Below are 57,671 nucleotides of genomic sequence, written 5' to 3' on the forward strand. Positions count from 1 at the left end.
CCGTGGGTGTGGCGGCAATCAAGCCATCGCTGCGCTGGCTGTAAACAAACTGACCATCAATAAACAGCTCAAACTCAATCATGCGAACCGCTTTGCCCGGGTGCAATACCACTTCATTTAAAGCATCGCCATTCCCTACCGCGACACCATTGCGGTAAAGCACCGCGTCAAGCAAAAAGCGCTGTTCGATCTCAAATTCACCTGCGAGCACTTCGGCCACGCGAGTTTCCAGCTCATCTGGGGAGATGTCGGTGAGAAAACCCAAGCGACCCCGGTTAACTCCCAAAATGAGTGTCCCGCTTCGGCAAAGCGTACGCGCTGCGCCCAATAAGCTGCCATCGCCGCCGACCACAATGACCAAATCGCACAGCTCCCCCAGCATGCGACGGCTAGCCTCCGGTTGGCCATGGTGCGGTAAAGCAGTCGCGGTGCGGTCTTCTACCAACACCGAGTACTCATGGGTAACAAGGTAGGTGACTAGACGTTGCAGAGAGTCGAGTACTTTGTCACTGCCTAGCCGACCAATCAGCCCTATGGTTTTAAAGGGTCTGCTTGGCCGGCCGCCGGAGGGCGACATAGCGTCTGGTGATAAAGGGTTGCTCATGGGCCGACTCTCGCTAGCATAAGCCGCCATTATGGAGACACGTCAGCTATCGGGCAAATAGGCTTAACTAACGGCCGCTTGACGACGCTGGCTCCACCAATGGTTTAGCCATAGCGATGCCACGATGATGAGAGCGCCCAACAGCAGACGAGGAATGTCCGCATCCCGGTTCCAAATGACCAGGTTAACGATGAGACCTGCTGGCACCAGCGCATTGTTCATAATCGCCAACGTACCCGCATCCACTTTAGTGGCACCCTGGTTCCAAGCGAAGTAACCCACGCCAGAAGCGACTAATCCCAACCAAGCCAACACACCCCACTGCAATGAGGTGGTGGGTAATGCTGCGCTATTGCCGAATAATAAATAAGCAGGCAACGCCACTATCATCGCGCCAATAAAGAACCAACCAAAAACGTTATGCCAAGCCAAGCTGGGGGGTAAATCGGCCGCTAAGCGACGGTAGCCCACCTGTCCAATGGCGAAACAGAGGTTAGCGCCTTGCACAACAAGAAAACCTGCCCAAAAACCGCTATCAACGCCGTCATAGCGAATAACCCCCGCCCCGACGACAGCAAGCAGTGCCGTTACAATATAAATAGGGGTAAAGCGCCCAAACAACAGATCATCTAGCAGGGCGATATAGATAGGCGTAAAGATGGTAAACAGCAGTACTTCAGGTACCGATAGCAGCAGAAAGGATTGATAAAAGAAGGTGTACATCACCCCCAGCTGAATGGCGCCCAAGCCCATTAGCGCGAGCCTTTGTTTACCACGAAGAAGGCTGGGGCGAAGAAACGGCAAAAACACCAGCATGGCAAGCGTTACCCGCAGAAGCACCGCAAAGTAGCTGTCAACCTGGCCCGCCAGATAAACCCCTATCAGCGAAAAGGAGAATGCCCAGAGTGCTGTGACAGCAATCAGATAACCCATTGTAAACCTCGGCGCATGAATTAGTTTACGCGGATTATACGCACATGGGAGAAGCTGCCAAGCAGTAAACGCAAGCAACAACCTTTGACTAACGTTGCTGCAACCACCAAATCGCATAAACAACACCGGGCAGCCAACCCGCCAGCATTAACAATACCGCGATACCCACACGCTTTGATCCGCCCTGTGTTAAGCCGACTGAGAGGGGTGGCAAAAATACCGCCAGGGCATAGTAGGCAAACTTCAAGGCTGCGGGCTCTGGTACTGCTTGTTCCTCCTGGCTTGCTAGTGTCGTTTCGGATGGCACGGTCGGTGGCGCTCCCTGCTCTGCTTTAGGTGGTGGTGTAAAATGCTCCACGTCGCTAGCGGGTTCCTTCGCCGTTTTTGCTGCACGCTCCTGGGCTAGACGATGGGCTTCTTTATCAATTTTCTGCTCTAGGGTTTCAGCCCCTTCTGCCAAGTCATCGTGATGGCGCTCCCAGTCTTCCCAATCGTGAGGCGTACCCGATTTAGGCCGCTGATGTCCAGAGCCCCGGGCTCGTTCCCAGGCTTTCTCTTCCAATGTATTGGGTCGATCGGGATCGCGGTCATTACCTACCCCTTTACGGTTCAAGTATTCACGTGCATCCATGGAAAGCTCCTTTATGCGTTAATTAATAGACAACGCGTGCATTAGAAAATTAACGGCTTAGAAAATTCAGTATTTATAGCCCAGCACTTTTAGCCAAGTACTTACAGCGTTGAATAAAGAGCCCCTGCAGGCAGTACGCCTTCTGCTAAATCGCCTACAGTGAAAGAGTCGATACTAGCTTAATGCCTAGCCAGGCGAATGATCAGAACGCACTGCCTACGGCGCCTTAGTTACCACCATGGTTGCCACAGCGCTGACTACGATGAGCAAGGAGTGTCAATGATGAATAGAACAGCCCCAAGCACCGTCCGCGACATCATGTCCCGTGATTGCTACCGCGTCTCACCAGAGGCATCAATCACTACCTTAGCCAAGGGGCTAGCCCTGCACCGCTTACCGGGGGCACCGGTGGTTGATGCTGCTGATCGTCTAATAGGCTTTATATCAGAGCAGGATGTAATAGGCCGTGTACTTGATAGTATTTATCATGATGACGAAGCACCGCTGGTTAAAGAGATGATGCGACATGAAGTACTCTGCGTGTCGCCGAATAAATGTATTACCGACTTGGCGCAGGAAATGCGTGGTCAAAAACCCAAAGTTTACCCGGTCGTTGAACAGCAGCGGCTGATAGGAATCGTAACACGACGTGATATCCTCATTGCTCTGTTGACTATTCGCAGCCATTAACGTTTATGGCAGTTACACTGTTTTAAGCCAGCTATAACAGCCAAGTAGCAGCCAAAAAAAACCGCTACTCAATGAGTAGCGGAAGCAAGGGATCAAAACAATAGAGCCAGAACAACAACTTTAGCGACTGCTATCGCGATGTTGCCTGTACTTACTCAGACACGCTGTGCTGGAAAAGTTCGCAAAAAAGTAAAATTTTCGACCTTGGTGACGTCAGGCGTATAATTAAAGGGCAATTCATCAACTGATAACGCCTGGGAGCACAGCGAATGGCGCTGTATTTATTAGTATTTGGGGTGTGCTTACTAGTGATTGGTGCGGTGATACTGGTATTGATGAACTCAAGCACCCCCCGCTATCGCACCGAACCGAAGGATTTATTGGCGCTGTTTGATAAAGCACTCAACAGCCAAGTGAGCGAAACCGAGTGGAATGCCATTATTGGTTATCCCATTCGACACAACGAATACTTGGACGGCATTAGACGACGTGCCGCGCATTTAATGGAGCAGCACGGGCGTCGCTGGATGATTGCTCAGGGTAAACCATTGCTCAATGAAGAGGGTCAGGCAGAGCTTAAGGCCCTTCGCGATCACTTGGCCGCCCATACGGCCCTCCGACAGCAGTAGCTGTTGCGGTTCAGGAGACCTGCTATGCCCAGCGTTATTCGACAAATTCCGTTAGCCAGCGCCACGCACCACCACTCGCACGATTTTCATCAGATCGTTATTACTATGTGTGGTTCATCAGAATTTGAAATTGAAGGGCTGGGTGGCCGTGTCAATGCGTTTTCGGGATGTATCGTGCCCGCTAACCATGAGCACTACTACTCAGGACATGGACATAATCGGCAATTGATTTTCGACTTGCCAGAAGATGCCCCTGCCTTAACGGGTGAAAACCGTGAATTGGTTGCACTGTTTGACGCTCCCCGCTTCTTTGGCTTAGACAACGCATTGCGTCATTACCTAGCCTTTATGGAAAGCGAGCTTGCTCAAGGGGTCGACACCTCCGCCAATTCCTTTCAGCAAGACCGTTTAGCCGCCACTCTACTGGGCTCACTCAAAGCAAGGTTAGGCTCAGCAATCAATCCCAACCAACGACGCTTAGACTTGACGCGTATAAATCGTTTTATCCGCCAGCATCTTGCAGAGGAGCTACGTGTCGCCGATTTAGCACGGCTTGTCTGCTTGAGTGAGGCGCATTTTTCCGACTGCTTCCGTGCTCAAACCGGGCTCTCCCCCTGGCAATACGTAAAACGCCAACGGCTAAATGCGGCTCGTCAGTTGATCCTGCAAAGCCGACTCCCCCTTACTGATATTGCACTCCAGACGGGTTTTTCCAATCAAAGCGCGCTTTCCCATGCGTTTCGGCGCAATTATGGTCTGTCGCCGCGCAAATTGCGCCAAGGGGATGTGTCGCCCGTAGCGATTGGTACTTTGAACTCTTCTCTAGGATCATTAGCAGGCCATTAGAGACTCAACTAAAGTCGCAACCTTATTCCTCTTGCCGAGGAATTGACACGTTTTACCGTGGAACCAACATACAACTGAAGTGGCGCCGCTCTACATTCGCTTATTAGCTTGGGCGTCATGCCCTGTTACCCATTCGTTCTGTTCAGACTTTCGGGGGCTTCAATGCTCAATGCCAAGAAAATGCGTGACCCTGCCATCTGGCAAACTGATCTCGACACTCTCATGGATCGTATTAGCGACCACTACATAGTGGACGAAAGTGCCTATGTCAGCGAGCTGATCGAAGTGCTGAATGCCGACCGCGATGACTTTGCCCGCATTGGAGCCAACACTGCTGCGCTGGTTGAGGATGTTCGTAAAATGGACACGGCCGTCGATACCATCGACGAGCTGCTGCAGCAGTACAGCCTGGATACCCACGAAGGCCTAATGTTGATGTGCCTAGCGGAAGCCATGCTGCGTATTCCCGACAAAGCCACCGCCGATGCCTTGATAGAAGACAAACTCGGCCCCGCCGACTGGCAGTCCCATGTCGGTAAAAGTGATTCATGGATGGTCAATGCCTCGACCTGGGGTCTATTAATGACCGGTCGCGTGTTGAAGATGGACCACCCTAAAGAAGGGCAACCCGCCAACTTCATTAATCGCATGGTTAATCGCATGGGCGAGCCGGTTATTCGCCGCGCCATGTATGAAGCGATGAAGATCATGGGCAAGCAGTTTGTACTGGGTCGCGACATTAACGAAGCCTTGAAGCGCTCCAAGCCGCTGTTCAATAAAGGGTACACTTACTCCTACGATATGTTGGGTGAAGCGGCCCGCACACGTGATGATGCCAAGCGTTATTTTGACGACTATGCCCGAGCCATCGAGCAAGTAGGTAAAACGTGCAAAACCTTAAGCGATAAAACCCCGGCGCCGTCGGTATCTATCAAGCTCTCTGCACTGCATCCGCGTTATGAGTTTGGTCGTCGAGAGCAGGTGCTCGCCGAACTGGTCGACACGGTTATCAAGCTGGTCAGCAAAGCGCGCGAGCTAGAGGTAGCCGTCACTATTGACGCGGAAGAAGTGGATCGCCTGGAAATCTCGCTGGAAGTCTTCCGAACGGTTTACGAAAGTGAGGCTGCTAAAGGCTGGGGGCACTTCGGCTTGGTCGTTCAAGCTTACTCCAAGCGCGCCCTGCCCGTACTGCATTACATTAATCGTTTGGCTGATCAGCAAGGAGACGAGATTCCACTGCGCTTGGTCAAGGGCGCTTACTGGGATACCGAAGTTAAAGAGTCTCAGCAGCTCGGGGTCGACGGCTACCCGGTGTTTACGCGCAAAGCGGGTACCGATGTGGCTTACCTCGCCTGCGCCCAGTTCCTGCTCTCCAATGACACCCGCGGGTGTATTTTCCCGCAGTTCGCTACTCACAACGCTCACACCGTGACGACTATTTTAGAATTGGCCAACCACGATAGCCGTCCGTTCGAGTTTCAGCGCCTTCATGGCATGGGCGAAGCTCTTTACGATGCTGCCCTTGAACGTGCGCCTAAAGGCACCTACTGCCGTATTTATGCCCCTGTTGGCGCGCATAAAGACTTGCTGCCTTACTTGGTACGCCGCCTGCTTGAGAACGGTGCCAACTCATCATTTGTTCATCAGTTGGTCGACCCGGATGTCCCGGTCGAGTGGCTATGCCAGCACCCAATCGAAACCTTGCGCAAGCAGAAGCATCTGGCCAACATGAACATTCCGTTGCCCAAGGATATTTATGGGCCCAAACGGCGCAATTCACGCGGTGTGAACCTGAATATCCGTAGCCACTACTATCCGCTTATGGAGAAGATGGCCGCGTTTATGGATAAGCAGTATTCGGTTAAGCCGCTGGTCGCTTTTGATATCGCTGACGACGCCTCTAATACCCACAGCGTTACGACCCCTTATGACCGCCGCCAAACCGTAGGTAGCGTCCAGTGGGCAACTAAAGAACAAGCCACGAAGGCGCTGGATGCTGCCTGGACCGCCTTCCACCGCTGGGATGCCACGCCCGTGGCAGAACGGGCTGCTATCGTTCGTCGCCTGGGCGATTTGATGGAAGAGCATATGCCAGAGTTAATGGCGCTTTGCTCGCGTGAAGGCGGCAAACTGCTCACTGATGGTGTCGACGAAATACGAGAAGCTGTCGATTTCTGCCGTTTCTACGCCATGCGTGCTGAGGAAGATTTCGGCCAGGTAATAGAGCTACCTGGCCCCACAGGCGAGTCCAATCGCTTGTTTATGGGTGGTAAGGGTGTATTTGCGGCGATTAGCCCCTGGAACTTCCCGGTGGCGATTTTCTGCGGCCAGGTTGTCGCAGCAGCGGTTTCCGGCAACACCGTGCTGGCCAAACCTGCAGAACAAACATCAATTGTGGCCCACCGGGTCATTGAGCTATTACACGAAGCGGGCATGCCACGTGATGTCGTACAGCTACTACCCGGTGATGGTCCCACAGTGGGTAGCGTGTTGACCTCCGACCCGCGGATCACCGGCGTTGTATTCACTGGTGGTACCGATACCGCGCAAATTATTAACCGCGCATTGGCAGCACGTGAAAATGCACCGCTGGCTACGCTGATTGCAGAAACCGGCGGGATGAACGCCATGATTGTCGACTCTACTGCCCTGCCCGAACAGGTCGTGGTTGATGTTATTCAATCAGCGTTTCAGAGCGCCGGACAGCGCTGTTCGGCATTGCGTGTCCTTTACCTTCAAGATGACGTAGCCGACCGGGTGATCGAGATTCTTGAGGGCGCGATGGCTGAGCTACATATTGGTGATCCTCGTGATTTAGGTACCGATGTAGGCCCCGTCATCGACGAAGATGCCCGTAAAGGGTTACTAGCGCATATCGAAAAATTAAAAGCCGAAAACCGGCTAGTAGCGGAAACGCCGATGGCCGCTGAACATACCCAAGATGGCACTTTCGTGGCGCCTGTCGCCTTCACTATTGATAGCATCGATTCGCTCACCCGCGAGCAGTTCGGACCCATACTGCATATCGTGCGTTACAAAGCCAGCGAGCTTGATAAGGTTATTAATGACATTAACGGTCGCAACTATGGCCTGACGTTTGGCGTGCATAGCCGTAACGAATCGTTTGCCGCAGAAATAGCGCAGAAAATGCGCGTCGGTAATGTTTACATTAACCGTAATATCATCGGGGCAGTGGTGGGTGTTCAGCCATTCGGTGGCCAAGGGCTTTCTGGTACGGGGCCAAAAGCCGGCGGCCTTCACTATCTGCATCGTTTTGTGACTGAGAAAACGATTACTAACAACACCGCTGCCTTAGGCGGGAACGCGTCGCTGCTGGCGCTAGGTGATGAGTAAGTCGCTCATCAATATCATTAACCTGAACTCCTAAACAGGAAACCATCTTATGGTCGACAATAATATAGGGATTGCCTCCACATTCATGGCCTATCTAGGCCTTATGCAGGGCGAAGGGAACCGTTCGTATCAACGTACAAACCACCTCTCCGACAACATTTCTCATGGGCGCTCGCCGGGGCCAGTCACGTGAATAAAAAAATAGGTTAACAAAAAAGACGGTGTTGCTACCGATTTCCATTCGGTAAAGGCGCTGAACCTGTCGGCGCTAGGGTTGTACGAAAAGTCGGCGAACGCAGGCATTTTTTCGTACAGAGCCTAGTTCCGTTCTAACGAACTGGAGAACTTTCATGGCTACTGGTGTTTGGATTAGTTTATTTGGTTACTTTGCGCTCATGATCGCCATCGGCGTTTACGCCATGCGCAAATCTACGTCTTCCTCAGAAGATTATATGCTGGGTGGCCGGACCCTCAGCCCACAAGTGGCGGCCCTTTCGGCCGGTGCTTCGGATATGAGCGGCTGGTTGTTGCTTGGTTTACCCGGGGCGATGTTCGTCTCAGGCCTGGGCTCCGCCTGGATCGGTATCGGCCTGCTCGTAGGGGCACTCTTCAACTGGATTTTGGTTGCACCGCGTCTGCGTGAACAGACGATTCACTACGGCAATGCGATAACCATTCCAGCTTTCCTGGCGAACCGGTTCCCAACACGCGCGCTGTCCCTGCGCACGGTATCGGCCATCGTTATCGTTATCTTCTTCGCGGTGTATACAGCCTCAGGCTTAGTGGCAGGCGGCAAGCTGTTTGAAAACGCGTTTACAGGCGTTTATAACTTTGGCGATATGAGCAACTACGGCATGGGTGTCATGATCACTCTCGGCGTGGTGCTTATCTACACCGTTGTAGGTGGCTTCCTGGCCGTGAGCATGACGGATTTCGTACAGGGCTGCATCATGATGTTAGCGCTGGTGATCATGCCTGCGGTGGTACTGTTCGGCGAAGGCGGTGGTGGCTTCTCCCAAGCATCACAGACCCTAAATGAGGTCGATCCCACGCTGCTATCCTGGACGTCGGGGCTCACCTTTATCGGCTGGCTGTCTGCGGTTACCTGGGGGTTAGGCTATTTTGGGCAGCCACATATCATTGTGCGCTTCATGGCCATCCGGTCACAAAAGGATGTTCCGATTGCCCGTAACATTGGCATGGGCTGGATGCTTATTTCCCTTATTGGTGCCGTTTCTCTGGGTATATTTGGTCGGGCCTATGCCATCCGTAATGGGTTGGATGTCGAGGATCCGGAAACCATCTTTATTATCCTAGCGAATCTGTTATTCCATCCGCTGGTCACTGGCTTTCTCTATGCTGCCCTGCTTGCTGCGGTCATGAGTACTATTTCCAGTCAGTTGCTGGTGGCATCATCATCGCTGACAGAAGACATCTATCGCCTGTTCTTCCACAAGAATGCAACCGAGCAACAGAGTGTGGCCGTAGGCCGTGTCTGCGTCGTGCTTGTGGGTATTGTGGCCGCCATTATTGCCTCTGATGAAGACTCCCAGGTATTGGGCTTAGTCAGTAATGCTTGGGCAGGCTTTGGTGCTGCGTTTGGTCCGCTGATTATCTTGTCACTGATGTGGTCACGTACCAATGGCGCCGGCGCTATCGCAGGTATGGTGGTAGGTGCCGCTACCGTCATGATCTGGATTGCCTTGGGTTGGAACGGTGAATTCATGGGTGGCCCTGGCGTGTACGAAATCATTCCTGGCTTCATCGCTTCTATGATTGCCATCATAGCCGTCAGCAGTATGACTGCCGATGCTGGTGAGTATCAGCACATCACCCGCTAATCAATAAGTGGGTTATGAGGCCTTCCCGTGTCAGGTACACCGATCTTGGGAAGGTCCATGCATTACAGCTCTTCTGAGCTGTATGCGATCGGGCCACCTTCGGGTGGCCTTTTTCATGGCCTCAGATCATTCTGTTAACAGCGAATCTGGCGCGAAGACAGCCAACCCTTGCCCTAGATCAATAATCCGTTGTCCCCTCTTCATTAGACTCTTAAACATCATGAAGTGGCTCATCAGTAGCCGCTTAGCAACGCCACTAGGAGTCAACTCATGCGTAAAGCCGCCCTTTCCACCTTACTCGTTTCCAGTATTGCCACTGCGGCATTGATGACCAGCAGCCAAGCATTCGCCTACGGCGCTGGCGACTTTTTCACCCGCGTTGGCGTTGCCAAAGTCGCCCCCACCAGCGACAACGGTTCACTGGCCAACGGTGCGCTATCAGTGGATGTTCAGGATGAAACCAATTTCGCGTTCACCTTGGGCTATCGCTTCCACGATAAAGTCGGCGTGGAACTGCTGGCAGCCCTGCCATTTGAACACGACATCCATTTAAACGGCGATAACCTTGCTTCCACCAAGCACTTACCGCCTACTTTAACGCTGCAGTACTACCCGCTGGGTGGCACGCAAGCTCGCGTACAGCCCTATATCGGCGCCGGTATTAACTACACGCACTTCTCCGATGAAGAACTGGCGATTGGTGATTTAGACCTTGATGACTCTTGGGGCGCCGCAGGCCAAGTAGGTGTCGATCTTCTGATTGATGATCATTGGGCGTTAAACGCTGCAGCTTGGTACATCGACATCGATACCGATGTCAAAGTGGGCGGCACAGATGCTGGCACCGTTGAGATCGACCCAGTCGTTGTGATGGCGGGCCTCAGCTACCGCTTCTAAGCCGCCTGTAGAACCGTTATTACGTATGCCACCTTATAAAGCCTGCCTTGCGGCGGGCTTTGTGCTTTCAATGACATGCCTCTTTAACAACCGCTCAGTTTTCTGTGACTAACTGGTCCACTTTCTCAACGGCCCGAACAACAAGCAGTTGGTGATGGGCGGGTGTTTTTTCCTGCTGCAAATAGGCCGCTACGGCGGGAGCAACCTCGCACTTGGCCGGCATGGCAGCCCGTGCATCAATTAATGCGTTCAAGCGAGCAATAAACACAAAGCGTATCCATTGAGGCAGCGTCATCGTATCGATGCAAAACGGCTGCTGGCTAGCAAATGCATCTGCATCCGGTGTCGGCATGCGCCATAAATTGGCGGCTTTCATCGACGCCTCAAGCTCAAGTAGCGCTGTCTGCAGCGGCTGATAAGTATCCATAAACACCTTAAAAAATGAAAAATTCTGTTGCCTGGTTATTATCCCCATTCAGTGCACGGCTTGCCAATTGAGATCGCCTGAAAAAAGTTATCCATAGACTCACAGAAAACCTGCACGAGCCTGTGGATAAACTATGGAAAGGTTTCGCCAGCCTTGCTCCCATGCGGCTTGCGTCCAGTTGTTTAATTTTTAACCGCACTGTCATTAACGGCAGGCATTAGCGCAATGTTTATCAATCACTGCGGCTGACAGTGACACATCATCAAGGTAGAGTGCAGGCTTGCAACGCGGAAGGATGTCATGCAACCGATTCAAACCCTTGATGAGTTTTTTACCCGCAGCGGTGCCGAGATCTCTCTCTATCATATGGGCCGGCACGTCGTTACTTGCCCGCGGGCGTCACTTGCTGCCTTTGAACGTGGCGAGATGGCTTGGCCAGAGCCTTGGCAAGGTCAAGCTCGTTTAGCCATTCTGTTTCAACTGGGCGATATGCCTGAACCTGCCATTTGGTTTCTAGCCCTGCCATTGGATGAACAGGGCATGCTTTCCCCTGCTCAGCGTGATGCGTTTTTAAATCGTCTTTTGGAAACGTTAGGCCGAGCTGTTTCTCAGGTAGGCCGTGAAGAAACAGCGGACGTGGACCATTTAATGAAGGATAATCCACTCGCCTTCACGCCAAATGTCACCTTTCAAGCTATGTTAAATGCGCGCGCTAACCATGATAGAGGGTTATCTGCCAGCCAGCATTTTGAACCAGTGGACGCGTACCTTAGCGGTCAACAAGCGATTGACTGGCAGGCGTTGGGATTACAAGGGATTGCCGATTACGTCGTAAGGATGGAAACACGTGACGCTGAATCACTAGCGCTGCGACTATCGACGTTGCCTACCGCCGTTATCCACTCTGTGTGTTACTGTTTAGAGCATCAGCCACTGCCAGCGGCACTCGTTGCCGCGCTGCATGATTGCGGCGAGTCCGCCGCACAAACGGGCGACATGGAGACTTTATGCGCCTGCCTGCGTGGAGTGGGAAATACAAAGGGTTCAGCGGTGGGCAATTGGTACACGGCTTTACTCAACGACACAGCAGCCTGTGGTCCTGATGTACTAGCAGCCATCGCGGGGCGCGGCTGGCAACATCTTGAAGATGCTCAGCGTTTACCACTTTTTCTGCAACGCTTGGCCGAAGATGCGCACAGCGACTTTGCCGCCGTAGTGCGTGACCTTGCTCTTATCCCACGGTTGCGCTTACCGGTCATGATGGCACTGCGGGATGCACCGACTGATTCTCCTATTCAACGCCGTTTAAACTTGATGCTGTCGCAGAGAAAGGCATGATCTGATGTTGCCACTTTTAATGACAAGGAGTGAGCCGTGAAGGAATTACCCTATCAGGCCAAGGCGGTCATTGGCCGCCGTGAGATGGTGACGTTACCTGAGCTAGGGCTTCACCTGTGCTGTAAAGCAGACACTGGCGCGCGGACGTCTGCGTTGCATGCAGAAGAGCTAGAGACGCATGAAGATGAACATGGTCAGCTGTGGGTCAGTTTTATAACCCACAGTGGCGGGCCAACAACACCGGCCCACCGATACAGTTTGCACTTGCATGATCGACGCCGAGTCACCAGTTCCAACGGCCATAGTGAGTGGCGCTATGTTATACGCACCCCTATGCAAATGGGCGATTTGAATTTTCCGGTTGAACTGACCCTGACTGACCGCAGCAACATGCGCCACCCCATGCTACTAGGACGTCGTGCCATGCGTCGCCTGCTAGTTGCACCCGGTGCTGCATTTTTGCACGGTGAGCCATAATCCTTTTATTAGTCGCCTTACTATAGGCTCGGAGTCTCTTTACATGCATATCGCTCTGCTCTCACGCAATCGCAACTTGTACTCTACCCGCCGCTTAATTGAAGCCGCAGAGCAACGTGGGCATACCGCTCGTGTAGTGGATACGCTGCGCTGCTATATGAGCATTACCTCGCATCACCCCTCAATCCATTATAAAGGCGAAGAGATTGAGCCTTTTGATGCAGTGATCCCGCGAATTGGTGCTTCGGTCACCTTTTACGGCTGCGCGGTGCTGCGCCAGTTTGAAATGATGGGTACCTACGTTATCAACGACAACGTTTCTATTACCCGCTCACGGGACAAGCTGCGTTCACTGCAGCTATTATCGCGCAAAGGGCTGGGACTACCGATTACCGGCTTTGCGCACTCACCTGATGATATTCCCGACCTGATCACTATGGTTAAAGGCGCCCCGCTGGTGATCAAGCTGCTTGAAGGTACCCAGGGAATTGGCGTGGTATTGGCGGAAACCAACCAGGCCGCTGAATCCGTCATCCAAGCATTCATGGGAATGAAAGCCAATATCATGGTGCAGGAGTACATCAAAGAGGCGCGCGGTGCTGACATCCGCTGTTTCGTTATTGGTGATAAAGTAGTGGCCTCAATGAAACGTCAGGCGGCGGATGGTGAATTCCGTTCGAACTTACACCGCGGTGGCACCGCCAGCGTCATTCGGATTACCCCGGAAGAACGCTCAACGGCCATTCGTGCCGCCAAGGCCATGGGCCTACGCGTGGCGGGTGTCGACTTGTTGCGTTCCAATCACGGCCCGGTGATTATGGAGGTTAACTCTTCGCCTGGATTGCAGGGGATTGAGAACGCCACTGGCAAGGATATTGCTGGCATGATCATTGAACACATTGAAAAAAATGCCATGCCTGCCCGTAAAGCGCCACCCAAGCCTAAAGGCTAAGGCAAAAATATTAAAATAATCCGATTCAGGGGTGGCAAATCGACGCTGCCCCCCCCACAATCTGCGTCACCGAAGGAGGTAGACGCTCATGTTTCTCGATAATCGCCAAGTGGCGATGGACAGCGTATTGGAAGCGCTGGCCGATAGCATTGATTATTTCCAAGACAATATCGAACGCCTGCGGCCCTCACTGCGCGACGCTTTAAAGCCCCATTATACTGAGCGGCTTAAGCAGATGCGTAAGCTGCAGGAGCTTGCCCGTGCGCATTTGAAAATGCTGCCTCGTGATGCAGACGTTGAACGCGATGACTTTTTATGGCTGTGGAGTCGCCTAAAAAGCTTTGTGGGTAACGATAGCCAAGTGTTGATCAATGAACTGCTAGAGCAAGAGCGCGTTTTGATGCAAGCTCTCTCCTCGCTCTTCACGCATCCCTTACCCGACCCTATCGAACCGGTGGTAGAAGAATGTATGCAGGGATGCCGTAAGCTGATCCGCGAACTGTATGCGCTGCAAAAGCGCAAAACGCACCGCTAAGGATTGGAAACGGTTGTAGGTTTGTAGAGCTAAGGGGCTGTAAAGCGTTCGTTTAACGACGGTAGGATAAGGTCTATGGGTGCCCGTTCCTTAAGTTCAATAGGTTCCGGCGTACCCAGAAAATAGGGCTCACGTCCCCATATATATAGATCACCCAGAGTGGCAACGCGTGCGGCCCATTCGCGCAACTTCAAATGCCACCCGACGTTGACAGTCGCGTCATCCGCCACACAACCTGTGACATCCATACCCAATGCACGGCCTATATATATGGCACGGGGAAGGTGCCAGCCCTGAGTGATCAGTAGCGTTTTATCCAGCTGAAAGACATCACGCGCACGCACCAGTGTGTCGTAGGTGCTAAAGCCAGCAAAATCCATAGTCATCTGTTCAGACGCTACGCCGCGACGATAAAGTTCGCGCCACATCGCCCGTGGCTCGTTATACGCCTGGGTACGATTATCCCCAGACAGCAACAGATGATCGACCTGAGAATGTTCAATTAAACTGGCAGCAGTCCGCATACGTGCATGGAAATGCGGATTACGCACGCCACTACGGGTCCAGTGCGACGTACCAAAAACAATACCCACGTCAGTAGGACGGCATTGCTGTGGCTGACGCTCAATATAAGCAGCTGTGGTAGCCAATACCCAAAAATTGCCACCTATAAACAGCAATGTCGCCAGCAGCAAAAGCGCTCCTAGCGACATTAATAAACGCCCTAACCATTTCAACAAAATGTTATGCATCCAGCACCCAGCCGGGGTTAGAACATGCCGAGTTCAAGCTTGGCCTCGTCACTCATCATGTCACGGCTCCAGGGAGGACTGAAGACAATTTCAGTATGCACTTTGCTGATTTGCGGCGCGCCTAGGATCTTATTGCGCGCATCGGCTGCAATAACGTCACCCATACCACAGCCGGGGGCCGTCAGCGTCATGCGGATAGTAGCAATACGCTCACCACTGATGAGGCGTTCAATGCGACAGCCGTAAACCAATCCCAGATCAACGATATTGACAGGGATCTCCGGGTCAAAGCAGGTGCGTAGTTGTTCCCATACAAACTGCTCTATCTCTTCTTCGCTGGCCGTTTCAGGCAGCGTAGGTCGAGGCAACGACTCAAGCCCCAAGGCATCAAGGTTACGTCCTTCAATCAAGTAAAGACGCCCCTCGAAACCAACACTGACCGAGCTACCTTTTGCCTGCATCACGCTGACAACACTGTCTTCAGCCAGCGTTTCCGTACTACCAAACGGTATCGCAATGGCCTCCACATCGCGCTGGAGCGGTAACTGTTGGCCTCGTTCGAGGCTGGCGACTTGCTCAAGATCCATGACTTTCCTTAAATACTTTCCTCAAAGAGCTGGCCTTAAAGAACTGGCCTTAACGTACCATACCAATGACACGATGAAGTGCTTCAATAAAGCTATCCACTTCTTCGAGCGTATTATACGCAGCAAATGATGCACGGCACGTCGCATCCACGCCAAAATGAGCCAGTAGCGGCTGAGCACAATGGTGGCCGGTACGAATAGCAATGCCAAGTTGATCGATCAGCAGGCCGATATCTTGCGAATGCGCGCCCTCAACCACAAACGACAACACCCCTGCTTTATGCGGCGCGGTGCCTAAAATACGCAGCCCATCGATACCACCAACCGCTTGGGTGGCGTAATCGAGCAGTTGCCCTTCCCATGCACCGATAGCGTTGACACCGACGCTCTCCACCCACTCAAGCGCGCGGCCAAGGGCAATCACTTCCGCAATAGCGGGCGTACCCGCTTCGAACTTATGCGGAATAGCGGCAAACGTCGTACCGGCATCGAAGGAGACGGTTTTGATCATTTCCCCACCGCCCTGCCAAGGCGGCATCGCCTCCAGCAGCGCCTGCTTGCCATACAGGACGCCCACCCCGGTGGGTCCGTATACTTTGTGACCCGAAAATGCATAAAAATCGGCATTGATTGCCTGCACATCGACCACTTGGTGAGGCGCTGCTTGGGCGCCATCAATCAAAATCAGCGCGCCGTGTTGGTGGGCGAGCGCCGCCATTTCCTGGACCGGATTAATAGTACCCAGCGCATTAGAAACATGATTGACCGCAACCAGCTTAGTACGTTCACTCAGCAGCTCGCGGTAAGCCCCCATATCCAGCGCGCCATTAGCCTCAACGGGAACGACCTTGATGGTAAACCCAATTTCGGCGGCAAGCAGTTGCCAGGGCACAATATTGGAATGGTGCTCCAGCAGGGAAATCAGCACTTCATCGCCCGGGGCGAGATGCTTACGCCCCCAGCTTTGCACCACTAGGTTGATGGCCTCGGTAGTGCCGCGAGTAAAGATGATTTGACGCGCATCCTCCGCGTTGAGAAACGCCCGCACTTTGTGACGCGTGCCTTCAAACGCGGCTGTCGCCTCATCGGCAAGCGTATGCAGACCGCGGTGAATATTGGCGTTATAGCGTGAGTAATATTCGCTAAACACGTCAATTACCTGTTGAGGCGTCTGGCTTGTTGCCGCGTTATCCAAGTAGATTAGCGGCTTGCCATGTACCTTACGGGCCAGCACCGGAAAATCCTGACGTAGACGTGCTACATCAAAGGGTGCTTGCTCAAGCTTAGGCGTCGGCTCAATAACGGAATGTGGCATCAAACCCTCCTTTTAGTCGTTGAGTGCGACCGCAGCTTCAACAAGCCCCGCAAGGTTGAAGCGTTCTGGCAGCTTGCCTGCCACTGCTAGTTCAACGCGCTCGGCAATTGCATCCAGGGTAACTTTATCTAACACCTCACCAGCAAAGGCGAGGGTTAGTAGCCCGCGTGCGGTAGCTTCATCAATACCACGTGTACGCAGGGCATAGATCGCTTCTTCATCCAGCTGGCCCGTGGTAGTGCCGTGTGAACACTTAACGTCATCTGCGTAGATTTCAAGCTCAGGCTTGGCATCAATATGTGCACGGTCCGACAGCAGTAGGTTTTGGTTACTCTGAAACCCTTCAATCTTCTGGCTATCGCGTTTGACGTAAACTTTGCCGTTAAATACGCCGTGGGCACGATCATCCAAAATACCCTTGTAGTTCTCGTTAGAGAACGTCAGCGGCGCATTGTGGTTCACCTTGGTGTGGTTATCGACGTGCTGACGACCCTGACCGAAGAACAAGCCCAAAAAGTTGGTTTCAGCGCCTTGCCCATTGAGATCACTGATCAAGTCGTTGCGCACCAGCGCACCGCCCAGACTCAGGTTGTAGGAGGTATAACGTGTGTCACGGCCCTGCTCCACGTGAATGCTCGCCACGTGCATGTCACCCAGCGGCGCTTCTTGCAGCTTGTAGTGGGCCAGGATAGCGCCACGGTCGAGCATTAGCTCAGCCACGACGTTGGTGAAGTTAGCCGCTTCCGTTTCACCGGTATAATGCTCGATCAGCGTGGCTTCGCTGCGGCTACCCGCCTCTACCAGCACGCGCGGATGACTCATCACCGGCTGGCCGGCGCGGGACAGAAACTGCAGCAGAATGGGTTTCTCAACCACCGTACCGGGTGCAATGCGAACGACAGCGCCTTCTTCCATAAACGCGGTATTCAGCGCGGCAAAAGGAGAGAAATCCACACCCGTCAGCCGCCCAAGAGGACCACCCACGGCTTCGTGGTTCTCCGTTAGCGCTTTGGAAAGCGGCAACACCTGAACGCTTGATGGCAGTGCATCCACATCCGAAAGTACTGCCGAAAAGACACCATCCACAAACGTCAGACGATAAGCATCAATTGGCAACGTAAGCGCTGCAGCACTGGCTTGAGAAAATTCGGCGTTATCGGCGAGCGCAAAGTTGCCTTGCGCAATTGAGCGCACGTCGGTGTATTTCCACTCTTCATCACGCCGAGTCGGAAAACCCAACGCTTCAAAGCGGGCAGCGCCCGCCTGACGACGAGCAGCAATCCACGTGGGCTCCGCCTGATAATGCGGGCTGCGCGCCTTAAGTGTATCTAAAAAGGTTTGCGTATCGCTCATGCCACAGACTCCTCGATACCTTCGTATCCATTGGCTTCCAGCTGTTTGGCAAGCTCAGCGTCGCCGGTTTTCACAATACGGCCATCGACCAGGACATGGACCTTGTCCGGAATAATATAGTCCAGCAGACGCTGATAGTGAGTGACCAGCAGAATGGCGCGGTCTTCAGCGCGAAGGCTATTAACGCCATCGGCGACGACTTTCATGGCATCGATATCCAGGCCCGAATCGATCTCATCCAGCATGGCAAGCTTCGGCTGCAGCACCAACATTTGCAGGATCTCGTTACGCTTCTTCTCGCCGCCAGAGAAACCTTCGTTAACGGCACGCTGAAGGAAGCTGGCGTCCATTTTCATATAACCCAGCTTCTCTTTTACAAGCTTCATAAACTCCGGCGCAGGCATTTCGCCTTCACCGCGTGCCACGCGCTGGGCGTTCAGCGCCGATTTCAGCAGGTAGATATTTTTAACACCTGGGATCTCGACCGGGTACTGGAAGCCCAGCAGCAGGCCCGCCTGGGCGCGCTCTTCAATTTCCATTTCAAGCACGTCTTTGCCTTCAAAGGTAATCGTGCCCTGGGTGACTTCGTAGCCATCTTTACCAGCGATAACCGCCGATAGCGTCGATTTACCCGCGCCGTTCGGCCCCATAATAGCGTGCACTTCACCCGCATTGATGGTCAGGGTGAGGCCTTTGAGGATTTCATTGCCTTCGACGGTGACGTGTAAATCATTCACTTGCAACATATTGATTACCTTCTAATTCTGGCGAGTCGCTACGGCGACACTAATTAAATGAGTGAACTGAACGGCTAACGATTAACCTACCGCGCCTTCCAGGGTGACGTTGAGCAGCGCTTCGGCTTCTACGGCAAACTCCATCGGCAGCTCTTGGAAGACGTCTTTACAGAAGCCATTCACAATCATGCTGACCGCGTCTTCTTCTGAAATACCGCGGCTCTGGCAGTAAAACAGCTGATCTTCACCGATTTTGGACGTGGTCGCTTCGTGTTCGATAGTCGCCGTGCTGTTGCCAATTTCCTGATACGGGAAGGTATGCGCACCGCACTTATCGCCAATCAAAAGCGAATCGCACTGAGTAAAGTTACGCGCCCCTTTGGCACGCGGGCCGATTTTCACCAGGCCGCGATAGGACTGATCACTTTTACCGGCTGAGATGCCTTTAGCGACGATATAGGAACGGGTGCCTTCGCCAATGTGGATCATCTTGGTGCCGGTATCGGCCTGCTGACGGCCGTTCGTGACTGCAACGGAATAAAACTCGCCGATACTGTCCTTGCCGCGCAGTACGCAGGAAGGGTATTTCCAAGTGATGGCCGAGCCGGTCTCTACCTGCGTCCAGCTGATGCGTGAGCGGTCGCCACGGCAGTCGCCACGTTTGGTAACGAAGTTATAGATACCGCCCTTGCCGTTTTCGTCACCGGGGTACCAGTTCTGCACGGTGGAGTACTTGATGTAAGCATCGTCCAGAGCGACCAACTCAACGACGGCGGCGTGTAGCTGGTTTTCATCACGCATCGGCGCGGTACAGCCTTCCAGGTAGGACACCTGGGCGCGGCTTTCGCAAATAATCAGCGTGCGCTCAAACTGGCCGGTATTGGCCGCGTTAATGCGGAAGTACGTAGACAACTCCATCGGGCAGGCCACACCTTCCGGCACGAATACGAAAGAGCCGTCGGTGAAGACTGCTGAGTTGAGCGCCGCGAAGTAGTTATCCGCCACCGGCACCACGGTGCCCAGATATTGCTTGATCAGTTCCGGATAGTCGCGGATAGCTTCAGAGATAGAGCAGAAGATAACCCCTGCTTCGCCAAGCTGCTTTTTGAAAGTGGTGGCCACCGAAACGGAGTCAAACACCGCATCGACGGCAACGCCTGCCAGCGCGGCGCGCTCGTGCAACGGAATACCCAGTTTCTCGTAGGTCTCCAGCAGCTTGGGATCGACTTCATCCAGGCTCTGAGGGCGGTCTTCCGGGCGCTTGGGCGCACTGAAATAGGAGATCGACTGGTAATCGATCGGCGGGTAGTCGAGATGCGCCCAGGATGGCGCTTCCATTTTTAGCCACTGGCGATAGGCATCCAGACGCCACTCCAGCATCCACTCGGGTTCGCCCTTCTTCTTGGAGATAAAGGCGATGGTGTTTTCATCCAGGCCAGGTGGCAGGGTGTCGCTCTCAATATCGGTTACGAAGCCGTCTTTGTATTCGCGACGAACCAACTGTTCCATTTCTTCGCTTGCCATGGTGATACCCTCCGGGCAGTTGGGTGGCGAAATCATCGCCTTTAATAATAAATTAGGCCTGTGGTGCTTGCGCCGCGGTTAGGCCGACGCCGCCGACAGGCTGATCGTTTGAATAGGCAGTTGCACCGGCAATTTTATCGGCGCTGTATCGGCTAAATGCGCTAACGTCACGCTTTCAAGCAAGGTGCGCATCGCCAATGAAACCCGTTGCCAGTTATCCGCCACACCGCAGGTAGCGACAAGCTCGCAATCCCCTTCTGCTTGGCTGCATTCGGTCATGGCAACGGGGCCCTCAATCGCCGCAATAATGTCGGCGGCGGTAATTTGTGATGCTGGCCGCGCCAAGCGATAACCGCCTTGAGCACCGCGTTGGGAAACTAACAACCCGGCACGCGCCAGCATTTTAAGCGTTTTACTTACCGTGGGGTGTGGCAGTTGCACAGCCTCAGCCAAATCAGCCGCTGCGTGTGATGCGTGAGCGTGACGGGCAATTTGCGCCATCACCACAGCGGCATAATCTGTCAGCCGAGAAAGCTTGAGCATATCGACTCCCCTTTATGTACTGAGTGTGCAGGCCAGCAATGGCTGCCCGCATCAATTGAGTACCATTTTAGTCCTGTATAAATTTGATGTGAAGCCCTTGAGCTAAATGGTTAGCAATTTGAGTAAAATAACAGCACGATCGACGCCAATCGCATCAAAAACAACAATCATTATCATTTAAAAATACTATGACGCTGGTAAGCTACTTATCTTGGCTTTACTTTAATGAGGGACGTCTGGTAATTTCGATTGAGTATTGAGTGCCATCACACTGGATGGCGGCTTGCTATTCGAGGGTTTAAGATGGATTCAGCAGTCAATAATATGGTCAATGCGTCATTGGCGATGCAGCAGGTACAAGTTGCACAACAGGCGCAACTGACCGTTTTCAAAGACGCTTTAGACGGTCAAGCAGCACATATTTCTGCCCTCATGGAAAGCGTTGCTCAGGTGCCTCAACTGGCCACGAGCGGCAGTGTGGGTACGCAAATTAATACGACCGCGTAATAGACGCTCTACTAAAACATGACAGCAGATAAGCAAATAGCCCCCTGACTAACGCCAGGGGGCTATTTTTTTGGCTACCTGTCTTAACCGCTAGGCTTTTTTAACAAACTCGGATTTAAGTTTCATCGGCCCGATACCGTCAATCTTACAGTCGATATCGTGATCACCCTCTACCAAGCGGATACTCTTCACTTTGGTGCCCACTTTAACCACCAGTGAACTGCCTTTAACCTTCAGATCCTTGATGACCGTTATGCTATCACCATCATTCAGCATATTGCCGTTAGCATCGCGCACGCCTGAAGCGTCATCAGCGCCCTCTTCTGCTGCCACTTTTGACCACTCATGACCGCACTCTGGGCACACGTATTGAAGGCCGTCATCGTAACTAAACTCAGAAGCGCAGGCAGGACAGTTAGGGATATCACTCATGGAACGGCTCCATCACTTGGCTAACACAAAAGACGCTAACAATGTCTTGGAAAGCGATGGAGCCTACACGGGTTAAGCAAAATGTCCAGCTAGGACGATATTAGTCACGCTGATACGTGCCTACCAAACGGTTCATGCCTAGCAGGTTCGGCTCTAGTTCTTTAAGCAACTCAGCCAAAGTGAGCCCTTCAGGCAGCGACGTTTGATGATCCAGCGCCAACACCCAGAAATAGTAAAAATGCTTACCATGTCCTTCAGGAGGCATCGGACCAAAATAGCCGACATCGCCTTTATCATTAACACCTGGGGTACCCTCAGCCGTTTTTTCGGTTAATTCGGTAATATCCCCAGGTAAGTTATATAGCACCCAGTGTACAAAGCCATAGACGCCATCTTTTACCAAGGGAGCATCTGGGTCGTGGCAGATCACCGCAAAACCTTGCGTCCCTTCTGGGGCATCTTTCCAGGCCAGCGCTGGCGAAACATTTTCCCCTTCCCCTGTATGCTTGGAAGGAATCGCCTGGTGGTTAGCAAACGCCGGACTGGTAACGTTCAGTGCTGAAAGTGCAAATGCCATGCTTCGCTCCTTGATCTATCGGATGAGTCGTTGCTGAGCTGGAATGCTATGAGTCTATCAGCGCGTCACCTGCTCAGCGTGCTTTTGCCACCACTGCCGAGCAGTAGCGACATTCTCAGCATTACGCGCCGGGTCCAGCACGCTGCCTAATTGAACGTACTCGCTGCCTGTCCTGACCATAAGCTGAGGGTCTTGAGTCGCTAGTTGAAGGGCATAGAGTACGAGCATCTGCTCATAGGCATTGGAGGTGTCTAAACGAGAAAATAGCAATGGAATTGCAGGAAGCCCAATTTCTCCCAGCCGCTCAGCAGCAATGTACCAAGGGCGAGGGTTATCACGGTCACCATAACTGGCGACAAAACGCTGATCGGCCAAACGACTAACGTAGTAGGACGCTTCCTCTTCTGGGCCAACAAACAGGGGTGGCACCCAGTCACTCGTCTTGGCGGTTACAGGTGCCAAACTGTTAGCAGCCGTTCCTAAAGCAGGCTGCCCCGTGTTCAGTGGTGCCTCCGCTACCGCTTGATTGGTCGTTGGTGCAGGACGTTGCCCACTAGCACAGCCCGCCAATAATAGGCTCCCCCCCATCCCAATACATACTGCCCATATTAAAACCCCACTTCGCTGCATTATTAGGCTTCCTATGCTAAATCTTAAGAGGACCACCGGCCCTGTTTCTTTAGGCGACGCTTTACCCACACATCATAAAGCGTCCGCAATCCAGGTTTAATACCCGGCAGACTAATAATCCAGGCGATCGGCACCAATAAGGGAATGCGCTTCATCAATAAACGGTAGGCATCAATGCCTTCAATAAGCTGGCCTTGAGCGGTTTCAATATGCAAAGAACGAAGCGCCATGGCCGGTGCTACGCCTTTTTTCCGCAGGGTTTGCTCATGTTCGCTCACATCAAGCCAACCGATCTCTGCCGCACGCCGCCCCGACCATCGTTCATAGCGGCGGCGCTCTTTACGGCAAAGCGGGCACTGCGCATCGTAGTAGACATTGATAGAGGTATTCTTGGACATATAGCCTCTCTAGTTAACGTCACTAAAGCAGTGTGGCATTTTCAGTACTAGTCGCAAACCTTTACATTTTCACTGCTCATTTAGGCTACTACCATGACACCTGAGTTCAAAAAACAGTTATTAATTGTTGCCCATACCCCTTCGGCAAATACGCGCCTACTGCGTGATGCGGCCTTCCAGGGTGCTAGCCATCCCGACCTTGAACAGATGCACTGCGTGGTAAAAGCGCCCCTGGAAGCTGGCCCAGAGGATGTACTGGCCTGCGATGCGATTCTGCTCGGCACCACGGAAAACCTGGGATATATGAGCGGCGCTCTCAAGGATTTTTTTGATCGTAGCTACTATTCTGTCATTGAAAAGAAACAGGGATTACCCTGCGCACTCTATATACGCGCAGGCCACGACGGCACAGGCACTCAGCGCGCAGTAGAAAGTATCGTGACCGGCTTGCGTTGGCGATGGGTACAACCACCGCTCATTTTGCGCGGCGAATGGCAGCCTTCATTTACAGATCAGGTAGAAGAACTCAGCATGACCCTAGCATTTAGTGTTGAGAGTGGCATCATTTGAGAATGATATTGTATAACCTTGGCTAGCCTGCCTTACTGTAGATAAGCATTTCGTGCCAATTGTGCGACTGAAAACTGCAGTTACTTGCTTGCATTTACTGCTATGACTCAACGCACGTACATTAGGTAGCTATTATGCATAAAGTCATTGCTTTCTATGATGATCGGGTACTCGCTCACGAGCCCAACATTAACGCCGACTTTCTACCCCAACGAATCGACAAGCGCATTCGGCACTTGCTTGCAGGGCTCCCGGTACCGTGGAAATACCCCGAGCACCCAGGCCGTTTGAAAGCCATTCATCATCTGCTTGAGAAAGCCCCCATTGATGGCCTCCAGTTTGAAGGTGGCAAAGCAGCCACCCATGAGCAGCTAGCACGAGTGCATACCACCTCCTATCTCAGCGACATTTTTAGCCTACGAGGTAAAAATGCTTGGTTGGATGTAGATACCACGGCGGTCTCACCAGGAAGCATCGATGCCGCGGAAGTTGCCGCGGGTACCGCTATTGCTGCAGTAGAAGCGGTAATTGAGAAACGCACTAAAACCGCATTTGCGCTCGTACGCCCGCCGGGGCACCACGCGGAGCCAGTCCGCGCACGAGGCTTTTGCTTGTTTAATAATGTCGCGGTGGCTGCCGCCCATGCGCGCAGTGCACTAGGCTGCGAAAGAGTCCTTATTGTTGATTGGGACGCTCACCATGGCAACGGTACCCAGGACATTTTCTGGGCAGAGCCCGATGTGATGTTTTTCGACATCCACCGGGCCGCTCCTTTCTACCCCGGCTCCGGCCACCTTGAAGAGGTAGGTGCCGGTTTAGCTGAAGGCACCACAATTAATGTTCCGTTACCGGCTGGTGCTGGCGACGAAGCGTACCTCAAGGCATTTCGTGACATTCTTGCCCCAGCCGCAGCGTGGTTTAAGCCCGACATTATTTTAGTCTCGGCAGGCTTTGATCCCCACTGGCATGACTTAGCGCTCAACGTCTCCTACGAAGGGTTTGGCGCACTGACCGGCTTTATGCAACAGCTGGCCGAACAGCACTGCGGGGGCCGCTTGGTTTTCGTACTTGAAGGCGGCTACAACTTGGAATCGCTGGCCAACGGCACCAGGGCCGTGCTTGCGGTACTGGCAGGCAACACCGTACCGGTACCTGATACTTGCGGCATTGCAGAGGTCCAAGCCGCCGCGGATTTTCACCGCACGGCTTTTGAGTCTGAATAGAGCCGTTCTGAAGAGTGGTTTTCTGAATAAAACCTGACAAACAAAAACGGCACCTCGAAAGGTGCCGTTGACAATGCCAGTACCGCCGTTATTTCAAACGCTCAAATACCGTCGCGACACCCTGCCCCATACCAATACACATGGTAGCTAAGCCCAGTGTGGTATCGCGCTGCTGCATGACGTTAAGTAGCGTGGTGCAGATACGTGAGCCCGAACAACCTAATGGGTGCCCCAGGGCGATAGCGCCACCATGCAAGTTAACCTTGTCGTCTAGCGAATCCAGGAAGCCTAAATCTTTCAACACCGGGATACCCTGAGCCGCGAAGGCTTCGTTGAGTTCAACGGTCTGAATATCAGCAGCTGACAGGCCAGCGATTTTCAGCGCTTTCTTCGACGCCGGCACCGGGCCATAACCCATAATCGATGCATCACAACCAGCCACACCGGTCGAAAGCACCCGAGCAATAGGCTCTAAGCCCAGCGCTTGCGCACGCTCGTAGCTCATGACGGCCATCGCCGAGGCACCGACTGAAAGCGCCGAAGAAGTACCCGCCGTCACGGTGCCGTTGCGGGGATCAAACACCGGCTTCAAGTTCGCCATTGACTCAAGGCTGGCATCTTCACGAATAACTTCATCGCGCTGAACCATCACTCTAAAGCCGCGCTGATCGTGGCCTTCAACACCGATAATTTCGTTGTCGAAGTAACCCTTCTCCATGGCTGCCTGGGCGCGCTGGTGCGAACGCACACCAAACTTATCCTGCTCTTCTCTGGAGACGCCGTGCATTTTGCCCAGCAGTTCGGCAGTTAAGCCCATCATCATGGCTGCTTTTGCAGCGTACTTGCTGGCTGCAGGGTTAACATCCACACCGTGGGCCATGGGCACGTGTTCCATGTGCTCAACGCCACCGATGATATAGAAGTCGCCCATGCCTGCCTTGATGTTAGCGGCAGCAATATGCAGCGCGGTCATCGAAGAACCGCACAAGCGGTTAACAGTTTGCGCAGGTACCGAACGCGGAATGCCGGTCATAATCGCCGCGTTGCGGGCAATGTTCATGGCCTGCTCAAGCGTCTGGTTCACACAACCCCAAATCACATCATCCACTTCAGAAGGATCTAGATTGGGGTTACGGGTGAACAGTGCCTGCATAGCCGCCGCAGAAAGATTCTCAGCGCGGACATTACGAAAAGCCCCATTTTTGGCTTTCGCCATGGCGGTACGAACACCGTCAACCACCACAATATCTCTCGGATTCAAACTCATCTTTTATCTCCTATGGGTGGTGGTTAGGCCTGGGTGGCAGACTGGTCACTGGAATAGAATTGCTCGTTGTTCTGAGCCATCTGACGCAGCTTGTCGGTGGGCGCGTACAGCGGTCCCAACTCATCAGCTAGCCCTTCCGCCAGCTTCACAAACTCTGCCACACCCATCGCATCGATATAGCGCAGCGCGCCACCACGGAACGGCGGGAAACCGATACCATAGATCAGTGCCATATCGGCTTCAGCCGGCGTGGCTACAATGCCATCTTCCAGGCAGCGTACAGTTTCCAGGCAGAGCGGTACCATCATGCGAGCGATAATATCCTCGTCGGAAAACTCTTTATGTTCTTTCACCACTTCTTTGACTAAGGCGTAAGCGGCGTCGTCGGTCACTTTCTTCGGCTTACCCTTTTTATCCTCTTCGTAGGCATAGAAGCCCTTATCGTTCTTCTGGCCCAAGCGGTCGTTTTCATACATGACCTGAATAGCGGTTTTGCCATCGCGGGCCATACGATCAGGGAAGCCTTCCGCCATGACTTCGTTAGCATGAACGGCAGTATCCAGACCTACCACGTCAAGCAAGTAAGCGGGTCCCATCGGCCAACCAAATTTTTCCATCACTTTGTCAACGCGTTGGAAATCAGCACCCTGCTCGACCAAGAAGCTAAAGCCACCGAAATAAGGGAACAGCACGCGATTAACCAAGAACCCTGGGCAATCGTTAACCACAATGGGGGTTTTACCCATTGCCCGGGCGTAGGCTACGGTAGCGGCAACGGCAGCGTCCGAGGTCTTCTCACCACGAATGACTTCTACCAGGGGCATGCGGTGTACGGGGTTAAAGAAGTGCATCCCGCAGAAGTTTTCCGGCCGCTTGAGGTTTTGCGCCAAGCGGTTGATAGAAATCGTCGACGTGTTAGAGGTGAGAATGGTATTTTCGCTTACCATGCCTTCCACTTCGGTTAATACGGCGTCTTTAACTTTCGGGTTTTCAACGACCGCTTCAACGACGAGGTCAACATTACCAAAATCACCGTAGGAGAGCGTCGGGCGAATATTGGTCAGCTTTTCCGACATCTGCTCAGTGGTGAACTTCTTACGCTCTACCTGCTTGGCAAATAGCTTACGTGCTTCTTTCAGGCCCAGTTCGAGCGCGTCATCCTTGATATCTTTCATCAGGATTGGGGTACCTTTAGACGCACTCTGGTAAGCGATACCACCGCCCATGATACCGGCACCCAGCACAGCCGTTTGCTTCACCGGCTGCGCTTGTTTTTCGTAGTTGCTGGCTTTCTTCTTGACCACTTGGTCGTTGAGGAACAAGCCGACCAGGTTGAACGCAACACTGCTGAGCGCCAGCTTGGCGAAGGCTTTGGCTTCAATTGCTTGAGCCCGACCACGCTCTTCACCTGCGCCTTTCTGAATGACCTTGATCGCTTCTACTGGCGCTGGGTAGTGCGGGCCAGCCTTACCAGCCACATAACCCTTAGCGGTTTCAAACGCCATCATTTGCTCAATAGGATTGAGCATCAGCGGGCTGGTTTTTTCAGCACGGCGAGCCTTGTAATCCAGCTCACCAGCGTTGGCACGATCAAGGATATCCAGCGCAGCGTCTTCTAACTGTTCGGCGGTAACTGCTGCATCGACAGCGCCTACTTTTAGGGCAGCATCAGCACGGTTTTCGGTGCCACCGGCAATCCACTCGATGGCGTTATCAGCACCGATAATTCTCGGCAGGCGCACGCAGCCACCCCAGCCAGGCAAAATACCGAGTTTGGTTTCTGGCAGGCCAATCTTGGCTTTTTCGCTCATCACGCGAAAATCGGTGGTCAGCAACACTTCACAGCCGCCGCCAAGTGCCAGACCATTAATCGCCGTTACCGTGGGGAATGGCAGGTCTTCAATCGCATTAAATATATCGTGTACCTTGAGGTTCATCTCCACTAGGTACGCTTCGCCTTTATCGAACAGCGTGTGAAACTCGGTGATATCAGCACCCACGATAAACACATCTTTACCGCTAGCAATGAGCAGGCCCTTTAAATTACTTTCAGCTTGAATCGCCTTCACTGCTTCACCCAGCTCTGCTACCACAGCGCTGGAGAGTTTGTTAACGGACTCACCTTTCAGATCGAAAGTGAGCATAGCGATGTCATTGCCATTTGGGGTATCACGACGTGTCACCGTGATGGCGTTGCCTTGATAGATCATCCGTGCTCTCTCCACAATTCGGGCTGGCTCTGAAAAGAGAACCCGCCACATTTTTCATACGGCCTTCATACGACATTCATACGGTCGTTTGATTGCGTAAGCTTGGTTGAGTTGCCTGAGTACGTCAAGCCCTGACTTTTGGCTAATCTGTAAAACTAATTTGACCAGCGCTCCCTTGTATCCGTTCATACTGCTAGGATCACGCTTCCTTAAATTTTCAGGTTACCTTGTTATGGACGCACTGCTCACGCCACCGCGCATCGCCAAGGTTCAGCAGCGTATTGAAATCATTGTCGAACGCCTTAAGCCGTGGAGCTGGTTATGGCCACCCATGGCGTTCGCTGCCGGGTTGAGCAGCTTCTTTTTAGTCGATCGTCAGCAGTGGTTAGGCGCTGCCTTAGCCCTGGGGTTATTATTTGCATGGGCATTGCTGCTTTCCGAAGGTTTAATCAGCCGTTGGCTGTCTCGTCGCGGTCACCCCACTCCGCCGCGTGGCGTGACGACGTTTATCGCACAAATGATTCACCAGGAAACGCTATTCTTCACACTGCCGTTTATTTTGGTGACCACCGTTTGGAATAGCGGACAAACGATTTTCGCCGTACTGGTCGGCGGTATGGCGCTTCTATCCATTATCGATCCGCTCTATTTCAAGGTCGCGGAGCGCTGGCGCAGTCTTTATTTTATCTTTCATGCCTTGTGCGTATTCCTAGTATTGCTAGTCACGCTTCCCATTATGGTACACCTCACCACCGGCCAAAGTTTATTGCTGGCGCTGGGCATTACCATTTTGGTGGCGCTACCCAGTTTTTGGCACTTGCTTAAGCAACGTTCGCTCAAACGCTGGTGCGCTTTTTTTGCACTAACCGTGCTGCTTTCCTACGGCGCGTGGCTAGGACGCATTTGGGTTCCACCAGCAAGCCTATGGATGACCAGCAGCGCCCTGTCGCCTGCTTTTGACGTTGAACAACGCCTTCCCCAGGGATCAATGACGCTTACGCCTGACGCTATTAGCGCAAATGGGCTTTATGTTTACACCGCTATTCGGGCACCGCGTGGACTAAGTGAAACCATTACCCATGCTTGGCATCATAATGGTGAGCTCATGGATGTTGTGGAACTTAACATCAACGGCGGACGTGAGCAGGGATACCGCGCATGGAGTCATAAGCAAAATTTTCCGGAAGATCCATCGGGAGATTGGCGTATCGACATTATGACGGCTACTGGTCAGCGCCTAGGACTGATACGCTTTGACGTATCAGACGATAGCCAGCAGGCATCACTAGCCAATGGAGAAATACGTGCTAGTGGCCTCAGCGGGTTAAATTTACGGCGCTTTGTGCCTGGCCACCCTAATGATGAAGAAGCGCGACCTGAAGACTGAATTGCTAAGCACCTTGCATTAAGCGGCGCAGCTTATGACAATTCGCATACTCACTTTTATTGGTAGCTAGTTGCCTATGGCCTCAACAATTGGTTTTCGCATCGCACGCTTGCCCCACTTATGGCGCTCCATTTTAGACCGCCGTTTAGCGCCACTGGGGTTAACCCAAACGCGTTGGGTCACGCTTTATCACCTTTGGCGTTTAGGCGAGGGACACCCACAGTGCGATCTTGCCCGCGCGATTGGCGTTGAGGCGCCCTCTCTAGTGCGCACCCTTGGTCAACTCGAAGAGCAAGGCTTGGTTGAACGACGCGCCTGTGATAATGATCGCCGTAGCAAACGCATATATTTGACACCTGCGGCTATGCCGCTATTGGAAGAAATCGACAAAGTAGCGCAACAGGCGCGCAAGGAAATGTTCGCTGGCTTAACCGAGGAAAATCTCGAACAACTCAATGAATGGCTAGCGGTGATTGAATCAAACGGATTGGCGATACAAGCACGGGATCAAGACAGTCAGGCATCTTGATCACTAGCGGAGGACGCTAACAGCTAAGCCCCTCTCAGTGGTTGATTGACCGGCTGGTCGGCACGGCCCTGCAGTGAATTCCGCAATTGCTGAAAATCCGGTAAGTAGGTCGCAAATCGTTCAGCGGTTTGCGACTCCCACCACCATAGCGTTAGCGCATAGGGCGTCGATTGCACTACCAGTGCATCTTGCGGCAAACGTTCAAGCAGTGCTTTCAAGGGTATCGCGGCGTCATCAGGTAGCGGGCGCAAGGGAGCAATTCGCCAACGCCAGCCGGCATGAAAAGGCGCTAAGGCCTCACTGGCATTACTGTCTCTGACCAACAAAAAATCGGGGCCTGGCCCTTCCTGGGGATAGTGCCAACGATAAGCAGGCATGGTGCCTTTAAAATTATGAAGGGGTGGCTTTTCCAGCTTGATGCTGACACCCTGTTTTGAAGTTTGCGAGCGCAGCGCCGCGTGGCGTTTTTGACGTGGGCTGGGCTTTAACCACATCACCGGCGCTATCACAAACATTAGGATAAGTACGATAATCAACCATTCCATCTCTACATTTCCTTCCATATAAGCCACACTTAAGATACTACGCTAAAAAACAGTGCCTCAGGACGTTGTTTTGACCTAAGTCATGGTTAAAACGTTGGCTATTGTTAAAACAAGACACGCCATCTAAAGTAAAGGGCATTAAACAAAGGAGCCCCAGTATTCTTTGTTAACGAGTGTTCCTTAACACCAAGGAGATACGCCATGAGCTATCACCACATTTTAGTTGCCGTTGACTTGACCAAAGACTCGCACAAGATTCTGGAACGCGCCGTTGCGATCGCTGAACGCAACGACAAGGCCAAAATCTCCATCATGCACACCCTGGAGCCGCTTGGGTTTGCCTATGGTGGTGATATACCGATGGACCTGACCAGTATTCAGGACCAGCTAGACGAACACGCCAAAAAACGTTTAGCTGAAATTGCCGCCCCGCATATTTCTGAGGCCGACCAGCATGTGGTAGTGGGTATGCCCGATACTGAAATCCACCGTTTTGCCGAAGAGCATGGCGTGGACTTAATCGTGGTGGGCTCCCATGGGCGTCATGGCTTCGCTCTGTTGCTGGGCTCCACCTCTACCGGCGTATTACACGGCGCACAATGCGATGTTCTGGCCGTGCGTGTTGGCAAGAAAGGCGAAAAAAGCGACGAGTAAACTGCACCCTACTATGTCTAACAAAGCCACTAGGGCTAACAAAGCTACTATAGCTAACGAAAAAGGCGCCCTATGGCGCCTTTTATCGTTATGGGGTTTTATTCCCCTGCCGCCAGTGCCTCTAGCTCCATCCAGCGCTCCATGGCGACTTCTAGCGACTTTTGCACTTTTTCAAGCGTTTGTAACTTAGCCGTAACGGCCTCTGCCTCTTGCTGATAAAATGCGGGGTCACCTATCTCATTTTCCAACGCTTCTACCTCACCCTCTAGACGTTCGATCTCAGCGGGCAATGCATCCAATTCACGCTGCAAATTGTAGGAAAGCTTGACGCTTTTCTTGGCTGCTGCGGCAGGCGCTTCAGCCACCTTTTTAGGCGTTTCTGAGGTGGGTTCAGTACGCTGGCGTGCCGCCCCTTCCCAGGGCGCTGGCGGTAGCTTGCCACCCTGGCGAATCCAATCGGTGTAGCCTCCCACGTACTCGCGCACCACGCCATCGCCTTCAAAGGCGAGCATGCTGGTTACCACGTTATCCATAAAGGTACGGTCATGGGAAACCAGCAGCAGCGTGCCATCAAAATCGAGCAGCAGCTCCTCGAGCAGCTCCAGGGTTTCCATGTCGAGGTCGTTGGTCGGCTCGTCCAACACCAGCACGTTAGCCGGCTGGGTAAATAGCTTGGCCAGCAGTAGTCGGTTGGACTCGCCGCCGGAGAGCGCCTTCACCGGCTGGCGTACTCGTTCCGGTGTAAAGAGAAAGTCCTGCAGATAACTCATCACATGGCGATCTTTACCGCCCACGTTGACCCGGTCACTGCCTTGGGCAACATTGTCGTAAACGGTTTTTTCGAGTTCCAACCCGGCACGCAATTGGTCAAAATAGGCCACTTTTAAATTGGTGCCCATCTGTACCTTGCCTTCACTGGGTTCCAACTCACCCAGCAGGATTTTCAGCAGGGTTGTTTTACCTGCGCCGTTGCGCCCCAGGAAGCCAATACGGTCGCCGCGCAATACTTCAAGGTTAATGTCGCGCAATATCACGTCATCGCCAAACCGCTGGGTGACCCCTTGCAGCTCCACAACGCGCTTGCCGGTGCGCTCGCCGCGATCTACCGTCAAATTGGCATTACCCTGACGCTCGCGGCGCTGGCTGCGTTCATTGCGCATGGCCTCAAGCGCCCGAACCCGGCCTTCGTTACGGGTACGTCGCGCTTTAACGCCCTGACGAATCCAGGCCTCCTCTTGAGCGAGTTTTTTATCGAACTCGGCGTTCTCCCGCGCTTCTACTTCAAGCTCGTGCTGCTTGCGGGCCTGATACTCTTCATACTTGCCGGGGTAGCGCCCTAGCTGGCCACGATCCAGTTCAAGAATATTGGTCGCCAGCTTAGACAGAAACGCCCGGTCGTGTGTGATCAGCAATACGGCGCCGTTGAACGCCAGCAGTTGCTCTTCCAACCAAGCAATGGTGTCTAAGTCCAAGTGGTTGGTCGGCTCATCGAGCAGCAATAGATCAGGTTCGGCGACCAAGGCGCGAGCCAGCGCTACCCGGCGGCGCCAACCACCGGAGAGCGAGCTCATCTCAGCCTCAGGGGGCAGACCTAAGCGTGTCAGTACCGTGTCGATACGCTGGTGGTATGACCAGCCGTCAATAGCTTCCAAGCGCGTTTGCAGGGTCGCCATGCGATCCATGTCGGGATCGGGATCATTGATAAGATGGTCGTATTCGGAGAGCAGCTCGCCCGCTTCCGGCAACCCTTGGGCCACCATATCAAAGATAGTCAGGCCGGATGACTCAGGTAGCTCCTGGGCCAGCACACCGATTTTTAGCCCAGGTGCCCGCCAGATTGAGCCATCATCAGGCAATATCTCTCCTGCCACCAGTTTCAGAAGAGTGGACTTGCCGGTACCGTTGCGCCCGACCAGCGCCAGCCGCTCGCCTTTCTCAACGGTCAGGTCGGCGCGATTGAGTAGTACATGGGTGCCGTAGGCGAGTTGCAGCTGTTCGAGTCGTAGCAGGGTCACGCGGTGTCCTCCTTAGTCGTGAGGCGCACAGTGTAACGCATGCGTGCGCTGGGAGGGGGAACTAGGTCGCGACTTTATAGAGAGCAAACCGACAGCGTGATAACGTTCAGCCAGAGAAAAGAATAACCCTATCTAAAACACTATTTTCAAAGGCGGGCTGACAGTGACGGTGACCGTCTCGATGCATTTTGTAAATGAACTGTTTAAAGGTATACCTAATTCTGCACCCCCTGCGCACTATCTAGAACAGGCGGGCATTTCGCCGTTCTTGCTTTCGGCTCCCCATGGTCGGGTGACGGTTGAACAATTTGCTGAGCTGTATCGCGGACTCGTAAACGAACTTGATGACGAAACCCCTGGCTTTTTCTCCCGCCCGCTGCGAGGTGGCACTTTAAAACTACTGTGTTTAAGTATGTTGGATGCACCGAACTTGCAGGTAGCGCTGCACCGCTATACCCAGTTCTTCCGTATTTTGCTCGATGACTTTGGCTATGCGTTTACCCTTGAAGGAGATTTCGCGCGCATGGGGCTGGTGGAATATGCGCCCTTGCTGGGTAGCCGTATTTTAATTCACGAGCTAATGCTCAAGCTGTTTCATGGCATCGCGTCATGGATGATTGCACGTAAAATACCGCCCATTTTGATGGAGTGCGCTTACGCACAGCCCCCACACAGCGCTGATTATCTCTATTTTTACCCTGGTACGGTGCGCTTTGAGCAGCCCCAAACCGCGATCTACATTAATCGTGGTTTGCTGGATCACCCTATCCGCCAAACCAAGAAACATCTGGGCGCTTTTCTAAAGCGCGCCCCGGCGGACTGGTTCTATGTGTCGTTTGCTGATCGCCTGCTCACTCACCGGGTGCGCGAACACCTCTCACGTCATCTGTTGACGGCAGGTACGGTGCATAGCGCCGCCGATGCGCTTCATATGTCTGCACGCACGTTGGCCCGGCATCTAAAAATGGAAGGCACCCATTTTCAAGCGGTCAAGGACGAGTACCGCCGCGACGTCGCTATTCAGGCACTCACCTGCAGTGAAAAGCCACTGATTAGCATCGCGGAGGCGCTAAGCTTTGAGGATTTAGCCTGCTTTAGCCGTGCTTTTAAAAGCTGGACAGGTAACTCCCCCGCCGCGTACCGCAAAGCACGCACAGCGGGCAATGTCCGCTAATCGTCTAAATTTCGGTACGAATACGTTTCTTATCCAACTTGCCGACACTGGTTTTGGGGATCTCATCGACGAAGCGAATCATGCTGGGAATCGCCCAGCGATTGAGTTTTCCCTGAGCTACAAATTGCTCTAAAAACGCCTGCACGACTTCAGTGGTGGGCGGGTTGTTCAGATCGACGGGGACAGCCAGCGCGGCCGGCCGCTCGCCCCACTTTTCATCCGCTACGCCTATCACCGCCACTTCGGCAATACCGGGGCATTGGCTGATATAGCTCTCCAACTCTAACGACGAAAGCCACTCGCCGCCCGTTTTAATCACATCCTTGATACGATCGCTGATAGTCAGAAAGCCCCGCTCATCAAGCGAACCTACATCGCCAGTGTGCAGCCAGCCGTCACGCCAAAGCTCTGCACTCCGAGCCTCTTCTTTGTAATAAGCCTGGGTCAACCAGGGGGCCTGAACGCGAACTTCACCCACGCTTTTACCATCATTGGGTAGCGGCTTACCGTCCGCATCGACGACTTGAAGCTTGACCATTGGAATCGGTAGGCCCGCTTTACAGCGCCAGGGTAGTTGAGTCTCAAAATCAGCTTCGGCAATATCGTGAGGCAGAATATCGGCAGTGAGGAGCGGGCAGGTCTCCGACATACCATAAGCACTGCGCGTATCGATTCCTAACGCCCATGCCTTGCTCGCCAAGGACTCGGTTAACGCACTGCCGCCGACTAATACTTTCCAGCCGGAGAGGTCGACCTGCTTTGAGGTAATCGCTTCGGCGCTGACCACCATATTTAAAAGCGTCGGTACACAGTGGGAAAAATCGACCTTTTCGCTAACCAGCAGCTTTACCAGCATTTCCGGCTCATAGCGGCCCGGATAAACTTGAGTAGCCCCCATCAGCGTGGCGGTATACGGCACACCCCAGGCATGAACGTGAAACATGGGGGTAATCGGCATATAGACTTTGTCACGGTTGAGCAATTCAAAGCCGGGGGTTTGGAAAGCGCTGGCCTCGCTCAAGGTATGCAGTACTAGTTGGCGATGGGTGAAGAAAACACCTTTGGGATTACCCGTAGTACCAGTGGTATAGAAAAGAGTCGCAACGGCATTTTCATCAAAGGTAGGAAAATCGTAATGAACAGGCTGTTGGCTTAATAAGTGCTCAAATTCGCCCACCAGTGGCAGTGCGGTATCGACGGCTTTCGGCGCTTCCTGGCACAGCAGGTAGCCGCGCACTTGCGGTAGTTTGTCAGCCAGTGGCTCAAGCAGTGGTAAAAATTCTTCGTGTACGATGACAAAAGCGTCTTCGGCATGTTCCATCGTGTAGAGGATTTGATCAGGCGCTAGGCGTACGTTCACCGTATGCAATACGGCGCCAATCATCGGGATTGCAAAAAAACATTCTAGGTAACGGTGGCTATCCCAATCTAAAACGGCCACCACGTCGCCTGCTTGCACACCTTGGGAAGTCAGCGTATGGGCCAATTGGTGCACCCGTTCACGAAACCGCTCATAGCCATGGCGGCTCTGGTCCCGGTAGACAATCTGATTGTTGCCCGCCATACGGACACCCGCCTCCAGCAGATCGCCAATCATTAGGACAGGGTTTGTGGCAGAAGGCGCGGCAGATAAAATTTTCGGGTTAACTGAAGGCATAAAAATTCCTTTTAACTTGTTCTTGTGGCGATCAAGACAGGTCAACCGCGCTCTATCAGAAGGGCGATACCTTGCCCACCCCCGATACAGAGTGTGATCAATCCGTAGCGGCCATTAATACGTTCCAACTCGTATAGGGCTTTAAGTATCAAAATAGCGCCCGTGGCCCCTACCGGATGGCCCAGGGCAACCGCCCCACCGTTAGGGTTTAATTTCTTGAGCGGGAAGCCGAGCGTTTCTGCCACTGCCATGGCTTGGGCAGCAAAGGCTTCATTGGATTCAATCACATCAATATCGTTGATACTAAGCCCCGCCTGCTGCAGGCAGCGTTTAACCGCAGGTATCGGCCCCAGCCCCATCAGCGTTGGCTCAACGCCTGCCGTCGTGGCAACGCGCAGGTGTGCCCTGGGCATTAAGTCGCGCTGTTTAGCCTCATCGCCATGGGCTAATACTAACGTCGCCGCACCGTCGTTAATGCCCGATGCATTGCCTGCAGTGACCACGCCCTCTTTTTGAAAGGCGGGTTTTAGCCGCGCTAAATCGCTAAGCTGAACGTCTTCACGTACATGCTCATCGCGTGTAAACAGTTTCGTTTGCTTACCTCGGCTGACCTCCACCGGTACAATTTGTGACTCAAAACGACCTTCAGCAATCGCCCGTGCCGCCTTTTGATGGCTCTCAAAGGCAAACTGGTCCAGCTGTTCACGGGTTAAACCGTACTGGTTAGCAATATTCTCTGCCGTGCAGCCCATGTGGCCGCTTCCAAAAGGGTCACTCAGCACACCCAAGGTTAAATCCTGAACGTTCACATCACCCATGCGCACGCCATTTCTTGCTTGAGGAGGCAGCATATAAGCTCCTCGTGACATTGATTCAGCGCCCCCCGCTAGCGCTAAACGACTGTCACCTAACGCAATCTGCTGGGCAGCAGAAATCACTGCCTGCACCCCTGAACCACACAGTCGATTGACGTTGAAAGCACCTGCTTCCTTCGGCACGCCGGCTTCTAGCGCAATATGCCGCGCCAGATAGGCATCTTGGGCCCCGGTGGTAATAATGTGGCCATATACCGAGTGATCGATATCACCGCCCTCTACGCCTGATCGATGCAACGCTTCTTTCGCGGTTATCGCACCCAGCTCAAACGGCGCCATCGTTGAGAGCGCCCCGCCAAAACTACCGATAGCGGTTCTTACCCCGCCTAGAATCACCACATCATCCAACCGCATGGTTCTCTCCTGTCATCTAAACGTCTTATTAGGCCACTTTACCCAGCAGCGAGCGTGCTACCACTTCCTTCATAATCTCAGAGCTACCGGCATAAATAGTTTGTACACGGGCATCCAGATAAAAACGTGAAATGGGGTATTCGTGGGTATAGCCGTAACCACCAAACAGCTGGAGGCAGCGATCGACCGCGCGACACTGCAGCTCGCTTAGCTGCAGTTTTAAAATCGCCGCATCCGTACTGTTCATGGTGCCCTGCCGATATTTCTCGACGCAATGCTCAAAATAGGCGCGAGCCACGTCCAGCTGGGCTTTAATCTCGGCCAGAGTAAAACGGGTATTTTGAAAGTCCGCTACCCGCTGACCAAATGCTTGGCGTTGCTGAACATACGCCAAGGTAAGCGCCATCGCGCCTTCTACAGCTCCTAGGGCTTGCGCCCCTACGCCTAAACGCTCACGGGGCAGTTCCTGCATTAAATAGCGAAAACCGGCCCCCTCCTCGCCCAACAGAGCCTCGTTAGGCAACTGCATTTGATCAAAGCTAAGCTCGGCGGTATCACTGGCATGCTGACCGATCTTTTGGATTGGTTTCCCCCGGGAGAAGCCAGCCAAATGAGTATCAACCAAAAACAGCGAAACGCCTTTGGCGCCGGCGGAAGGGTCTGTTTTGGCGCACACAATGACCAGGTCGGCAAACTGACCATTGGTGATAAACGTCTTGCTGCCGCTGAGTTCCCAGCCATCGGTGGTCCGCTTCGCTCGCGTTCTCATGGACGCCAGATCGCTACCGGCATGTGGCTCAGTCATCGCGATAGCCGCTAGAGCCTCGCCACGCGCCATAGCCGGCAGCCACTGCGCTTGTTGGGCAGGCGAGCCCAAATTTTGTATGTAGGGCATAACGATGTTGGCGTGGATATTATAGGCGCTAGCTAAACCGCCAAAGCCTTGTCGAGACATCTCTTCCAGTGCTAACTGAGTAATGGCAATGTCGGCCCCTGCGCCACCATGCTTTTCGTCTAAGTCGATGCCCAGTAGGCCAGCATCGCCTAATGCATGCCATAGTGAGCGTGGTATTTCGCCTGCAGCCTCCCAATTATCATAGTAAGGCGCGACTTCCTGGCTTAGGCAACGTTTGATCATGACGTGAAACAGTTCGGTCGTTTCCTCGTCCATACTCACTCCTTGAGATCTTGACGTAAGTGGCGCTTAAGGATTTTGCCTGCAGTGCTCTTGGGTAAGGCATCGGTAAAAATAATGTGCTTAGGTACCTTATAAGGGGCCATTAACGTTTTGGCGTGCTGGATCAGTTCTTCCTCACTAACCGACTGTCCTTCTTTCACTACCACGACGGCAGTGATAGCTTCGATCCACTTCTCATCCGGCCGACCGATCACCGCTACTTCAGAAACCGCCTGGTGTTTAAACAGCCCCTCTTCTACTTCACGGCTGGCCACTAGCACGCCACCGGTATTGATCACATCCTTAATGCGATCGACCACATAGAGATAGCCCGCTTCGTCGAAATAGCCCACATCGCCAGAGTGAAACCAACCACCCTGGAAGGCCTCTTCGGTCATGCGCGCCTTATCCCAGTAACCCTTCATAAGCTGTGGTGAGCGATGGACAATCTCACCGTGTTCACCGTGAGGTACGTCATTCATATCGAGATCGACGATGCGGGTCTCCACCGTCAGAATGGGGCGCCCGGCGGAAGCTGGGCGTTCGGCATGTTCCTCAGGACGCAGTACGGTCGCCAAGGGGGCAATTTCGCTCTGTCCATAGCAGTTGTATAACCCTACCCCTGGGATACGTTGCTGAAGTTCCTCCAGCACCGGTACCGGCATAATTGAAGCACCGTAATAGGCTTTATTGAGGGCGCTCAGGTTAAAGCGCTCAAATTCAGCGTAGCGCAGCAGGCTGATCCAGACCGTGGGTGGGGCAAAAAATGACGCGATATGATGATTAGCTATCGCGCTTAAACACAGCTCGGGCAGCGGCGCTTCTAGCAAATAGACGGGCGCACCTAGCAACAGTGCTGGCATTAAAAAGACGTGCATTTGCGCTGAATGGTAGAGCGGCAGCGCGGCGAGCATGGCATCGTTGCCTTTGATATCCAGCTCGACCATGCAGGCCATATACTCAGCCATTAAAGCCTGATGAGTCATCATGGCGGCTTTTGGCGCAGCGGTAGTACCCGAGGTATAGAGCAGTTGAGCGAGGCTTGTGCCATCGACTGACACGTTGGGCTCTTGATCGTTTTGCGCTGTCGTTGCATGAGCGAGCACATCAAAACCTTGCATATCCAGTGCCTGATCGGCATGCAGGGTTCCCATCAGGGCGATGTCTAGGCCTTCGGTGGCCGCACTCACTTTGTCGGCGAGACTAATATCGCTGAGCAAACCTGTAGCGCCTGACTGTTCAAGGATGTAGCGCAGTTCGTCACTGCTTAACGCAAAATTGATCGGCACATGCACTAACCCCGCTTTGGTAGCGGCTAACCAGGCGATGACATAGGCATCGGAGTTTTTACCATATACCGCCAGCCGATCACCCGGCGCTAACCCTGCTGCCAGCAAGCCATTGGCAACGCGGCGGGCTGCTTGGTTGAGTGCTTGATAGCGCCACTGGCGCTCGCCAAACACCAGCGCCAACTGATGGGAGTATTTTCGTGCACTGCGGTTTAAAGCAGCCCCGATACTGTTTTGCTGGATAACAGACGGATCAAACATGCCAACTCCTTTAGCTTGTTGTAGTGAATTGACAAAGACTTAACTGGAGACAAGTGGGCAAACACTTTCTGAAAGCGGGCGGAAGGCTTCTTCCGCAGGAATGGTGCGGACAACGTGGAAGAGGTCATCTTCATCTTGCGACTCTTCAGGCGTTTTAACTTCCACGAGATACATATCGTGGACCATGCGCCCATCTTCACGAATGTGGCCGCCAGTCGCGAAAATATCGTTAACGGGGGTATCGCCCATTTGCTGACGAACGGTTTGAGTATCATCCGTGCCAGTGGCTTTAATAGCTTCAAGATAATGGCGTGTACTGGAGTAAAGCCCTGCATGCACCATGGTGGGCATACTGCCGGTACGCTCTCGGAAGCGCTCCGCCCAGGCGCGGGTTTCATCGTTTAAATCGTAGTACCACGCTTTGGTGAACTGCAGCCCTTGAGCGTTTTCTAAACCAATACTGCGTATATCGGTACTGAACAGCACCATGCCGGCCAAAATCTGACCGGCTTGGGTAATACCGAACTCGCCGGCTGTCTGCACCGCGTTAATCGTATCGCCGCCTGCGTTATTCAGCGCAATGACATCAGCACCCGAGGCTTGCGCCTGGAGCATAAAGGATGAGAAGTCACTGCTGGGAAAAGGATGGCGAGCACTACCCACGATGGTGCCACCATTTTCAGTGACCACCCGTGTGACATCAGCTTCAAGCGCATGGCCGAAGGAATAGTCGGCGCTCAGTAAATACCAGTTTTTATGCCCCTCATCGGTAATCGCCTTGGCCGTTCCATTGGACATCGCCCAGGTGTCATACACCCAATGGATATGGTTAGGAGAGCAGTGCTCATTGGTAATGGCTGACGACACGGCACCGTTCACTAGACCCAATTTATCGGCTTCTTCCAACAAGCCCACCGCTGCCAGGGTGACAGAAGATGCCACCAGCCCAGTGACCATATCGACGTTACGCTCGTCAATCCACTCGCGTACTACGCTAGAGCCAACATCGGGGCTGTTACGGTCATCTGCGCTAAACACCACGATATTGGCACCGTTAACGCTCCCGCCTATATCCTCAATAGCCATGTTAATAGCATCTTCGCCCAGCGGGCCGATGGGGTCTCGGTATACGCCCGACATATCCGCTAGATAGCCGATGCGTATCTCATTGTCAGAAATGCCTTCAAAAGCCACAACATTGGGGGCATAGCTAGTCATGAGGATAGCAGCGGCAAGGGTTGAAGTAGCAAAGCGTTGAGATGAACGATGAAATAGCTGCATTGTTATTGAACTCTCTTTTGTTGTTATTGAATCAATCTTCATTGTTGTTATTGCACCAAACTTGATGATTAAGCGCGCATAGCCAAAGGTCATCTTAGGCGTAAATACGTCTTCGCTGTTTACCTATCAAGCCAGTTTTTTTGCAATTCGTGCCATTCGATTGAGCTCCCCAGGCTTAATACACCATTAGTCGATGCCTGCGCATAACGTTACAATGGTGCTTTTATACATAAATGGGGAGTACCGTTTGGCTACTGTTTATGCCGATGGATTTTTACCCGAAGCGCTTCAGTTTCGCCCTAGCGTCCCGTTGGTGGATATCGGCGCTAACCTGACCCACGAAAGCTTTGGTCGCGATCTTGAGGCGGTTATTCAGCGCGCCCAGGCCGCAAACGTGACCACCATGATCGTCACCGGGACCGATCTTGCCCACGCCGAGCAAGCTGTTGCGCTTGCTAAACAGCATCAGGGCCTATACGCCACAGCGGGTGTTCACCCTCACGATGCTAGCCACTGGGACACGAACCTTGAGCGTGCCATGGCGGCCCTGCATGCCATGCCCGAAGTAGTCGCCGTAGGTGAGTGTGGCTTGGACTTTAATCGCAACTTCTCGACACCCCGTGAACAGGAGCTTGCGTTTGAGGCGCAACTGGCTCTGGCAGTGGAAAGTGGTTTACCGCTGTTTCTACATGAACGGGATGCGGGCCAGCGGATGAAAGAAATACTGCATGCATGGAGAGACGATATCAGCCATGCAGTGGTGCACTGTTTTACCGCTGACCGCGATACGCTGTTTGGTTATCTCGACCTAGATTTGCATATAGGCTTAACGGGTTGGATTTGCGATGAGCGACGGGGACATCATCTACGCCCACTGGTAAGTGATATCCCCCTTGAGCGTATGATGGTAGAAACCGACTGCCCTTATCTATTGCCACGCAACCTGCCTGCAAAAATAAAAGGGCGGCGCCATGAACCCGCTCTTCTTCCGTGGATAGTGCGCGAGATTGCCCAGTGGCGCGGCATCAGCGAAACCGAGCTAGGCAACGCTACTACACGAACTGCCCAACGTTTTTTCCGTCTTCCCACTGAATCTTAAAAAAGGAGTACTAGCGTGGCCGATTATCCAGGGTTTATCGCCATCGAAACGGGTGAAGATGATGGCCTCCCCCTCGCCATTGCCTGGTCGTTACCCGATGGCCGAGTTAAACAAACATTGATTCAGCCGGACGACAGCTGGATCAAAGAAGATACCAACGCCATGGGCGCGTATAGCATCGAAGAGCTGGAGAGCCTGGGGGTTAGCCCCCTTGAAGTGATCCGTGAGCTTGAGAACGACCATTTCTCCGCTACGCTTTACACTAGTGACAATGGCGATGATGAAGCGGCTTTGGCGCGCCTTTTTGACACCTATGGGCTAGATCCTTTCGTGGAGCTAGCCCCGGCGTCTGTGCTCTACCCTGCTATCACCCCAGGCGAATGGCATCGCCAGCGGCGCGAGACCTTTAGCGAGTTAGGGTTAGAGCCGATGCGCCCAGAGCACGAACTGGAGGTCATGCTGTCGATGCATCAACGGCTGACAGAGGAGGATTAAGCTTTATCAAACGTTTGTTTTACTGCCAAAACACTGCGATGCGTTTGCACCAAAGAAAAACCTCTGCTAACCAACAAGGTGGACACTGCTTTTCACATAGCAGTGGTAATTGATCAGCCATGTTAGTTCAGGAGGCGACAGATGACGGATTATGTTGAGAAGGGAGATATCTATTTCTTCTACCGGCCTAAGGTCAATGCGCAAAAGGTGCAGAACCTTGACGACGTTCAGCGTCTTCACCTCGTGCTGGTCCCGGACGACGATGATACTGCCCGCCTGTTTCTGGTAGGCAAAAAGCGTATGCCCGAGATTATGAAAGGCAAGCCAACCTCCACCGCCCGCGAGTGGATGATGAACGATATGACCGGTAAGTCCAAGGCGATTGGTGAAGCGCTATTTCCACTTGAATATGAGACCAAAACCAAAGGTGAGCAGGAGCAAGGTGAAGCCATTCCCGTCGGTGAGGGCCGCTATGCGATCTTTATGCGCAACAACAGCTCTCGCTTAGCCTACCGGCTTTCTACACCTCAGCCCCCTGGCAAAGCACAGTCACAGTTGGGAATCCTTGCCGAGGCGAGCTACATCATCTCGGTGCGCAATCCTTCTCTCGATGTGCCTGGCTTTCCAGATGCCAAGCCTAACTATCCCAAGCGCCTGGAGGAGAAGTTCGCCGATAAACGCTGGCTAGATGTCGATGATGGCAAACTTCTCGACTATGAGAACGCCCAGCTTCTGCTGATTGGCGCACATGACGACCTCAGTGAAGAATCCATCTCGATCACCGGCAAAGCTGCCCTGTTCAAGACGTTAGGATTAAAGAAGCGCGAATGGCCCACTGAAGCACTAGAAGGCGGCACGCTCACAGAGCCCGAGATGCAGCCAGAAGCGAAGAAACCCGAAGGTGATCGCAGCAAAGGGGGCGAACGTGGGGGTAAAGCAGCCACTGATTCGGCATCGGCGGCTGGGATTGCCAAGGCATTAAAGGGAGTTGATTTCCCTTGCGGCAAGGCAGATTTACTCAAACAGGCCAAAACCAACCATGCTGCGGATGACATCATTGACGTATTAAACGACTTTCCCAAGAGAGAGTACGAGACAATGGCGGATATCCAAAAAGCGCTTGGAGAGGTACGCTGATGGCACAGTTTACTTGCGAGATATGCGGAGCTGGGTTTGAGCAGAAATCTCGCTACGAGCGACACATGCTCACCTCCCATCCCCAACAGGCGATCTCTGCCGCAGATATTGAAAAAGCACTGAAGGGTGTTGAGTTTCCGAAAACTCACAGTGAATTGGTCAATACGTTAAGCGACGACGACCGTGAAGTAAGAGCTATCATCCAGCAGCTTCCTGCCAAAGAGTACCGCGATGCCGCCGAATTAGCGCGTGCGTTCGGCGAGTTGCGCACTCATGAGAAGGCTCCTGACAACCAGCCGAGCAAGACCGGCGGTGAACGTGCCATGGAGGCACCTTCTGCAGCGCGATTCGCCAGTTTGTTTGCTGGCATAACGTTTCCCGCTAATCGCGAACAGTTGATAAACCATGCCGGTTCGAAAGCTAGCGAAAACGAAATGCAGATCCTGAAGCAGTTCGGTAATCACCACTATCAGAGCATGGCTGACATCACGCAGGAGCTGAAGAAGGTAGACTGAGGCGCCACTAGGTGGCGCGCTCCAGCCTGCTCGTTTACAAGCATACCAAGTAGTTGCGTTGAGGCAAGACTGCTTTTATCAGACGCTTTTAATTCGTCTGTCGGCCATTGAGCTTATCTCGAAGCCTGTCGACCATGCCTACGCCTGCCCCGACACTCTTGTGAAAGAGCTCTGAGTGCGGCGCGCTGGGGTGCGGACGAGTCGGTGCCATTTTTTTGGCCTCCTCCACCTTTTTACCCAACTCAGTTAGCTGTTCACCTGAGATATGCTTCCGCATCTTGGGAAACTGTTCAGACTCCTCGTCATCTGCATGGTGGCTCAACAGCCCTTCCAATTTTTCGACCCTTTCCATGAATAGCGGATCGGCAGCGTTACAATCTTCCAACTGTTTCATTACTTGCACGATTTCATCGTGCTCCTGCTTGTCGTGCTCGACCTCTTCGGTCCCATTGGGTATGGACTTCTCGATTACCGGGTAAACATACATTTCCTCGGCAACGGCATGGCGCATCACCTCAGCAATTAACGTTTCGGTTGTGTCTCTACGCTCTTCTATATTGCTTGAGCGCTTGATTTGGCCCGCCAGTTCCATCATTTCCTTGTGGTCAGTGGTCAGAATATCAACGACATCTGCAGCTGATCCGCTAGCGTTGTGCTGGGTCATAAGATTCCCTCCTTTGACTCGTAACGACTATTTAAGTGACACCTTCAACATAGTCGTACACGCAGCAACCTATCAAGTCCTTGAGCAATTGCAGCTTCACATCCCAACTCATGTTGATAGTAAGCAGTCAAGACGTGGCGAAAGGCATCAGCACGAGTGGGCAAGCCTTGTTCTTCGTAACGCTCTGCCTGAGCCATGACTTTCTTCTCAAAAGTCTCACGATCTACTTCTGTCGCACCTCCCAAATTGTCGACGCTGACATGAAAAGTGCGGCCACACGCTAGGGTAAATAGATACTCCAATGCTTGTGGCGCAATCTCGGCATTCTCAAAAGCAGCTTGTTGTTCAGCATTACGCCCGTCAGGCGAGTACCAATACCCGTAATCTTCTAACTGGCGACGCTTTTCACCCGCAATGCACCAATGGCTAATTTCGTGTAACGCACTGGCATAATAGCCCCGCGCAAAAATAACTTGGTGATAAGGTGTTTGGTTATTGGCGGGCAAATAGAGCGGTTCCTCGCCACCCCGAATGAGGCGTGTTTGATAGTGTTTAGCAAAAAGGCCATCAAAGAGCGCGATAATATCGGCAAGCGTCCATCGGTCTTGCGGGTGATTCACTTTTGACCTCGTTTATCATTGACGTTTGACAAAGTATAACGGCCTTACAGAGATAACCTAAATCCAGGGCAGCAAGGTATAGGCATCCCTGCTAACCTATCGCTTTTTTTTATAGTTTAATTCGTCGATCAGGAGCCTACCCATTGGGCGATTTCACTCAACAGGTTAAATCGGTGTATTGGCCAGAGAGCCGTGCCCTCATCTACTTGGCATTACCTATTTGCGGTGCCCAATTGGCCCAAGCAGGGATGAGTGTTGTTGATGTCATGATGACAGGCCGACATGATGCAACGTCGCTCGCGGCTGTATCGGTAGGCTCAAGCCTCTGGATGCCGTTGATGCTGTTCATGACAGGCACCCTGATGGGGCTCACGCCGATTACTGCCCATTTGCTTGGTGGAAAGCGCCACACGGCTATTCGTCCTGCCGTCCACCAAGCGCTCTGGATTGCCCTACTACTAGGGATCGTCGCGGCCTTACTACTCTGGTCAGCGGTTATGCCCATTTTCGACTTAATGAACGTTCCCCCTGCGGTTGCACGCCAGTCTTCTGCCTACCTTTCTGCGGTTGCCTTCGGTATGCCTGGCATTGCGTTGTTTCAGGCACTAAGGGCATTTTCTGATGGCATGAACCATACGCGTCCAGCATTGTGGATCAGCCTTGTTGGTTTAGGTGTGAATATTCCTGCCAACTATCTTCTGATCTATGGCGGCGATGGTTTAATTGGACTATTCGGCAACTGGGTTCCTGGCAGCCTGCAACGATTACCCGCGCTGGGAGCCTTTGGCTGTGGTATCGCTACCGCACTCTCGATGTGGACGATGGCGTTGGCTATGGCTTACTACACGCGCATTGGAAGTACTTATAAAAGCGTTGCGATTTGGCAAACACTGACGCCCCCCCAATGGCCGGGTATACGTGAATTAGTAGTAGTGGGTGTTCCTATCGGTGTGGCAATTTTTGTTGAAGTCACCTTATTCACGCTCATTGCGCTCTTTATTGCCAGCTTTGGGGAAGTCACCGTAGGAGCTCACCAAATAGCGCTAAGTTTCACCTCAATACTGTTTATGTTGCCACTATCACTCAGTATGGCGCTTACCGTAAGGGTAGGTAATACCCTAGGCCAACAGCGTTTAACGCTAGCGCGCCAGGTCGCCTGGAATGGCATTGTTATTAGCGTCATCGTAGCCGTCATTAACAGCATTTTCTTATGGTTTAGTGCCGTTCCCGTCATTGCACTTTATACCTCAAACAGCGAAATACAGGCGTTAGCGCTATCGATCATTGCCTTGGCCGTGATTTTCCAGCTTTCTGACTCGCTACAGGTTAATTTAGCAGGTGCTTTGCGCGGCTATAAAGATACCCGCATTGTGATGGTGATTACAGTGCTCTCCTACTGGGTAGTGGGTTTAGGGGGCGGGCACTGGCTGGGCTCGCGAGGGGTAGGTGGCATGGTCGCCCCTCTCGGGGTTCACGGTTATTGGATAGGTTTGATTGCGGGCTTAAGCACGGCTGCACTGCTACTAGCCTGGCGCTTACAGCGCATCAGTATTCGGGGGTAAGTATGGCTCGATGGGGAAACCTTGCTCTCACGCTCATTATGAGCTCCCTACTGTTTGGCTGTGACGGCAATCCCGCCGAGCAACAATGGCAGATGTATCATCAGCAAATCGCCACTGACCTTGAACAGGCAGACGTTGAGCGTGCTGACCCCATTAATATCGGTGATTTCCCTGAGCGCTCAGACCGGCTTATTGATATTCCTGAAACAAGGGATAGCATGTTGAATATTTACGCCTTGCGCGAATGCCAAATCACCTCGCTGATAGCGGCACGTAACAACCAACTCGGGCGCGTAGCACCGCCTAGCCAGCAATGGTTATATGAGCGTGCACTATGGCAACGATTAAGTGACTGCTGGAATAGTGATGTTCCAGAACAATTAAGCGATGAAAATCGTACCCGCCTGCAACAACTGACGGCGACTAAAACAGCACAGCTACCAGCGGTCAGTTGGAACGCTATTTTCGATTCCAGCGAGTGGGTTAAAAGCTTTTCGCGTGCAAGCAAGCCATTAACCAGTACCGATGAAACGGCTATTACGAGCCAACTTGAAGCCATCGATTACTTGCAACAAATGACTGACCATCAGTTTGACTCCGAATGGCAGCAAGACTCTTCTACGCTCGAAAACCATTTAAAAACGCTGCAAGGACGACCCCTGACGGCCGAAATTTTGCGTGCGCTGTTACTCGCTAGTCAACGTTTAACGGAAGCTAATGCATTGTTGGCTCGACACTTGGCGCAACGAGGCGACGATGCCACCCCTTGTTTGAGTGACTGGGAGAAACAGCCCCTTGAGCATTTATCAAACACGGCTAAGCAGTGGCTAACCGCCATTAATCGCTTAATTGACGCACAACAGGTAAAAAAACCTGATGCCATCCAGCGCTATCAAGCACGCTGGCTGTCACTAAACAATAGCCATGCGCCCTGGGGGCAATTTCAGCAGGCACGCCTTGAGCATCAAGCGCTCCGAGCCCGCTTCCCTCCTTGCTCCGAGAATTAAAAACGGCAGAACCCTTAACCTTATGAGCAACTTGTGCTATTGGTGAAAGAGAGAGGTGAGTAACGAGGCAGGCCATAAATCTGCTTTGCCAATGTGATGACCACGCAGCACAAGGAGGGACACAATGGGCGCATCCCTGTCACCCCGCTCTGCCCAGGTTATCGACCTGGATACCGTGCGTCAGCGTCAGCAGGCGCAAAAGTGCCTAGTCCGTTTAGCACCTGAGCTAGATGGCTTAGAAATGGTGTATCAACTCGCTGCGAGCCCAGGTGCCTATTACGGCATGCCTATTTTGGCCTGGGGGTTAAGAGAGGATGGTAGCGTCTTTGGTTTAGTACCATGGATGGAAACATTGGCAGCTTGTCACGACCTGGATAACCAGGAGAACGGCTACTTTGTGGGATATCGCGATCCTGAAACTGAAGAAATTTTTGATGCACCACCGGATCACAAATTTCATGAGCTCGTCGCGGCGGCTGAATACTTTGATTATGAGGCCTCTGGCGAGGTTACCCTCATTCAACAAATTCCCGACACCCTAGGTACTCATGCGTTGTGCATGAACCATCCTAATTCACCCTGGCATATGAAACCCGTTTATGGCTGGCGTCTCTATAGTGACGGTAGTCTAGATGCCCTGCTTGCCGACGAGCAAAAAGCTACAATGACGCCAATTTTGCTAGGCGACAAATGTCTTTACAGCGCCCACACCCGCCATCAAACCGTTTACTTTTTCCAACGTCATATCGCTAATCGTATATTGGAAGAAGACCCCGTGACGTTGGATGCGTTAGCCATGATGGTAGTGGCGACTGATTAAGGACTCTTAACCGCTCTATTACGACAGACGAGGCCAATTCAGAACCAAATGATTTGGTCCTCGATAGGGTTTCATTGCTTTACATTACTGGGCATTTTATTTGAAGGCTCTTGTGCCGAGAGTCATAGAGCCTTGGTTCAAAAAACCTTGGTTCAAAACATTAGGCTAAACGGATAAAGTAGAGGTAGTTACCCGACGAGGCGATGTCCTGCTCAAGCAATTCATGCCCTAAAAACTGACAAAACTTCGGCACATCACGCGTGGTGGCTGGGTCGGTAGCAATCACCTTAAGTACTTGACCCGACGCCATGTCGCGAACTTTGTTATGCATCAGCATAATCGGCTCAGGACAGTACAGCCCCGTGGTATCTAATACCGCATCGTAGCAGGGTAATGTACCCGTATTATCAGCCATTAATATCCTCGATGTAGGAAGTAGAACGTATGATTAAAGTTATCATCGAACGGCGAATTATGCCCGGTCTTGAAGAAGAATTTGAGCAAGCAGCGCGGGAAGCTATGCGTGTCTCCTTAGGCATAAGAGGTTTCATCGGTGGGGAAACGCTTGTTGAACTGGGTCATACCGATCGCCGACTGATGATTACTAAATGGCGTGACATCCGCGCCTGGAAAGAGTGGCATTCAAGCGAAGCGCGGGCGATGGCCATGCAGCGTATTTTACCGCTGTTAACCGAAGATGAAACCATCCGCATCTACGAGCCCGGCTATTAAACCACCGTTATCGAATCTATCAATCTTTAATCCTGACGTGCACCGTTACCTCTTCACGGTCATGATAGAGGTGGCGGCATGATACATTAGCCTGCACTCCTGCTTTCGCCAGTGTCTCATCCAGTGCAGTTAAACAGCGTGTTACTTCATCCCAGCGCTTCTTCATGGGCAATTTGAGGTTAAAAATCGCCTCTTTGCACCATTTACGCACTAGCCAGCGCTCTACCATCGCCAGCACTCGTACTGGCTTATCAACAATATCGCAGACTAGCCAGTCCAACCGTTGCGGCGGTTCCCAGGTAAACCCGTCCTCTTTCAGGTGGTCTATCTGCCCTGTCTTCATCAACGGCGTATCCATAGGACCATTATCAATGGCATACACGTACATGCCTCGCTGAACCAGCTGCCATGTCCAACCGCCTGGGGCAGCGCCTAAATCAGCTGCCTGCATATGCGGCGCAAGCCGTAAGTCCCACTCCTCGCGGGGAATAAACTCATGCCATGCTTCTTCCAACTTGAGCGTTGAGCGACTAGGAGCACGGGAAGGAAAGCGCAATCGACGAATACCATTAACCAGCTCACTACGATTGCCTGGAAAGCTCATCGCCAACTGAACTTGATCACCATCAGTCCAGAAAATATGTAATCGCCTGCCCCCCGCACTCCGCTTCAGCGCACCACGTTTTTTCAGCATGCTTGCCAACGGCCTTGTCAGCGCTTTAATCAGCCCGGCTAAGGCTTTTCCATCGTTGGTATCCGGCGTTTCGTGCCAAATCTCTTCAAAGCTCCAGCGGCTAGCTTTCACTTGTTCCAAAATGGCGGTAAGACGATCGTCACGAGAAAGAGTGAGTGCAGGCAAAGCCGCTAAGCTCTGGCGCGCGAAAATAAGCGTTTTAAACGCTGCCTGACGGTGTAAATCATTCACCGCTTCGCCATCGACACGCGTTAAGCTTACCCACCCTTCCCCATGAGTTGATTCACAGGCGATGCCCTGTAATGCGGCGTGATGCTGTAGCTCTGCCAGTGCATCACTCTCAAACCCAGGACGGCAGTAAACTAACCATGACGTAGGTACCGTTTCACTCACCACTTCACCTCGATTCCGCCCATCACAAACGGTGAGGGCTGCCTAATTAATTGGGGCGCATCATAGCATTTATCCACTATTATTTTCTTCCAGCCAACAAAAAACCCAGCCGGGTGGCTGGGTTTTCTGCGGTATAAGTGCCTGACGATGACCTACTCTCGCATGGGGAGACCCCACACTACCATCGGCGCTAAGCGGTTTCACTGCTGAGTTCGGCAAGGGATCAGGTGGTTCACGCTCGCTATGGTCGTCAGGCGTAACTGGCTATGTATATCATGCTGGTATTGCTAAATTGCGATCGTCTCATTGCCTGCCGCCTGCCGCCTGCTCGTCTGAGTCAGGCCACACGCTGCGTATCCGGTGTTTCATGTGTCGTTATCATCACGACCAGACCCCTTGGGTGTTATAGGGTCAAGCCTCACGGGCCATTAGTACACGTTAGCTCAACGCCTTGCAGCGCTTCCACACCGTGCCTATCAACCAGCTGGTCTCGCTGGGCCCTTCAGGAGGCTCTAGGCCTCAGGGATGTCTCATCTTGAAGGGGGCTTCCCGCTTAGATGCTTTCAGCGGTTATCCCGTCCGACCATAGCTACCCGGCAATGCCACTGGCGTGACAACCGGAACACCAGAGGGTCGTCCACTCCGGTCCTCTCGTACTAGGAGCAGCCCTTCTCAAACATCCAACGCCCACGGCAGATAGGGACCGAACTGTCTCACGACGTTCTAAACCCAGCTCGCGTACCACTTTAAATGGCGAACAGCCATACCCTTGGGACCGACTTCAGCCCCAGGATGTGATGAGCCGACATCGAGGTGCCAAACACCGCCGTCGATGTGAACTCTTGGGCGGTATCAGCCTGTTATCCCCGGAGTACCTTTTATCCGTTGAGCGATGGCCCTTCCATACAGAACCACCGGATCACTAGAACCTGCTTTCGCACCTGCTCGACGTGTCTGTCTCGCAGTCAAGCACCCTTATGCTCTTGCACTCAATGCACGATGTCCGACCGTGCTGAGGGTACCTTCGTGCTCCTCCGTTACTCTTTAGGAGGAGACCGCCCCAGTCAAACTACCCACCACACACTGTCCTCGATCCGGATAACGGACCTGAGTGAGAACGCCAATGATGCCAGGCTGGTATTTCAAGGTTGGCTCCCTTCGAACTGGCGTCCGAAGTTCAAAGCCTCCCAGCTATCCTACACAGGCAACATCAGCGTCCAGTGTGAAGCTATAGTAAAGGTTCACGGGGTCTTTCCGTCTAGCCGCGGGTACACCGCATCTTCACGGCGATTTCAATTTCACTGAGTCTCGGGTGGAGACAGCGTGGCCATCATTACGCCATTCGTGCAGGTCGGAACTTACCCGACAAGGAATTTCGCTACCTTAGGACCGTTATAGTTACGGCCGCCGTTTACCGGGGCTTCAATCAAGAGCTTCGCCTTACGGCTAACACCATCATTTAACCTTCCGGCACCGGGCAGGCGTCACACCCTATACGTCCGCTTGCGCGTTAGCAGAGTGCTGTGTTTTTAATAAACAGTTGCAGCCACCTGGTATCTTCGACCGGTTCGGGCTTAGAGAGCAAGTCTCATCACCCTACGCCGGCGTGCCTTCTCCCGAAGTTACGGCACCATTTTGCCTAGTTCCTTCACCCGAGTTCTCTCAAGCGCCTTGGGATTCTCACCCTGACCACCTGTGTCGGTTTGGGGTACGGTCGCACATGATCTGAAGCTTAGAGGCTTTTCCTGGAAGCGTGGCATCAGTGACTTCCTGACCGTGGTCAGTTCGTTTCGCATCTCGGCTTTAAGATCCCGGATTTGCCTAAGATCTCGGCCTACATGCTTTCACCAGGACAACCAACGCCTGGCTCACCTAGCCTTCTTCGTCCCCCCATCGCAACCATGTCCGGTACGGGAATATTGACCCGTTTCCCATCGACTACGCCTTTCGGCCTCGCCTTAGGGGCCGACTCACTCTGCTCCGATTAGCGTCGAACAGAAACCCTTGGTCTTCCGGCGAGGGAGTTTTTCACTCCCTTTATCGTTACTCATGTCAGCATTCGCACTCGTGATACCTCCAGCGAACTTCTCAATTCACCTTCATTGGCTTACACGACGCTCCTCTACCGCTCACACCTAAGTGTGAACCCGTAGCTTCGGTACCTGGTTTAGCCCCGTTACATCTTCCGCGCAGGCCGACTCGACTAGTGAGCTATTACGCTTTCTTTAAAGGATGGCTGCTTCTAAGCCAACCTCCTAGCTGTCTGAGCCTTCCCACATCGTTTCCCACTTAACCAGGATTTCGGGACCTTAGCTGACGGTCTGGGTTGTTTCCCTTTTCACGACGGACGTTAGCACCCGCCGTGTGTCTCCCACGCGTTACTCACCGGTATTCGGAGTTTGCCTCGGGTTGGTAAGTCGGGATGACCCCCTAGCCGAAACAGTGCTCTACCCCCGGCGGTACTACATGAGGCGCTACCTAAATAGCTTTCGAGGAGAACCAGCTATCTCCGAGCTTGATTAGCCTTTCACTCCGATCCACAAGTCATCCAAATCTTTTTCAACAGATCCTGGTTCGGGCCTCCAATTGATGTTACTCAATCTTCACCCTGCTCATGGATAGATCGCTCGGTTTCGGGTCTATATCCAGCGACTGTGTCGCCCAGTTAAGACTCGGTTTCCCTACGGCTCCCCTATACGGTTAACCTCGCCACTGAATATAAGTCGCTGACCCATTATACAAAAGGTACGCAGTCACAGAACAAGTCTGCTCCTACTGCTTGTACGCACACGGTTTCAGGATCTATTTCACTCCCCTCTCCGGGGTTCTTTTCGCCTTTCCCTCACGGTACTGGTTCACTATCGGTCAGCCAGGAGTATTTAGCCTTGGAGGATGGTCCCCCCGTCTTCAGTCAAGGTTTCTCGTGCCCCGACCTACTCGATTTCACATGATCAGATTTTCGACTACGGGGCTATCACCCGCTACGGCCGCGCTTCCCAACGCGTTCGCCTAATCAGTCTCATGCTTAAGGGCTGGTCCCCGTTCGCTCGCCGCTACTAGGGGAATCTCGGTTGATTTCTTTTCCTCAGGGTACTTAGATGTTTCAGTTCCCCTGGTTCGCCTCGTACATCTATGTATTCAATGCACGATACTCATCTTATGATGAGTGGGTTTCCCCATTCAGAGATGTCCGGGTCACAGGTTGTTGCCACCTCACCGAACCTTATCGCAGGCTACCACGTCTTTCATCGCCTCTGGCTGCCTAGGCATCCACCGTGTGCGCTTCATTGCTTGACCCTATAACCCGAAGGAGTCTGGGGTTCGCAATGATAACGTTTCATTTTGCCGGATACGCTTGAGACGTATCACAATTTAAGAAGCACTTCCTAAGAAGTGTTCTTGTCAGCATGATATACATTGTTAAAGAGCGACTGCTAGAAGCAGTGATAAGGCAACGCTCTAGGCGTGTGGCTTATCACTGCTCATCAACAGCTATCTGATCAGGTAATTCATTGTGGACGCTTACTGACTGTGACGCATCGTTTAAGGAGGTGATCCAGCCGCAGGTTCCCCTACGGCTACCTTGTTACGACTTCACCCCAGTCATGAACCACACCGTGGTGATCGCCCTCTTGCGTTAGGCTAACCACTTCTGGTGCAGTCCACTCCCATGGTGTGACGGGCGGTGTGTACAAGGCCCGGGAACGTATTCACCGTGACATTCTGATTCACGATTACTAGCGATTCCGACTTCACGGAGTCGAGTTGCAGACTCCGATCCGGACTGAGACCGGCTTTAAGGGATTCGCTGACTCTCGCGAGCTCGCAGCCCTTTGTACCGGCCATTGTAGCACGTGTGTAGCCCTACCCGTAAGGGCCATGATGACTTGACGTCGTCCCCACCTTCCTCCGGTTTGTCACCGGCAGTCTCCTTAGAGTTCCCGACATTACTCGCTGGCAAATAAGGACAAGGGTTGCGCTCGTTACGGGACTTAACCCAACATTTCACAACACGAGCTGACGACAGCCATGCAGCACCTGTCTCTGCGTTCCCGAAGGCACCCCGGAATCTCTTCCGGGTTCGCAGGATGTCAAGGGTAGGTAAGGTTCTTCGCGTTGCATCGAATTAAACCACATGCTCCACCGCTTGTGCGGGCCCCCGTCAATTCATTTGAGTTTTAACCTTGCGGCCGTACTCCCCAGGCGGTCGACTTATCGCGTTAACTTCGCCACAAAGTGCGCTAGGCACCCAACGGCTGGTCGACATCGTTTACGGCGTGGACTACCAGGGTATCTAATCCTGTTTGCTACCCACGCTTTCGCACCTCAGTGTCAGTGTCAGTCCAGAAGGCCGCCTTCGCCACTGGTATTCCTCCCGATCTCTACGCATTTCACCGCTACACCGGGAATTCTACCTTCCTCTCCTGCACTCTAGCCTGACAGTTCCGGATGCCGTTCCCAGGTTGAGCCCGGGGCTTTCACAACCGGCTTATCAAGCCACCTACGCGCGCTTTACGCCCAGTAATTCCGATTAACGCTTGCACCCTCCGTATTACCGCGGCTGCTGGCACGGAGTTAGCCGGTGCTTCTTCTGCGAGTGATGTCTTTCCTGGCGGGTATTAACCGCCAGGCGTTCTTCCTCGCTGAAAGTGCTTTACAACCCGAAGGCCTTCTTCACACACGCGGCATGGCTGGATCAGGGTTGCCCCCATTGTCCAATATTCCCCACTGCTGCCTCCCGTAGGAGTTCGGGCCGTGTCTCAGTCCCGATGTGGCTGATCATCCTCTCAGACCAGCTACGGATCGTTGCCTTGGTGAGCCATTACCTCACCAACCAGCTAATCCGACATAGGCTCATCCAATAGCGGGAGCCGGAGCCCCCTTTCTCCCGTAGGACGTATGCGGTATTAGCCTGGGTTTCCCCAGGTTATCCCCCACTACCGGGCAGATTCCTATGCATTACTCACCCGTCCGCCGCTCGTCAGCATCCCGAAGGACCTGTTACCGCTCGACTTGCATGTGTTAGGCCTGCCGCCAGCGTTCAATCTGAGCCATGATCAAACTCTTCAGTTTAAAATCATTGTGATCCTTACTCGTCACTCGAAAGCAACAAAAGCGGATCAAACTTGGCTCAAGGTTCAAACGAATTCACTGTGATACCAATTTCACAACGTTGCTTAAAAGCAACGACATGAAGAGTATCGATATGTTCGCTTGCCTTGATATTTGGTGATTTGTCACCAACATCAGCAAGCGCCCACATGAATTACCTGATCAAATTGTTAAAGAGCTGTTTCGCTGCGGTAACTAACTAAGCTACCCGGCTAGCCGTTGACTTGGCTTGCCTCAGCGAGGAAGGCGTATTCTACACATTTCCTGGCGGTTGTCAATGTGCGATTTTTGTCATCTCTACAACTCTGACACGAAATCGCTAACTATCTGACAAACCGAAGGTTTTCACCTTCATTCACCGCTGGTAACGCTTGGCGTCCCCGGCAGCGGATGCGTACTCTAAAGCCTGAATACCAATATAGCAAGCAAAATAAGTATAGACGATAAAAAAGCGGCAGGAGGTTTCCCTTCTGCCGCAAACCACCGATCAGAACGCCTGATCAGAGAGTGCTTCTTAGTGGCGTCTTACCACCCCAAAACCAATATTCAAATTTCAAAACCTAAACCAAAGTCTTCGCTGGAGATGGCCATTAGGCTGGAAGCGCCTGACTGAATCATCTGTGCATGAGCTTTGGTGCGTGGCAATAGTCGCTGGTAATAGAAGCGAGCCGTATTCAACTTGGCGGCATAAAAAGCTTTATCGTCACCTTCTAGAGATACAGACGCATGCTTGGCCGCGCGAGCAAATAGGTACGCCAGGGTGACGTAGCCTGAGTACATAAGGTAATCAACGCTCGCCGCACCTACTTCCTCGCGGTCTTGCATCGCCTTCATGCCCACACCC

54 protein-coding genes and 3 rRNA genes (2 of these 57 running past the window's edge) are annotated in these 57,671 nt (G+C 52.8%); 25 read left to right on the top strand and 32 right to left on the bottom strand.

All coding sequences use genetic code 11. The annotated features are described in order from the left end of the window. From ACW44H_RS11805 to ACW44H_RS11815, 3 genes are all read right to left on the bottom strand, one after another. Positions 1 to 604, bottom strand: the 5' portion of a protein-coding gene (locus ACW44H_RS11805; RefSeq protein ID WP_457504651.1) for an NAD(+) kinase. The gene continues 329 nt to the left of window position 1, outside the view; only the first 604 of its 933 coding nucleotides appear in the window; the start codon lies at positions 602 to 604; its stop codon lies off the left edge, out of view. Between the two features lie 63 nt (positions 605 to 667). Then, the gene (locus ACW44H_RS11810; protein WP_457504652.1) at positions 668 to 1,537 is read right to left on the bottom strand and encodes a carboxylate/amino acid/amine transporter; all 870 of its coding nucleotides are present in this window, start codon (positions 1,535 to 1,537) and stop codon (positions 668 to 670) included. An 88-nt stretch (positions 1,538 to 1,625) separates the two neighbouring features. Beyond that, complete coding sequence (locus tag ACW44H_RS11815; protein WP_457504653.1) at positions 1,626 to 2,168, bottom strand: YqaE/Pmp3 family membrane protein; 543 nt, start codon at positions 2,166 to 2,168, stop codon at positions 1,626 to 1,628. Between the two features lie 282 nt (positions 2,169 to 2,450). Here ACW44H_RS11815 and ACW44H_RS11820 point away from each other — a divergent pair, with 282 nt between their 5' ends. The 6 genes from ACW44H_RS11820 to ACW44H_RS11845 all read left to right on the top strand — a co-directional run bounded on the left by ACW44H_RS11820 (position 2,451) and on the right by ACW44H_RS11845 (position 10,425). After that, the gene (locus ACW44H_RS11820; RefSeq protein WP_113270880.1) at positions 2,451 to 2,858 is read left to right on the top strand and encodes a CBS domain-containing protein; all 408 of its coding nucleotides are present in this window, start codon (positions 2,451 to 2,453) and stop codon (positions 2,856 to 2,858) included. 269 nt (positions 2,859 to 3,127) lie between these two features. After that, positions 3,128 to 3,487 carry a hypothetical protein gene (locus ACW44H_RS11825; protein WP_113270835.1) on the top strand — a complete coding sequence of 120 codons (360 nt, stop codon included), beginning with the start codon at positions 3,128 to 3,130 and terminating at the stop codon, positions 3,485 to 3,487. A 24-nt stretch (positions 3,488 to 3,511) separates the two neighbouring features. Next, entirely contained in the window at positions 3,512 to 4,333 is an 822-nt protein-coding gene (locus ACW44H_RS11830; protein ID WP_113270836.1) for an AraC family transcriptional regulator, read from the top strand. Positions 4,334 to 4,495: 162 nt separating this feature from the next. Beyond that, positions 4,496 to 7,687, top strand: a complete 3,192-nt coding sequence (gene putA / locus ACW44H_RS11835; RefSeq protein ID WP_457504654.1) for a bifunctional proline dehydrogenase/L-glutamate gamma-semialdehyde dehydrogenase PutA — start codon at positions 4,496 to 4,498, stop codon at positions 7,685 to 7,687. Between the two features lie 350 nt (positions 7,688 to 8,037). After that, complete coding sequence (gene putP, locus ACW44H_RS11840; RefSeq protein ID WP_457504655.1) at positions 8,038 to 9,528, top strand: sodium/proline symporter PutP; 1,491 nt, start codon at positions 8,038 to 8,040, stop codon at positions 9,526 to 9,528. Positions 9,529 to 9,798: 270 nt separating this feature from the next. Continuing rightward, on the top strand, positions 9,799 to 10,425 hold the full coding sequence (locus ACW44H_RS11845) for an OmpW/AlkL family protein (RefSeq protein WP_457504657.1): 627 nt from the start codon (positions 9,799 to 9,801) through the stop codon (positions 10,423 to 10,425). Positions 10,426 to 10,519: 94 nt separating this feature from the next. On the opposite strand, the gene ACW44H_RS11850 is transcribed toward ACW44H_RS11845, so the two are convergent. Further along, positions 10,520 to 10,852, bottom strand: a complete 333-nt coding sequence (locus tag ACW44H_RS11850; RefSeq protein ID WP_457504659.1) for a YqcC family protein — start codon at positions 10,850 to 10,852, stop codon at positions 10,520 to 10,522. A gap of 300 nt (positions 10,853 to 11,152) precedes the next feature. Here ACW44H_RS11850 and ACW44H_RS11855 point away from each other — a divergent pair, with 300 nt between their 5' ends. The 4 genes from ACW44H_RS11855 (at position 11,153) to ACW44H_RS11870 (ending at position 14,154) form a co-directional block, all read left to right on the top strand. Next, a complete protein-coding gene (locus ACW44H_RS11855; RefSeq protein WP_457504660.1) occupies positions 11,153 to 12,190 on the top strand; it encodes a DUF3549 family protein in 1,038 nt (345 codons plus the stop codon). Positions 12,191 to 12,226: 36 nt separating this feature from the next. Then, positions 12,227 to 12,667: an ATP-dependent zinc protease family protein gene (locus ACW44H_RS11860; protein WP_113270841.1), complete on the top strand. Its 441-nt coding sequence runs from the start codon at positions 12,227 to 12,229 to the stop codon at positions 12,665 to 12,667. Between the two features lie 43 nt (positions 12,668 to 12,710). Further along, a complete protein-coding gene (gene rimK, locus ACW44H_RS11865; RefSeq protein ID WP_113270842.1) occupies positions 12,711 to 13,619 on the top strand; it encodes a 30S ribosomal protein S6--L-glutamate ligase in 909 nt (302 codons plus the stop codon). An 88-nt stretch (positions 13,620 to 13,707) separates the two neighbouring features. Further along, positions 13,708 to 14,154, top strand: a complete 447-nt coding sequence (locus ACW44H_RS11870; RefSeq protein WP_113270843.1) for a hypothetical protein — start codon at positions 13,708 to 13,710, stop codon at positions 14,152 to 14,154. Positions 14,155 to 14,183: 29 nt separating this feature from the next. Here the strand turns inward: ACW44H_RS11870 and ACW44H_RS11875 are convergent, their stop codons facing one another. The 7 genes from ACW44H_RS11875 to ACW44H_RS11905 form a co-directional block, all read right to left on the bottom strand. Continuing rightward, the gene (locus ACW44H_RS11875; protein ID WP_457504662.1) at positions 14,184 to 14,906 is read right to left on the bottom strand and encodes a SanA/YdcF family protein; all 723 of its coding nucleotides are present in this window, start codon (positions 14,904 to 14,906) and stop codon (positions 14,184 to 14,186) included. 17 nt (positions 14,907 to 14,923) lie between these two features. Beyond that, positions 14,924 to 15,493, bottom strand: a complete 570-nt coding sequence (sufT, locus tag ACW44H_RS11880) for a putative Fe-S cluster assembly protein SufT (RefSeq protein WP_113270845.1) — start codon at positions 15,491 to 15,493, stop codon at positions 14,924 to 14,926. A 49-nt stretch (positions 15,494 to 15,542) separates the two neighbouring features. Continuing rightward, on the bottom strand, positions 15,543 to 16,808 hold the full coding sequence (locus ACW44H_RS11885; protein ID WP_457504665.1) for a SufS family cysteine desulfurase: 1,266 nt from the start codon (positions 16,806 to 16,808) through the stop codon (positions 15,543 to 15,545). Positions 16,809 to 16,820: 12 nt separating this feature from the next. After that, positions 16,821 to 18,161 carry a Fe-S cluster assembly protein SufD gene (gene sufD / locus ACW44H_RS11890; RefSeq protein WP_113270847.1) on the bottom strand — a complete coding sequence of 447 codons (1,341 nt, stop codon included), beginning with the start codon at positions 18,159 to 18,161 and terminating at the stop codon, positions 16,821 to 16,823. Further along, positions 18,158 to 18,907: a Fe-S cluster assembly ATPase SufC gene (sufC, locus tag ACW44H_RS11895; protein ID WP_008957028.1), complete on the bottom strand. Its 750-nt coding sequence runs from the start codon at positions 18,905 to 18,907 to the stop codon at positions 18,158 to 18,160. Before sufC ends, sufD begins: the two co-directional genes overlap by 4 nt. 72 nt (positions 18,908 to 18,979) lie before the next feature. Beyond that, a complete protein-coding gene (sufB, locus tag ACW44H_RS11900; RefSeq protein WP_457504667.1) occupies positions 18,980 to 20,422 on the bottom strand; it encodes a Fe-S cluster assembly protein SufB in 1,443 nt (480 codons plus the stop codon). A 78-nt stretch (positions 20,423 to 20,500) separates the two neighbouring features. Further along, positions 20,501 to 20,965 carry an SUF system Fe-S cluster assembly regulator gene (locus ACW44H_RS11905; RefSeq protein ID WP_447045662.1) on the bottom strand — a complete coding sequence of 155 codons (465 nt, stop codon included), beginning with the start codon at positions 20,963 to 20,965 and terminating at the stop codon, positions 20,501 to 20,503. 303 nt (positions 20,966 to 21,268) lie between these two features. Between ACW44H_RS11905 and ACW44H_RS11910 the strand changes: the two genes are divergently transcribed. Further along, positions 21,269 to 21,472, top strand: coding sequence for a putative motility protein (locus ACW44H_RS11910; RefSeq protein ID WP_445533162.1), 204 nt, complete (start codon positions 21,269 to 21,271; stop codon positions 21,470 to 21,472). Positions 21,473 to 21,562: 90 nt separating this feature from the next. Here ACW44H_RS11910 and ACW44H_RS11915 read toward each other — a convergent pair whose 3' ends face one another. From ACW44H_RS11915 to ACW44H_RS11930, 4 genes are all read right to left on the bottom strand, one after another. Then, the gene (locus tag ACW44H_RS11915) at positions 21,563 to 21,904 is read right to left on the bottom strand and encodes a zinc ribbon domain-containing protein YjdM (protein ID WP_447045664.1); all 342 of its coding nucleotides are present in this window, start codon (positions 21,902 to 21,904) and stop codon (positions 21,563 to 21,565) included. A gap of 100 nt (positions 21,905 to 22,004) precedes the next feature. Next, a complete protein-coding gene (locus ACW44H_RS11920) occupies positions 22,005 to 22,481 on the bottom strand; it encodes a YbhB/YbcL family Raf kinase inhibitor-like protein (RefSeq protein WP_113270852.1) in 477 nt (158 codons plus the stop codon). Positions 22,482 to 22,538: 57 nt separating this feature from the next. Continuing rightward, on the bottom strand, positions 22,539 to 22,910 hold the full coding sequence (locus tag ACW44H_RS11925) for a hypothetical protein (RefSeq protein WP_457504671.1): 372 nt from the start codon (positions 22,908 to 22,910) through the stop codon (positions 22,539 to 22,541). 224 nt (positions 22,911 to 23,134) lie between these two features. Continuing rightward, positions 23,135 to 23,509: a thiol-disulfide oxidoreductase DCC family protein gene (locus ACW44H_RS11930; RefSeq protein ID WP_457504672.1), complete on the bottom strand. Its 375-nt coding sequence runs from the start codon at positions 23,507 to 23,509 to the stop codon at positions 23,135 to 23,137. 93 nt (positions 23,510 to 23,602) lie between these two features. Here ACW44H_RS11930 and ACW44H_RS11935 point away from each other — a divergent pair, with 93 nt between their 5' ends. Continuing rightward, positions 23,603 to 24,079 carry a flavodoxin family protein gene (locus ACW44H_RS11935; protein WP_457504674.1) on the top strand — a complete coding sequence of 159 codons (477 nt, stop codon included), beginning with the start codon at positions 23,603 to 23,605 and terminating at the stop codon, positions 24,077 to 24,079. A gap of 134 nt (positions 24,080 to 24,213) precedes the next feature. Next, positions 24,214 to 25,302: a histone deacetylase family protein gene (locus ACW44H_RS11940; protein ID WP_457504676.1), complete on the top strand. Its 1,089-nt coding sequence runs from the start codon at positions 24,214 to 24,216 to the stop codon at positions 25,300 to 25,302. An 88-nt stretch (positions 25,303 to 25,390) separates the two neighbouring features. Here the strand turns inward: ACW44H_RS11940 and fadA are convergent, their stop codons facing one another. Both fadA and fadB read right to left on the bottom strand, forming a co-directional pair. Then, a complete protein-coding gene (gene fadA / locus ACW44H_RS11945) occupies positions 25,391 to 26,569 on the bottom strand; it encodes an acetyl-CoA C-acyltransferase FadA (protein WP_113270857.1) in 1,179 nt (392 codons plus the stop codon). 23 nt (positions 26,570 to 26,592) lie between these two features. After that, on the bottom strand, positions 26,593 to 28,779 hold the full coding sequence (gene fadB, locus ACW44H_RS11950) for a fatty acid oxidation complex subunit alpha FadB (RefSeq protein ID WP_457504678.1): 2,187 nt from the start codon (positions 28,777 to 28,779) through the stop codon (positions 26,593 to 26,595). A 232-nt stretch (positions 28,780 to 29,011) separates the two neighbouring features. Here fadB and ACW44H_RS11955 point away from each other — a divergent pair, with 232 nt between their 5' ends. Next, the gene (locus ACW44H_RS11955) at positions 29,012 to 30,166 is read left to right on the top strand and encodes a DUF5924 family protein (protein WP_457504679.1); all 1,155 of its coding nucleotides are present in this window, start codon (positions 29,012 to 29,014) and stop codon (positions 30,164 to 30,166) included. 76 nt (positions 30,167 to 30,242) lie between these two features. Continuing rightward, positions 30,243 to 30,695 (top strand): transcriptional regulator SlyA, encoded by a 453-nt coding sequence (gene slyA, locus ACW44H_RS11960; protein WP_457504681.1) that lies wholly within the window; start codon positions 30,243 to 30,245, stop codon positions 30,693 to 30,695. A gap of 23 nt (positions 30,696 to 30,718) precedes the next feature. Here the strand turns inward: slyA and ACW44H_RS11965 are convergent, their stop codons facing one another. Then, positions 30,719 to 31,240: a preprotein translocase subunit YajC gene (locus ACW44H_RS11965; RefSeq protein ID WP_457504682.1), complete on the bottom strand. Its 522-nt coding sequence runs from the start codon at positions 31,238 to 31,240 to the stop codon at positions 30,719 to 30,721. 201 nt (positions 31,241 to 31,441) lie between these two features. Between ACW44H_RS11965 and ACW44H_RS11970 the strand changes: the two genes are divergently transcribed. Beyond that, the gene (locus tag ACW44H_RS11970) at positions 31,442 to 31,894 is read left to right on the top strand and encodes a universal stress protein (protein WP_113270861.1); all 453 of its coding nucleotides are present in this window, start codon (positions 31,442 to 31,444) and stop codon (positions 31,892 to 31,894) included. Positions 31,895 to 31,992: 98 nt separating this feature from the next. Here ACW44H_RS11970 and ACW44H_RS11975 read toward each other — a convergent pair whose 3' ends face one another. Further along, positions 31,993 to 33,909: an ATP-binding cassette domain-containing protein gene (locus ACW44H_RS11975; protein ID WP_457504683.1), complete on the bottom strand. Its 1,917-nt coding sequence runs from the start codon at positions 33,907 to 33,909 to the stop codon at positions 31,993 to 31,995. Positions 33,910 to 34,072: 163 nt separating this feature from the next. On the opposite strand from ACW44H_RS11975, the gene ACW44H_RS11980 reads away from it, so the two are divergent. After that, positions 34,073 to 35,083 (top strand): AraC family transcriptional regulator, encoded by a 1,011-nt coding sequence (locus ACW44H_RS11980; RefSeq protein WP_457504685.1) that lies wholly within the window; start codon positions 34,073 to 34,075, stop codon positions 35,081 to 35,083. A 4-nt stretch (positions 35,084 to 35,087) separates the two neighbouring features. Here the strand turns inward: ACW44H_RS11980 and ACW44H_RS11985 are convergent, their stop codons facing one another. The 5 genes from ACW44H_RS11985 to ACW44H_RS12005 are packed head-to-tail and all read right to left on the bottom strand — an operon-like array spanning position 35,088 to position 41,977. Then, entirely contained in the window at positions 35,088 to 36,740 is a 1,653-nt protein-coding gene (locus ACW44H_RS11985; RefSeq protein WP_457504687.1) for a fatty acid--CoA ligase, read from the bottom strand. A 41-nt stretch (positions 36,741 to 36,781) separates the two neighbouring features. Then, positions 36,782 to 37,969, bottom strand: a complete 1,188-nt coding sequence (gene bktB, locus ACW44H_RS11990) for a beta-ketothiolase BktB (protein WP_457504689.1) — start codon at positions 37,967 to 37,969, stop codon at positions 36,782 to 36,784. A 28-nt stretch (positions 37,970 to 37,997) separates the two neighbouring features. After that, the gene (locus ACW44H_RS11995; protein ID WP_457504690.1) at positions 37,998 to 39,140 is read right to left on the bottom strand and encodes an acyl-CoA dehydrogenase family protein; all 1,143 of its coding nucleotides are present in this window, start codon (positions 39,138 to 39,140) and stop codon (positions 37,998 to 38,000) included. A 2-nt stretch (positions 39,141 to 39,142) separates the two neighbouring features. Further along, on the bottom strand, positions 39,143 to 40,696 hold the full coding sequence (locus ACW44H_RS12000) for a fatty acyl-CoA synthetase (protein ID WP_457504691.1): 1,554 nt from the start codon (positions 40,694 to 40,696) through the stop codon (positions 39,143 to 39,145). A gap of 39 nt (positions 40,697 to 40,735) precedes the next feature. Beyond that, on the bottom strand, positions 40,736 to 41,977 hold the full coding sequence (locus ACW44H_RS12005; protein WP_457504692.1) for an ABC transporter substrate-binding protein: 1,242 nt from the start codon (positions 41,975 to 41,977) through the stop codon (positions 40,736 to 40,738). Positions 41,978 to 42,224: 247 nt separating this feature from the next. Between ACW44H_RS12005 and ACW44H_RS12010 the strand changes: the two genes are divergently transcribed. The 4 genes from ACW44H_RS12010 to ACW44H_RS12025 all read left to right on the top strand — a co-directional run bounded on the left by ACW44H_RS12010 (position 42,225) and on the right by ACW44H_RS12025 (position 45,223). Next, entirely contained in the window at positions 42,225 to 43,076 is an 852-nt protein-coding gene (locus ACW44H_RS12010) for a TatD family hydrolase (protein ID WP_457504694.1), read from the top strand. A gap of 15 nt (positions 43,077 to 43,091) precedes the next feature. After that, entirely contained in the window at positions 43,092 to 43,571 is a 480-nt protein-coding gene (locus tag ACW44H_RS12015) for a hypothetical protein (protein WP_457504696.1), read from the top strand. A 141-nt stretch (positions 43,572 to 43,712) separates the two neighbouring features. Further along, positions 43,713 to 44,708, top strand: coding sequence for a DUF2795 domain-containing protein (locus ACW44H_RS12020; RefSeq protein ID WP_457504698.1), 996 nt, complete (start codon positions 43,713 to 43,715; stop codon positions 44,706 to 44,708). Between the two features lie 65 nt (positions 44,709 to 44,773). Further along, a complete protein-coding gene (locus ACW44H_RS12025; RefSeq protein ID WP_167408834.1) occupies positions 44,774 to 45,223 on the top strand; it encodes a DUF2795 domain-containing protein in 450 nt (149 codons plus the stop codon). Positions 45,224 to 45,311: 88 nt separating this feature from the next. Here ACW44H_RS12025 and ACW44H_RS12030 read toward each other — a convergent pair whose 3' ends face one another. Continuing rightward, positions 45,312 to 45,887 (bottom strand): hemerythrin domain-containing protein, encoded by a 576-nt coding sequence (locus ACW44H_RS12030; protein ID WP_457504700.1) that lies wholly within the window; start codon positions 45,885 to 45,887, stop codon positions 45,312 to 45,314. Positions 45,888 to 45,931: 44 nt separating this feature from the next. Next, positions 45,932 to 46,507, bottom strand: a complete 576-nt coding sequence (locus tag ACW44H_RS12035) for an elongation factor P hydroxylase (protein WP_457504701.1) — start codon at positions 46,505 to 46,507, stop codon at positions 45,932 to 45,934. A 143-nt stretch (positions 46,508 to 46,650) separates the two neighbouring features. Here ACW44H_RS12035 and ACW44H_RS12040 point away from each other — a divergent pair, with 143 nt between their 5' ends. The 3 genes from ACW44H_RS12040 (at position 46,651) to ACW44H_RS12050 (ending at position 49,896) form a co-directional block, all read left to right on the top strand. Beyond that, a complete protein-coding gene (locus ACW44H_RS12040; RefSeq protein ID WP_457504703.1) occupies positions 46,651 to 48,069 on the top strand; it encodes an MATE family efflux transporter in 1,419 nt (472 codons plus the stop codon). A gap of 2 nt (positions 48,070 to 48,071) precedes the next feature. Then, positions 48,072 to 49,076 carry a DUF3080 family protein gene (locus ACW44H_RS12045; protein WP_457504704.1) on the top strand — a complete coding sequence of 335 codons (1,005 nt, stop codon included), beginning with the start codon at positions 48,072 to 48,074 and terminating at the stop codon, positions 49,074 to 49,076. Positions 49,077 to 49,200: 124 nt separating this feature from the next. Next, positions 49,201 to 49,896, top strand: coding sequence for a hypothetical protein (locus ACW44H_RS12050; protein ID WP_457504705.1), 696 nt, complete (start codon positions 49,201 to 49,203; stop codon positions 49,894 to 49,896). Between the two features lie 160 nt (positions 49,897 to 50,056). Here ACW44H_RS12050 and tusA read toward each other — a convergent pair whose 3' ends face one another. Beyond that, positions 50,057 to 50,311, bottom strand: a complete 255-nt coding sequence (gene tusA / locus ACW44H_RS12055; RefSeq protein ID WP_457504706.1) for a sulfurtransferase TusA — start codon at positions 50,309 to 50,311, stop codon at positions 50,057 to 50,059. Between the two features lie 29 nt (positions 50,312 to 50,340). Between tusA and ACW44H_RS12060 the strand changes: the two genes are divergently transcribed. Continuing rightward, positions 50,341 to 50,628 carry an antibiotic biosynthesis monooxygenase family protein gene (locus ACW44H_RS12060; RefSeq protein WP_457504708.1) on the top strand — a complete coding sequence of 96 codons (288 nt, stop codon included), beginning with the start codon at positions 50,341 to 50,343 and terminating at the stop codon, positions 50,626 to 50,628. 19 nt (positions 50,629 to 50,647) lie between these two features. Here ACW44H_RS12060 and rlmM read toward each other — a convergent pair whose 3' ends face one another. The 5 genes from rlmM to ACW44H_RS12085 form a co-directional block, all read right to left on the bottom strand. Beyond that, entirely contained in the window at positions 50,648 to 51,718 is a 1,071-nt protein-coding gene (gene rlmM, locus ACW44H_RS12065) for a 23S rRNA (cytidine(2498)-2'-O)-methyltransferase RlmM (protein ID WP_457504709.1), read from the bottom strand. 136 nt (positions 51,719 to 51,854) lie between these two features. Further along, positions 51,855 to 51,970 (bottom strand): 5S ribosomal RNA (gene rrf, locus ACW44H_RS12070). A 152-nt stretch (positions 51,971 to 52,122) separates the two neighbouring features. Beyond that, a 23S ribosomal RNA gene (locus ACW44H_RS12075) occupies positions 52,123 to 55,012 on the bottom strand. Between the two features lie 247 nt (positions 55,013 to 55,259). Next, a 16S ribosomal RNA gene (locus ACW44H_RS12080) occupies positions 55,260 to 56,788 on the bottom strand. The 16S, 23S and 5S rRNA genes sit together here, the layout of an rRNA operon. Before the next feature lie 585 nt (positions 56,789 to 57,373). Continuing rightward, positions 57,374 to 57,671: the 3' end of an acyl-CoA dehydrogenase C-terminal domain-containing protein gene (locus ACW44H_RS12085; protein ID WP_457504711.1), read on the bottom strand. The gene runs 1,508 nt beyond the window's last position; 298 of the gene's 1,806 nt are visible here — the last part of the coding sequence; the start codon falls outside the window, past its right edge; its stop codon occupies positions 57,374 to 57,376.

It is taken from the genome of Vreelandella sulfidaeris Esulfide1 (assembly GCF_054072535.1).

Bases quoted from the DNA above. Each gene is read 5' to 3' on its own strand.
- rimK (WP_113270842.1), top strand. From the start codon at position 12,711: ATGCATATCGCTCTGCTCTCACGCAATCGCAACTTGTACTCTACCCGC.
- ACW44H_RS11995 (WP_457504690.1), bottom strand. From the start codon at position 39,140: ATGGACGAGGAAACGACCGAACTGTTTCACGTCATGATCAAACGTTGC.
- ACW44H_RS12050 (WP_457504705.1), top strand. From the start codon at position 49,201: ATGGGCGCATCCCTGTCACCCCGCTCTGCCCAGGTTATCGACCTGGAT.
- ACW44H_RS12045 (WP_457504704.1), top strand. From the start codon at position 48,072: ATGGCTCGATGGGGAAACCTTGCTCTCACGCTCATTATGAGCTCCCTA.
- ACW44H_RS11870 (WP_113270843.1), top strand. From the start codon at position 13,708: ATGTTTCTCGATAATCGCCAAGTGGCGATGGACAGCGTATTGGAAGCG.
- ACW44H_RS11970 (WP_113270861.1), top strand. From the start codon at position 31,442: ATGAGCTATCACCACATTTTAGTTGCCGTTGACTTGACCAAAGACTCG.
- sufB (WP_457504667.1), bottom strand. From the start codon at position 20,422: ATGGCAAGCGAAGAAATGGAACAGTTGGTTCGTCGCGAATACAAAGAC.
- putA (WP_457504654.1), top strand. From the start codon at position 4,496: ATGCTCAATGCCAAGAAAATGCGTGACCCTGCCATCTGGCAAACTGAT.
- ACW44H_RS12020 (WP_457504698.1), top strand. From the start codon at position 43,713: ATGACGGATTATGTTGAGAAGGGAGATATCTATTTCTTCTACCGGCCT.
- ACW44H_RS11820 (WP_113270880.1), top strand. From the start codon at position 2,451: ATGAATAGAACAGCCCCAAGCACCGTCCGCGACATCATGTCCCGTGAT.
- ACW44H_RS11930 (WP_457504672.1), bottom strand. From the start codon at position 23,509: ATGTCCAAGAATACCTCTATCAATGTCTACTACGATGCGCAGTGCCCG.
- ACW44H_RS11905 (WP_447045662.1), bottom strand. From the start codon at position 20,965: ATGCTCAAGCTTTCTCGGCTGACAGATTATGCCGCTGTGGTGATGGCG.
- sufC (WP_008957028.1), bottom strand. From the start codon at position 18,907: ATGTTGCAAGTGAATGATTTACACGTCACCGTCGAAGGCAATGAAATC.
- ACW44H_RS11915 (WP_447045664.1), bottom strand. From the start codon at position 21,904: ATGAGTGATATCCCTAACTGTCCTGCCTGCGCTTCTGAGTTTAGTTAC.
- ACW44H_RS11825 (WP_113270835.1), top strand. From the start codon at position 3,128: ATGGCGCTGTATTTATTAGTATTTGGGGTGTGCTTACTAGTGATTGGT.
- slyA (WP_457504681.1), top strand. From the start codon at position 30,243: ATGGCCTCAACAATTGGTTTTCGCATCGCACGCTTGCCCCACTTATGG.
- ACW44H_RS11830 (WP_113270836.1), top strand. From the start codon at position 3,512: ATGCCCAGCGTTATTCGACAAATTCCGTTAGCCAGCGCCACGCACCAC.
- ACW44H_RS11940 (WP_457504676.1), top strand. From the start codon at position 24,214: ATGCATAAAGTCATTGCTTTCTATGATGATCGGGTACTCGCTCACGAG.
- ACW44H_RS11845 (WP_457504657.1), top strand. From the start codon at position 9,799: ATGCGTAAAGCCGCCCTTTCCACCTTACTCGTTTCCAGTATTGCCACT.
- fadB (WP_457504678.1), bottom strand. From the start codon at position 28,779: ATGATCTATCAAGGCAACGCCATCACGGTGACACGTCGTGATACCCCA.
- putP (WP_457504655.1), top strand. From the start codon at position 8,038: ATGGCTACTGGTGTTTGGATTAGTTTATTTGGTTACTTTGCGCTCATG.
- fadA (WP_113270857.1), bottom strand. From the start codon at position 26,569: ATGAGTTTGAATCCGAGAGATATTGTGGTGGTTGACGGTGTTCGTACC.
- sufD (WP_113270847.1), bottom strand. From the start codon at position 18,161: ATGAGCGATACGCAAACCTTTTTAGATACACTTAAGGCGCGCAGCCCG.
- ACW44H_RS11815 (WP_457504653.1), bottom strand. From the start codon at position 2,168: ATGGATGCACGTGAATACTTGAACCGTAAAGGGGTAGGTAATGACCGC.
- ACW44H_RS11855 (WP_457504660.1), top strand. From the start codon at position 11,153: ATGCAACCGATTCAAACCCTTGATGAGTTTTTTACCCGCAGCGGTGCC.
- bktB (WP_457504689.1), bottom strand. From the start codon at position 37,969: ATGCGGTTGGATGATGTGGTGATTCTAGGCGGGGTAAGAACCGCTATC.
- tusA (WP_457504706.1), bottom strand. From the start codon at position 50,311: ATGGCTGATAATACGGGTACATTACCCTGCTACGATGCGGTATTAGAT.
- ACW44H_RS11875 (WP_457504662.1), bottom strand. From the start codon at position 14,906: ATGCATAACATTTTGTTGAAATGGTTAGGGCGTTTATTAATGTCGCTA.
- ACW44H_RS11910 (WP_445533162.1), top strand. From the start codon at position 21,269: ATGGATTCAGCAGTCAATAATATGGTCAATGCGTCATTGGCGATGCAG.
- ACW44H_RS11985 (WP_457504687.1), bottom strand. From the start codon at position 36,740: ATGCCTTCAGTTAACCCGAAAATTTTATCTGCCGCGCCTTCTGCCACA.
- ACW44H_RS12025 (WP_167408834.1), top strand. From the start codon at position 44,774: ATGCTCACCTCCCATCCCCAACAGGCGATCTCTGCCGCAGATATTGAA.
- ACW44H_RS12000 (WP_457504691.1), bottom strand. From the start codon at position 40,696: ATGTTTGATCCGTCTGTTATCCAGCAAAACAGTATCGGGGCTGCTTTA.
- ACW44H_RS12005 (WP_457504692.1), bottom strand. From the start codon at position 41,977: ATGCAGCTATTTCATCGTTCATCTCAACGCTTTGCTACTTCAACCCTT.
- ACW44H_RS11920 (WP_113270852.1), bottom strand. From the start codon at position 22,481: ATGGCATTTGCACTTTCAGCACTGAACGTTACCAGTCCGGCGTTTGCT.
- ACW44H_RS11955 (WP_457504679.1), top strand. From the start codon at position 29,012: ATGGACGCACTGCTCACGCCACCGCGCATCGCCAAGGTTCAGCAGCGT.
- sufT (WP_113270845.1), bottom strand. From the start codon at position 15,493: ATGGATCTTGAGCAAGTCGCCAGCCTCGAACGAGGCCAACAGTTACCG.
- ACW44H_RS11935 (WP_457504674.1), top strand. From the start codon at position 23,603: ATGACACCTGAGTTCAAAAAACAGTTATTAATTGTTGCCCATACCCCT.
- ACW44H_RS11965 (WP_457504682.1), bottom strand. From the start codon at position 31,240: ATGGAATGGTTGATTATCGTACTTATCCTAATGTTTGTGATAGCGCCG.
- ACW44H_RS11850 (WP_457504659.1), bottom strand. From the start codon at position 10,852: ATGGATACTTATCAGCCGCTGCAGACAGCGCTACTTGAGCTTGAGGCG.
- ACW44H_RS11885 (WP_457504665.1), bottom strand. From the start codon at position 16,808: ATGCCACATTCCGTTATTGAGCCGACGCCTAAGCTTGAGCAAGCACCC.
- ACW44H_RS12060 (WP_457504708.1), top strand. From the start codon at position 50,341: ATGATTAAAGTTATCATCGAACGGCGAATTATGCCCGGTCTTGAAGAA.
- ACW44H_RS12030 (WP_457504700.1), bottom strand. From the start codon at position 45,887: ATGACCCAGCACAACGCTAGCGGATCAGCTGCAGATGTCGTTGATATT.
- ACW44H_RS11810 (WP_457504652.1), bottom strand. From the start codon at position 1,537: ATGGGTTATCTGATTGCTGTCACAGCACTCTGGGCATTCTCCTTTTCG.